Below are 57671 nucleotides of genomic sequence, written 5' to 3'. Positions count from 1 at the left end.
ACGCCCGCCGCACCAGGCGCCAACGTCCGATCCACCCAGATCTTTCCGACCGCACCGGCTGCGCAGCCGCTCGCCGCGGCGCCCGTCAAACCGGCGCCGCAGTTCCGCGACGCCACGCAAGCCGTGCAGGCGGCGCGCCTCGCCTTCCGCGCCAACGACCTGTCGACGGCACAAGCCGCGCTCGGCGCCGCGCAAACGCTGCAGCCGGGCAACGCCGACGCCCAGGATCTCGCGACCGAATTGCGCCCGCTGACCGCGCGCCGCGATGCCGCCTTGCAGGCAGCGCAAACCTGCGTCGCTCAACAGTCCTGGCCTTGCGCGCGTCAGCATGCCAACGAGGCGCTCACCATCGACACCGGCAACGACACGGCGAAGATCATCCTGGAGCGCGTGATTCGGGAGACCGGCTGGGCGCCGCTGAATTCGCACGCTGCGGCCGCTACCCAGTAACGAATCGTTGGGATACCGAAAGACACGGTGGACTTCACTGCCACCCTTCACTGCCAGGCAGTCGCTGGATCGCGCCGCTCTGAGCGGCAACAGACGGACGCGACCCGCGCGATGCAGCGATCATGCCAGGGCAAACCGGCTCAATGGTGCTTCACGCGCGCCGACGCGGGAAGCGGGACGAACCTGACCGATAGGTAGAGAGACCATGCTGAAGAGATTTCTGGCGGGATGGCTGGGGCTGGCGCTGCTGGTCATGTCTTCGCTGGTTTGCGCGGAGCCCACGCACTACAAGATCGTCACCGGCCCGGAGCGCGGCACGTATATCCAGATCGGCCAGGATCTGTCGAAATGGGTGGCGCAGCCGGCGGGCATCGACCTGGAAGTGATGGCGTCGAAGGGTTCGGCCGAGAACGTGCAGCGCATGCGCTTCGAGTCCGGCGTGAAGCTCGCGCTGGTGCAGTCCGACGTGTATCAGGCGTACCTCGACATGGCCAACGCGGGCAATGCCGACGCCGGCACCGCGATCCGGCCGCTGCGCCTCATCATGCCGCTCTACGACGAAGAAATTAACGTCGTGGTGCGGGCGGATTCGCCGATGAAAACCTTCGCCGACATCAAGGACAAAACCATCAGCGTCGGCCTGCTCGGCAGCGGCACCGCGCAATCGGCCACCACGCTCTATCACCTGATGTTCGGCCAGCCGATTCCCGAGCAGAACATCCAGCACCTGAGCAACGAAGACGCGCTGGCCGCGCTGATCGTCAAGAAAGTGGATGTGGCGATCATCGTGGTCGGACAGCCGGCGAAACTGTTCAACGACATGAATCCCGAGTTGCTGAACCAGCTGCGCCTGCTGCGCGCCGATCCCGCCGCGCCGGAAACCGCGCGCGCCAAACAGACCTATTTCCCCGCGACGATCCGCGCCAGCAGCTACCCGAACTGGATTAAAGAAGACACGCCCACGCTGACCGTCAAGGCGTTTCTCGTCACCTACGACTACGGGCTGCGCGATACCGTCGTCAATCTGAACCGCTTCGCCGATTCGCTGTGCGCGAACTTCGACAATCTGCAGGAGCACGGGCATCCCAAGTGGAAGCAGGTGAAGCTCGAACTGCCCACCCTCGTGCGCGGATGGAAATACTACGCGCCGGTCGAGAAGCATTTGCGCGCGTGTCTCACCAACAAGAGCGCGGCGATGAACGCGGCGGCGACGCAGGCCGTGCAGAAACCGCGCTCTGCCTGCACGGATCAGGAGCGCCTGCTTCTGCTGTGCAAGTAGCTGGCTGGACGAAGCGAAACGCAACAACGCGAAACGCAGCGCAGCGGCACGGCGCGCACGCGAATCAGGCGTGCGCCTGCTGCCGCGACATGGCCGTTGCTTCCATCGCCCGTTGCAGCACTTCGTAGACCTTCGGACGATTGCACTGTGACACGTTAAAGCGCAAAAACCCGGCCGCCGATTGGGAAGCGCTGAACACATTGCCCGGCGCGAACACCACCCCCGCCTCCAGCGCATGACGCGCGATATCGGCCGCGTCGAGCGCATCGGGCAGACGCGCCCACGCAAACATGCCGGCCCGTGGCCGCGTCCAGATATCGAGGCCCGCGTAGCCGAGCCGCCGGATCGTCTCGCCCATCGCATCGGCGAGCTTCGCGCGCATCGACTCCAGATGACGCCGGTACGTTCCGTCCACCAGCAACCGGTGCACGACGCTCGCGTTGAGTTGGCCATTCCCGAACGAGGTAGCCAGCTTCAGATCGATCAACGATTCCACCCATTCGGGGCGCGCGGCGATGTAGCCGCAACGCGCCGCCGCGGACAGCGTCTTCGAAAAACTGCCGATCGACACCACCCGCGCGAGCCCGTCGAACGCGGCAAGCCGCGGCGCGGCTTCGTCTTCGAAATCGGCGAAGATGTCGTCCTCGACGATCAGCAGATCGTGTTCGCCCGCCAGCTTCAGCACCCGGTGCGCGACGGCCGGCGCCAGCGTCGCGCCGGTCGGATTGTGGATCGCCGAATTGGTCACATAGAGCCGCGGGCGATGCTCGATCAGCGCCCGCTCGAACGCCGCCAGATCGGGACCGGACGGCGTATAAGGCACGCCGACGATCCGCGCACGGTGCGCGCGCAACAATGCCTGGAAGTTGAAGTAGCACGGGTCGTCGATCAGCACGGTGTCGCCCGGTTCGAGCAGGAACCGGCACACCAGATCGAGCGAGTGCGTGCCGCTGTCGGTCAGTACGATCTGCTCCGGCGGCGCGTCGACGCCATGCTGCGCGAGCCGCCACGCCAGTTGCTGACGCAGCGCCGGCAGGCCGTACGGACTGGCGTATTCGGCCAGCGGCGCCTGCGGATCGCGCGCCACGGCCCGCAACGCGCGGCGCACGCCGTCTTCCGGCAACCAGGACGGCGGCATCCAGCCGCAACCCGGCTTCAGTACCTTCGCACCCGCTTGCAACGACTGACGCGTGAGCCACAGCGGATCGACCTCGCGATCGAGACGCGGCCCGAGATCGGCGAGCGCGAGCGGCGGCGCGTGACCCGACACGAAAAACCCCGAGCCGCGCCGCGCGACGATCGCGCCTTCCGCGACCAGCCGGTCGTAGGCCTCCACCACCGTCGACTTCGACACGCCGAGCGTTTCCGTCATCGCGCGGATCGACGGCACGCGCGCGCCCGGCATCAGCGAGCGGCTCGCAATACGCTCGCGCAGACTGTCCATCACCGTGCCGACACGCGTGCCCGAGGCCGCACGGTTACTCTCGCTTTCCGCCATCTGTACTGCTCCACAGTAAGTACAGTTTGTACGAATTGTACTGATGCGTAGCTTACCCTTTACGGCGCAAAAGCGGATGCTATGTCCTTCATTCGCCTTTGCACGGACACTTTCGATGGACAAGACAACCAACGGCTGGCTAAGCGGCATGATCGGCGTGCTGATCTTCAGCGGCTCGCTGCCGGCCACCCGCATCGCCGTGCAAGGTCTCGACCCGGTGTTCCTGACCGTTGCCCGCGCGACCATTGCGGGTACGCTCGGTCTGCTGTTATTGCTGGTGTTCCGCCAGTCCCGCCCCGCACGTCGCGATCTGATTCCGCTGGTGGTCGTCGCGCTCGGCGTGGTGGTCGGCTTTCCGTTGCTGACGGCGCTCGCGCTGCGTCACGTGAACGCGGCGCATGCAGTGGTGTTCGTCGGCCTGCTGCCGCTCGCTACCGCGATCTTCGGCGTGCTGCGCGGCGGCGAGCGTCCGCAGCCGGCGTTCTGGGTCTTCTCCGCGCTCGGTAGCAGCGCGGTGGTGGCATTCGCGTTGCGTCACGGCATCGACGCGTCGCCGGTCGGCGATGCGCTGATGCTGGCCGCGATCATCGTCTGCGGGCTAGGCTATGCCGAAGGCGCGCGCCTGTCGCGCCACCTCGGCGGCTGGCAGGTGATTTCCTGGGCGCTGGTGCTGTCGTTGCCGCTGATGCTGCCGCTCGCGTGGTGGACGCGGCCCGCGTCGTTCGACGGCGTCAGTCACGCCGCGCTGTGGGGCCTCGCGTATGTGTCGCTGTTCAGCATGCTGATCGGTTTCGTGTTCTGGTATCGCGGCCTCGCGCTCGGCGGCATTGCCGGCGTCGGTCAGCTGCAACTGCTGCAGCCGTTCTTCGGCCTGCTGCTGGCCGGCTTGCTGTTGCATGAAGAGGTCCCGCTCGCGATGATCCTCGTCACCGTCGTGGTGGTGGCCTGCGTGGCGGGCGCCCGGCGCTTCGCGCGAGCTGCGCCGGCGCGGCCCGCGGTCTGACGGGAGCCCCCGCGAATCGACGCAATGCGATGCCGGTGGCCGGTCGACTATGTCATCATTCCGGCGACCGACCCACCACCGCCTTGCGCCGCAACCACGATGCCGACCGCTTTTACCCAAACCGTCGAAGCCCGCTTTGCCGAACTCACGCCGACCTCCAAACGCGTCGCCAGTTATATGCTGGCCAATCTCGACCGGCTCGGCCTCGAAACCGCCGATCAGATCGCCCAGCAAGCCGGCACCAGCGGCATTTCGGTGGGGCGCTTTCTGCGCAGCATCGGCTATCAGAACCTCGACGATCTGAAACGCGAACTGCGCGGCGCGCAGGAGCGTCCGTGGCTGATCACCGACCGGCTCGACGCGTTCCGCCGCGGCGCCGGCCAGCACGACGAAGCCGCGCCGCACACGAGTAGTCCTGCAACGCCGAACCCGGCGCTCGCCCATTCGCTCGAACTCGAAGTCGGCGCGATCCAGCATGTCTACCAGCTCGCGCAATCACCCGCCTTCGCGCGGGTCGCCGATCGCATCGCAACCGCTGACGCCGTCTACATTCTCGGCATTCAATCCACGCGCGGTATCAGCAACGCGTTCTATAGCTACCTCGAATATCTGCGCCCGCGCGTGTTCTATTCCGACGGCATGTCGGGCTCGTATGTCGATTCGCTGAACTCGGATTTCAAATCGCCGTATCTGATCGTCACCGACACGCGCGCCTATTCGAAGGTCGCGCGCCGCTATTGCGAAGCGGCCACGCGACGCGGTTTGCCGTTCGCGCTGGTCACCGATATTTATTGTCCGTGGGCGCGCGAATTCGACGGCGACCTGCTGCAGGTGAAAACCGATGTCGGTCAATTCTGGGATTCGCTCGCGCCGCTCACGTGCCTGTTCAATCTGCTGATTTCGGCGATCGTCGAACGGCTCGGGCCGGGTATCGACGAGCGCGTAGCCCGTAACCGCGAACTGCAAAGCGAATTCGACCAGTTCGATCTTTGACGTGTTCGGCGTATTCGCGGGTATTCGCGGGTATTCGCGGGTATTCGCGCGTGTTGCGGTCAATCAACCGACCCGACCGGATCGACCGGTCCGTTGCAAACCGGGTATCCTCTGCGGCTCGTTCCGAAGGAGGATTCATGAAATTGTCGCTTTGCCTCGTCGCCGCGTTGACGCTGTCCGCCGGCGCGTACGCTCAAACCTCGCAAACTTTCCGCTTCGGCGAAGGCCAGAGCTCGTTGCCGGCCGGTAACGACCATAGCGCCGCCGCGCAATCCAGGACCAGCCCGAAGCACAAGACTCAACATCAGAAGCGTCATCGTGGCCATGTGAAACAGCCGGACACGTACTCGCATAACTGACGGTTATCGCCACACGTATAGCGGCCATACGCGATGGCGATTTTTGACTCGCTTCAAATCCGCGCGTGCGGCGGGCATAGTCAAACGTATTACATTCCAACGGCCACGACAGGAACTCGTATGAGCACCACCCGCCCCGCGCCCTCCACGCCTGCCGCATCGGATGCGACCGCGCCGCCGAATGCACCATTGAACGCACCGCTGATTCGCGACGCCACCGAAGCCGATCTGCCCGCGATTCAGGCGATCTACGCGCACCATGTACTGACCGGCGTCGCCTCGTTCGAAGAAACGCCGCCTTCCGTCGACGATCTGCGCACGCGGCTCGCGTCGGTGCGCAGTCACGGGCTGCCGTATATGGTTGCCGAGATTGACGGCGAGGTCGCCGGCTATTGCTACGCGACGCCTTACCGGCCGCGCGCCGCATATCGCAACACGATCGAAGATTCGATCTATGTGAACGACGCGTATCGCGGCCGAGGCCTCGGTCGCATCCTGCTCGAAGCGCTGATCGAGCGCTGCGAAACCGGGCCATGGCGTCAGATGGTCGCCGTGATCGCCGACGGCGGCAGCGGCGGCTCGTTGTCGCTGCATACGCAGTTGGGATTCGAATTGACCGGCACATTGAAGGCGGTCGGCTTCAAGCATGGCCGCTGGCTCGATACCACGCTGATGCAGCGCAAGCTCGGCGTGGGCGATTCGACGGCGCCGGACGACGTCGCGTAGGGGCAGCTGAAGCGCTCGCGTCGCCTTGTCACTGGACGCATGGAATCGCTGCGCCTAATTTCGAGGTGACTCGCGGCGCCAACGAGAAGCAGCGCGCGCGAGGGTCGATTTCCGCTTCAAAGGAATCGACGTGACCTCGACATTCAGGAGCGCGCCGTGCCCCATCTCCCTTTTTTATGCCAGCATCCGATGCGCTCGACGCCCAGCGTCGACGCACGTCGTTCACGCTTCGCGGCGGCTCTCGTGTTTTTGCTGCTGATGTGCCTGCTGGCTGCGGCGGGAAGCAGCGTCGCGTCCACGGTAACGGACTTCGACGGCGCGGTCGCTCGTGGATTGCCGGTCGGGTTACGCGGCGAGCTGCCGGCTCAGAGCGCCGCGCGTACCGATGCGACGCGCGGCGCCGCAATCATGCATGTCGACACGCGCATGCCGGTCAAGCTGATTTATTCGGACGATGGCGAGGCCGCGCTGTACCGCGGCAAGGTCGACGGCTATCCGGCGATCTTTACCCGCTACGCGGACCGCCTGGATATTTTTGTCAACGCGGCGCCCCACTCCGACGCGTACACCATCAGCTACGCCACCCCAAAACCCCACCCCGAGATACGCGTTCTCACGCAGCCGGCCACGAGCGAAACCGTTCGCGACATCGTGCTTGCACCGATTGAAACCACACCGGAATCGACTACCGGCGACCGTCCGAAGGCGAGGAGCGGCATTCGCGACACCCTTGAATGGTATTTCGTCATCTTCGTTCACGACGACGCCAAAAACGTCGCGCTCAACGATCACCTGAGCTGGTGGATTGGGCTCATTGAAGCCTTGCTGCCTGCTGGGCGCACCATGACCGTCGATATTCGCCGCAACCTTCCCGGCATCACCGACTTTGCCTATGCGGGCGACGACCCCAGCAGGAAACTCCTCGAGTGGCTGGCACTCGTGCGCGCCCAGATCCCGCAGGAGATCGACGTCGATAGCAAATTCCTCCTCTTCACGCACAATCTGATAAGCAGCAGCACGGCAGGAATAGCCCTGCAGGGCGGCGACTACGGCATTGCAAGTGCTAGCAGCCGTCAAACTCTCGCCCACGAATTCGGCCACATGCTGAGCGCAACCCATGAAAACGCCGAAGTCCGATACAACGGCTGGTGGTGCGAAACGATCATGCTCGCGGCGCCGGTCGATTTACGATCCAATTGCTATGACTACTCCGACGCCAATGAAAAACTGATTCGATCCTACCTGGAATGACCGTCGCCACAAAAACGCGACGCCCGCTCCCGCTCGGTCCCATCGCGCTCCATGACACAACATGACGCACTGCCAGGCTGGCGGCCGCGCCGACGGCCGCGTTAAAATCCGCCCATGCCCAACACGCCGCCCTCCGTCCCGCCCTCGCCCGCCGACGCCAACGTCGCGGCCAGCCCAGCGCCGCGCAACGAATACACCGTCGATGAACTCGCGCGCGTCACCGACACCACGGTGCGCAACGTGCGCGCCTATCAGGACCGGGGCCTGCTCGCGCCGCCGGAAAAGCGCGGCCGGGTCGGCGTGTACGACGACACCCACGTGTCGCGTCTGAAGCTGATCAATCACCTGCTGACTCGCGGCTACACGCTGGCGAACATTCAAGACCTGATCATGGCCGTCGACGAAGGCCACGATCTGCGTTCGATCCTCGGTCTGGAAACCGCGATCGGCGGCCGCTGGTCGCGTGAGCGTCCGAAGAAATACTCGCTGATCGAACTGCTGCAAATGTTCGGCGACAAGGCCACGCCGAGCGCGCTCGGCAAAGCGGTCGAACTCGGCCTGCTGGAACGTCACGGCCTCTCGTTCGTGTCGGGCAATCCCACGGCGCTGGCCGCCGGCGCCACCATGGCGAAGGAAGGCATTCCGCTCGCCGATCTGCTCGACGCCGTCGGCATCGCCCGGCCGCATTTTCAGGCGGTCGCCAAAGCGCTGGTGGATCTGGTGGTCCACCAACTGGATCGCTACGACGCCGACGCGCTGCCGCCGCCCGCCGACGTGCCCGCGCTGGTCGACGCGATCTGGCGCGTGCGGCCGCTCGCCATGGTGCTGGTGGAAAGCGAAATGAACCGCGCGCTCGAAGACGCCTCCGGCGACTACCTCGGCGACCGCGTCGCGGCGATCATGGAAAAGAAGCTGGGCCATCCCGCCGACGGCGCCGCTGGGAAAGCGGACAAGCCGAAAAAGTAACTGCACGCCGCACGTCACACGCTACGTGCGGCCTCACCACCTCGGTGCCTCGCGCGTCATATTCAAATCTCCATTGCTTCGTTGGTAGCGCGCCGCGTCCATGCGACGATCCTTGACCGTCGCCGCGACGTGTTTCCCAGCGCTTGCGCGTCCCTGCACGTCACGTCACCTGCTGTCAGATGACTCGCGTGCGCGCGGACCACGCTGACGACGCACGGCCGGCGACATCACAATCGCAAGACATGGAGATTCGCCGCATGCCCCGTCACGCCCGTTTTCCGCTTCACGTCGCCGCCGCGTTGCTGACGGCATTCACCACCTTCACCACCTTCAACGCCGCCGCGCAGCCGGTCGGCAACGACACCGCCAGGGTCCTGCGCATCGGCTACCAGAAGTCCGGCCTGCTCGCGATACTGAAAGCCCAGGGCTCGCTCGACGAACGGCTCAAACCGCTCGGCTACAGCATCAAGTGGTTCGAATTTCCGGCGGGGCCGCAACTGCTCGAAGCGCTCAACGCCAACAGCGTCGACTTCGGCTATACCGGCGCGCCACCGCCGGTGTTCGCACAGGCCGGCGGCGTGCGCTTCGTCTATGTCGGCGCGGAGCCGTCCGGCGAGCACGCGGAAGCGATTCTGGTGAGAAGCGATTCGACGCTGCGCAACGTTGCCGATCTCAAAGGCAAACGGGTCGCGCTGCAGAAAGGATCGAGCTCGAACTACCTGCTGCTCGAAGCGCTGAAAAAAGCCGGCCTGCGTTACGAAGACGTTCGTCCGGTCTACCTGGCCCCCGCCGACGCGCGCGCGGCGTTCGAAAGCGGCAGCGTCGATGCGTGGGTAATCTGGGACCCGTACTACGCGTCCGCGCAGCAGGCGTTGAAGGCGCGCACGCTGGCGGACTACGCGGGTCTCAACGGCCCCTACAACTTCTACGAAGCCACCCGCGACTTCGCCCAGCAGCACCCCGAGGTGGTCGGCGCGATTCTCGGGCAATTGCGCGCGGCCAGCCTGTGGGTCAACGCGCATCCGGTGGAAACCGCCGCGCTGATCGCGCCGAAGGTCGGCCTCGATCAGAAGCTGGTCGAAACCTGGGTGCGCCGCTATCCGTACGGCACCACGGTCGTCACCGACGACATCGTCCGCTCGCAGCAAGGCGTCGCGGATGCCTTCTACGGCGCTCACCTGATCCCGCAGAAAATCGTCGTGAAGGACGTTGTCTGGCAGAACCCCGTTGCCACGGCGGCGCTCGCGGCGAAATAGACCCATCGAGCGCGGCGTGCGGCCGCTCCTAGAGCCGGACATCTAACCGGCTTCTTGCGTCATCCGTTACCAGCCTCTATTGTTACATCAACCAATGTAACAGTTAAGACGGTAAAAAGGAGACGGATCGGATGAATGCACGCATGACGCCCCACGAAGCCGCCGTTGACCCATCCGCGCCGGTCGATACCGACATCGCCATCATCGGCTCCGGCTTTGCGGGGCTCGGCATGGCGATTCGCCTGCGGCAAGCCGGCCTGACCGATTTCATCATCGCGGAAAAGGCCGCGTCGGTCGGCGGCACCTGGCGCGACAACCACTATCCCGGTTGCGCCTGCGACGTTCAATCGCACGTCTATTCGTTCTCCTTCGCCCCGAATCCGCACTGGACCCGCATGTTCGCGCGCCAGCCGGAAATTCGCGGATACCTGGAAGAATGCGCGCAGCGCTTCGGCGTTCAGCGTCATTTGCGCTTTGGCCATGAACTGGCGAGCGCGATCTACGACGAGACGCGCCACCGCTGGCAACTGACTTTCGCGAACGGCCAGCAATGGTCCGCGCGCGTGCTGATTTCGGCGATGGGCGGCCTCTCGCGCGCGGCCCTGCCCGACATTCCGGGGATCGAAAAATTTCGCGGCAAGACGTTCCATTCGCAGCAATGGGACCACGGTTATCCGCTCGACGGCAAACGTGTCGCCGTGATCGGCACCGGCGCGAGCGCGATCCAGTTCGTGCCGCAGATCGCGCCGCGCGTCGCGCATCTGGAACTGTTCCAGCGCACGCCGCCGTGGATCATGCCGAAGGCCGACCGTCCGGTGAAGCCGCTCGAACAGTGGCTCTTCAGACATCTGCCGTTCACGCAGAAAATCATGCGCTCGGCGCTGTACTGCATGCTCGAATCGCGGGCGCTCGGTTTCGCGATTCATCCGTCGCTGATGAAAACCGCGCAGAAAGTCGCCGAACGGCATCTGCGCCGCCAGGTGCCCGACCCGCAACTGCGCGCCACGCTGACGCCGAACTACACGATGGGCTGCAAGCGCGTGCTGATTTCCAACGACTACTTCCCCGCGCTGTCGCGCCAGAACGTGGCGGTGACCACCACCGGCATCGCCCGGATCGAGGAATACGCGGTGATCACGACCGATGGCGCGCGCCATCCGGCCGACTGCCTGATCTTCGGCACCGGCTTCCAGGTCGCCGATCCGTTTCCGCCGGGCGTGGTGCTCGGGCGTGGCGGCGTCGATATCGTCGATACATGGCGCGACGGCGCGCATGCGTATCTGGGCACGGCGTTGCCGGGCTATCCGAACTTCTTCATGGTGGTGGGTCCGAACACCGGCCTCGGCCACAACTCGATGGTGTTCATGATCGAGTCGCAGGTCGAGTACATCCTGCGCGCGCTGAAGACGATGAACGCCGAACGCGCCGCCGCGATCGAAGTGCGCCCGCAGGTGGAGCGCGCCTATAACGAGCGCATCCAGCAGAAGCTCGGCCGCGCGATATGGTCGACCGGCGGCTGCAAGAGCTGGTATCTCGATCCGAAGACCGGCAAGAACACCACGCTGTGGCCGGGGTTTGCGTACAAATTCCGCCAGGCCACGAGCACCTTCAGCATGGACGATTACGTCGCGTATGCGCCGGCGCAGCAGCCGGCTGGTGTGGCGATGAATGGGCCGATGCAAACGCCGAAGAATGCGCCGGTTGCCGCGTCGGCGGAAGCGACCTGAGCGACACAGCGACACAGCGACAACGACAACGACAACGACAAACCAGCTTGCATGGGACTCAGGTCAGCGCCGAAACGCCGGCTCGGCCCACAGGAGATAAGCCAATGAAGAACTTCACCGACAGGGTCGCCGCCATCACCGGCGCAGGCTCGGGCATGGGCCGCTCGCTCGCGATTCAACTGGCGCGCGAAGGCTGCCATCTCGCCCTCGCCGACCGCAATGCCGCGAGCCTCGCCGAAACCGCGCAACTCGCGCAAGCCGCCGCGCCGCAGATTGTCGGCGCGCCGCTACTCATCACCACGCGCGTGCTCGACGTCGCGGACCGCGCCGCGATGGTCGACTGGGCCGCGGAAACGGCCGCGCAGCATCGGCGCGTCAATCTCGTGTTCAACAACGCGGGCGTGGCGCTGTCGAGCACGATCGAAGGCATGGATTACGCCGATCTCGAGTGGATCGTCGGCGTCAACTTCTGGGGCGTGGTGCACGGCACGAAAGCGTTTCTGCCGTATATCAAGGCTTCGGGCGCGGGCCATATCGTCAATACGTCGAGCGTATTCGGGTTGTTCGCGCAGCCGGGCATGAGCGGCTACAACGCCACCAAATTCGCGGTGCGCGGTTTTACCGAATCGCTGCGCCAGGAACTCGATCTGATGAAGTGCGGCGTGTCGGCGACCTGCGTGCATCCCGGCGGCATTCACACGGGCATCGCGCAATCGAGCCGGATCGCGCCCAACATGGTCGGCTTCATGCTGGAAAACGAACAGCAAGGCAAGGACGACTTCGAGAAGTTCTTCATCACCACCGCCGACGAAGCCGCCCGCGTGATTCTCGACGGCGTGCGCAAGAACAAGCGGCGCGTGCTGATCGGGCGCGACGCGCGCGCCGCCGACTGGCTCGCGCGCACCTTGCCGGCGGCGTATCAGGCGCTGGTCGTCATGCAGGCGCGCCGGATGAAGCGCATCGCGGAAAAACGCGCGCGCCGCGCCGCGCAGATCGACGGCAAGCCCGTATGACGCGCGTCTCTCCATCAACCGCTTCGACAGCAAACCCAGGATCACAAGGAGAAAGGCCATGATGCCGGTTCGCCGCGACCTTCGTTTCAATCTGCCGCCGGAACGTGCCTGCGACTGGCATGTGCAAGGCTCGCATGTGACACACTTCTTCAACGCGCTGTCGCTGCTATTCCCGGCGGGCGAGCGTTTCTTCATGGATAGCGTGCGCAACTATCGCGACCAGATCGACGACCCCGTGCTGAAAAAACAGGTGCTCGGCTTCATCGGCCAGGAAGCCATGCATACGCGCGAGCACATCGAATACAACGACCTGCTGCAGGAAGCCGGGCTGCCGGCGCACAAGCTCGACAAGCGGCTGTGGGCGATCCTCAATTTCGGCCGCAAAGTGCTACCGCATTCGTATCAGCTCGCGGTCACCGTCTGCCTCGAACACTACACCGCGATGCTGGCGGCCCTGCTGCTGGAAGACGCGACGCGCGTCGGCGGCTCGGTGGAAGGCTATGCGCAGATGTGGACCTGGCACGCGCTGGAAGAAACCGAGCACAAGGCCGTTTCGTACGACGTGTGGAACACCGTGCTTAAACCGGGCCTCGGCCGTTATCTGCTGCGCACCGGCACCATGCTGGCCACCACCTTCACGTTCTGGCTGATCGTGTTCGATTTCCACCTGCGCCTGCTGATCGCCGACCGCAAACGCGGCGGCCACCTTCGCGGCATGTGGCGCGTCGTCAAATATCTGTACGGTCCACGTCATGGCGTGTTTCCGCGTATTGCCGGCGAATGGCTGAGCTTTTTCCGGCCCGGCTTCCATCCGTGGGATCACGACAATCGCGCGCAACTGGCGCGGATCGACGGTCTCGTCGCCGCCGTCGACGCCACCAATGCAAGCGCCCCGAGCACCCGCAAGGCCGCGCGACGCGCCGCGCAGGCGGCCGCGTGATACGCGACACGCTGTCGGTCGTGGCCGGCGACGTGCGGCTCGCGGTCTACGTCAGCGGGCCGCGCGACGCACCGCCGATCGTGCTGGTGCACGGCTATCCCGATTCGGCCGCGGTATGGGAACCAGTGCGCGCGCAACTGGATGCGCGCTACCGCGTCATCAGCTACGACGTGCGCGGCGCGGGCGCCTCCGAAGCGCCGGCCACGCGCGGCGCTTACCGGCTCGAACGGCTGGCCGCGGATCTGGCGGCGGTTGCCGACGCAACCTGCGGCACGCGGCCGTTTCATCTGGTCGGCCACGACTGGGGATCGATTCAGAGCTGGGAGGCGGTGACCGATCCGGCGTTCAAAGGCCGTATCGCGTCGTATACGTCGATCTCCGGGCCGTGCCTCGATCATGCGTCGCTCGGCTTGCGCGGGGGCGATGGTGCGCAGTTAACACAGCAGTTAACGCAGCAGTTGAAGGATCAACCGGCGCATCAACCCGTCAAGCGGCCGTTCGGCAGCGGTGTGCGGCAAACGCTCAAGTCCTGGTACATTTTCTTTTTCCATCTGCCATGGCTGCCGGAACTGGTGTGGCGCGCGGGTGGCGCACGCTGCTGGCCGCTGTGGCTGCGCGTGACCGAACGCGTGCGCCCTGAGCGCGATCCCGCGCAAATGCGCAACGCGCTCAACGGTCTGAATCTGTATCGCGCGAATTTCATCGACAAGCTGCTGCGGCCGCGCTCGCGCCATGCGCGTGCGCCGGTGCATTTCATCGTGCCGTTGCGCGACCGCTATGTCGGGCCGGCGCTATCGCTCGGGCTGGAGGGATGGCTCGGCTCGTATCGGCGCACGGAGATCGATGCGGGCCATTGGGTCGTGCTGCGCGAGCCCGAACGGATCGCCGCGATTATCGAAAGCTTTGTCGCGCAGCAGCGCACCGGCCTCGGCCTTGACGAGACGCTCAACGAGACACCCAGCGCGACGGTCAATGCTCGCGCGGCAGGCGTGTGAACAGCGTCGGATAGTCGATCACGAGGCCGTCTTCGTCCACCGTCAGGTTCGCCGTGAAGTTGCGGAACAGGCCTTCGTAGCGATACGCCTTGTTCAACGCGATGCACGAATACGCCTGCTCGGCGCGCGTGACCTGCAAATCCGGCGTCGAGATATACGCCACCGAAATCGGCTGACGCTCGCCTTGCGCCAATTGCAGACGGCGGATCGGCAGCGTATTGGTGTACGGCGTGGCCGCAATGTCGATGTCGATGCAACCGTCGAGTGCGCTCAGCAAGAGGCCGTGACCGTCGCGCCAATGGCCCTGGCCGTCGCCGTGCAATTCCAGTTCGCCGCCGCCGACGATCTTCAGCCACGCATGCGTGGTGCGCCATTGCGCGTCGCAGCGCACCGTGTAGTGCAATCCGTATGCCTTGCCGTTGCGCTGTCCCACCACCACGCTTTCCACCGCGAAGCCGTCGTCGCGGGCGTCGAACGTTAGATGTTCGATTCCTTCGTCCTCTTCCGACGTCCATCGTAATTCGCGCATTGTCTGTCTCCTCGTGAAACGGCCTGGCCCGCATGCATGGGGTTTGCGCCGTGTATTGGCCACGTACTCGCCGGGTTCTGGGGTTGCTTATCCTAGCGCGAAAGCTTTCGGTTCGCCGACACAACTCGCCACGCGCCCACGTACCGGCAAGGTGTCGCAAATAGCCACTATCAACGCCTCGCGATGCCCGCAGCGCCGCGGCTAGCCTATGCTCGCGGTTCCGCTCCTTACCGGCCTGGCTCGCACCTGACGCTCAAGCGTCGTGTCGCGCGCGTCGTCGACTTCATACCGCTCTCAAACCATGCACGCCGCCTCGACCCAAGCAAAATCCGCCGCTCTGCGCACACTGTTGCGCAGTCTCGGCCAGATCGTGCTGCAGCCGAATGCGTTCACCGGCGCGTGCCTGCTCGCCGGGTGGCTGCTGGCCGAGCCGCGTCTCGCCTGCGCGGCGCTGATGGGCGCGACCGCGGCCAACGTGAGCGCCGTGCTGGCCGGTTATCGTGAAGCCGATACGCGCGACGGGCTGCACGGCTTCAACGGCGCGCTGGCGGGTCTCGCCGCGTTCAATTTCATCGCCGACAACGCGACCGCCACCGCGGTGGCGATTCTCGCCGCCACGGCGACAGCGTGGTGTCTCGAACCCTGGTCGCGCCGGCTGCGCGCGAACGGCTTAGGCGTGTTCTCCAGCCCGTTTCTGATCGTCACATGGCTTTGGCTGCCGATGATGACGAGCGCCACACCCGTCGCGACCCAGGCGGTCGCGCAACCGTTCATCGCGACGCAATGGATCAACGGCCTACTCGGCGCGCTCGCACAGCCCGGCTTCGGCTCCGGCGCATTACCGGGCCTGCTCGTGCTGATCGGGATCGCCGCGGCGTCACGCAGGCACGCGCTGTGGGCGCTGATCGGCGGCGCGCTCGCCAGCATGGCGCACGTGTTGCTCGGCGCGACGGCGAGTTCGCTCGACGCGGGCCTGTTAGGATTCAACGGCGCGCTGACCGCGATCGCGCTGGCCGATTGCGGCGCCGCGGCAACGCTGAGCGGCGTGGGCGTCACGGTGCTGTTGCAGGCGGTCGCGAGCTATTTCGGCTGGCCGGCCATGACGGCGCCGTTCGTGCTCGCGAGCTGGAGCGTGCAGGGGTTCCGGCATCGCTTCACGCGGGGTGTCATGGCGCGAAAAGCGATGGAACGCATCGATCCCTCTCAGCAACTCTCTTGAATGGGACTGGAGACAAACATGTCTTTCACTCATGCCCCCGCGGGCCGTCTCGCCGAAACAGGACCGCTGTCCGACGCGGAGCAACAGACTCGCGTCGACCTCGCTGCCGCCTATCGTCTCGCCGCCCTCAACGGCTGGGACGATCTGATCTACACGCATATCTCGGCCAGCGTACCCGGCGAACCGGGCCACTTTCTGATCAATCCGTTCGGCCTCGCGTTCGACGAAGTGTGCGCGTCGAACCTCGTGAAGATCGATATCGACGGCAACATTATCGGCACGAGCGAGCATCCGGTGAATGCGACCGGCTTCGCGCTGCACGCCGCCGTCCACGCGGCGCGCGCCGACGCGTTCTGCGTGATGCATCTGCACAATACGGCCGGCGTGGCGGTGTCGACGCAGCCGGCCGGCTTGCTGCCCGCGTCGCAGCATGCGCTGCGCTTTTACGGGCAGCTCGCTTACCACGACTACGAAGGCCTCGCGTTCTCACCGGCCGAGGGCGAGCGTCTCGTCGCGCATCTCGCCGACAAACCCGCCATGCTGTTGCGCAACCACGGCACGCTGACCGCCGGCCGCACCGTGGCCGAAGCTTATGTGCTGATGGCGACACTGCTCAAGGCATGCGAAATCCAGTTGCAGGCGCAAGCATGCGGCGCGGAACTCGTGGTGCCGAGCGATGCGGTCGCCGCGCGTACGGCCGAGCAACTCTACGACGGCGGCGCGATTGAAGGCGCGCTTGAATGGCCGGCGTTACTGCGCAAGCTCGACCGAATCGATCGCGCTTATCGGCACTGAAGTTGGCACTGAAGTCGCCGCTGAAATCACCACGAAAATAGCGCCAAGCCGCCCGCGTCAACTCAATTCTTTAACGGAGTCATGTCATGCCCACGTTTCATATCGAACTTTTCGAAGGCCGCACAGTGGAACAGAAACGCCAGTTCGTCGAAGCCATCACGAAGGCGACCTGCGAGTCGCTCAACGTCGAGCCGAATTCGGTGGACATTATTTTGACCGACGTGAAACGCGAAAACTGGGCAACGGGGGGTCGTTTGTGGTCGGACGCGGATGCGTGAAGGTTGCGTGAGCACCTGAGCCGTCGTCCAGAATTCCGCGCGCGTTGCACGCGCAGTCAATACAGCGCAGCGACGCGTGTCTGACACGCGTCGCCGCAGCGGCGTGAAACGTAAAATCACTACGCCCCTACGCCGCAATCACCCAACCCATTTAGAACTTGTGGATGATACCCACGCCCGCAGCGAACTGGCTGCGTGACGACGACGGCGCGCCGTTCTGACCGTCGCCGATATCGGCCGTTGCGTTGATGATGCTGGTGCCGTTCGTCGCCAGCGTCTGGCCGGCCGCGCGCTGATACGCCTCGAGCGCGTACAGGCCGGTGCGCTTGGAGAGGCTGTAGTACTGCGACAGGTTGAACTGCTGATAACGCGCCGAACTCGTAATGCCGTTCGCCTGCGTGGCGCGCGTGTAGCTATAGCCAGCGGCCAGATCCAGCGCCGTCACCGGACGGTAGTGCAGCACCGCGCCGCCCGTATTGAAGATCGCGGTGGTGTGGAACGGCGAGTTGATGCCCGCCACGTACTGCACGTTCGAGTACGAGAACGACACGTCCCATGACGAGCTGAACGCGTAACCGCCGGTCACGGCCACGCGCTGCTGCGCCGCCGATTTCTGGTAGCCGTTGTTGATGCCCGACACACCCGCCTGCGCGCCCGCGTTCGACGTCGTGGAGTCCGCGCCCCACGCACCGCCGCCCGGCGTCGAGTTGTTGATGCGCTGGAAGCCCACCGCGATACCGAACGGACCGGTAATGTATTGCAGCGCCGCGCTCCACGTCGAACCGGCATTCAGGCTGCCTGCCACGCCGCCCAGCGAGTACGAACCGCTCGCCGTGAACCCGTAGAAATTCGGCGACGTGTACACCAGCGAATTGTTCGCGCGGTACAACGTGTCGAGCGAATCGATATCGCCCGGGTGCGCGCCGTAGGCGCCGGTCAGCCACGTGGTCGGGCTATACGGCGACAGCAGCGTGTAGTACGAGGTGTACTGGCGGCCGGCCGTCAACGTACCGTAGGTGGCGTTGGCGACGCCCACATAAGCCTGGCGGTTGAACGCCAGACCGGAAACGCTCTGCGCGCCGGTCGCGCTGTTGAAGCCCTCTTCCAACTGGAAGATCGCCTTGGTGCCGCCGCCCAGATCCTCGCCGCCCTTCAAACCGAAGCGGCTGCCCGCCCAGATCCCGTTGACCATCTTGACCGCCGAGCGGCCGCCCGAGGTCGACCCGAGCGACGTCTGACTGCTCTGATAACCGATTCCGGTATCGACGATCCCGTACAACGTCACGCTGCTCTGAGCGTGCGCGCCAAGGGCGACCAACCCAAGCGCAGAAGTTGCTAGTGCCTTTTTCATGTGTGCTCCTCTGTTGAAAATTATTTTTTGATTCGCGGCGCCGCGCGGGCGCCGCTGAGTGTGAATGTGAGTCTGCTCAGAACACCGGGTGGCCATTGATCAGGCTCGGCAGCCAGGTGGAAAACATCGGTACGTAGGTGACGATGTTGATCGCGCTGAAAATGGCCAGGTAGTACGGCCACGCCACCTTGGTGGTCTCGCCGATCGACACGTTGCCGATCGCGCAGCCGATGAACTGCACCGAGCCGATCGGCGGATGCACGAGGCCCAACGAACAGTTCAGCAGAATCATGATGCCGAACTGCACCGGCCCCACGCCGGCATGCATCGCCATCGGCAGGAACAGCGGCGTCGTGATCAGGATGTGCGCCGCCATATCGACGAACGTGCCCAGGAAAACCTGCAGCAGGTTGATGTACAGCAGCATCAGCCACGGCATGCTGGTCGCGCCGTCGAGCATGCGTTCGATCGCGTCCGGAATCTCCAGATAGGCCATCTGGTAACGCAGCATGTTCGACACGCCGATCAGCAGCAGCACCACGCCGGTCGTCTTCGCCGCTTTCGAGAGTGCGTGGAAGAGCTTCTTCATCGTCATCGAGCGATACACGACGACGGTCAGCACCAGCGAATAGAACACGGCGATCGCCGCGGCTTCGGTCGCGGTCGCAATGCCCTTGGCGACGCAGAACAGAATAATCGCGATCACCATCAAGCCGGGCACGGCGCCGACGAAGGTTCGGCCCACCGCGTACCAGCCGGGGAATTTCTGCAGTTCGGTCGAACCGTCGGGACGGCGCGGATAACCGTACTTGACCGCTTGCCAGTACGCGGCGAGCAGCACGAAGCCCATCACCCACAGCACCGGCAGCAGACCGGAGAACAGCAGATCGCCGATCGACACGCCGCTCATCTGGTGACCGTTCAACGTGCCCGTAATGCCCTGGGCCGCGAACGCGTAGATGATCATGTTGGTCGAGGTCGGCATCAACGCGCCCACCAGCGACGAATGGGTCGTCACGTTGACCGCATAGGCCGCGCTGTAGCCTTCGCGCTTCATCAACGGAATGACCACGCCGCCCATGGCCGACGTATCCGCCGATGGTGAACCGGACACCCCGCCGAACAGCGTGCAGGCCACCACGTTGGCCATACCGAGGCCGCCGCGGAAATGCCCGACGGCCGCTTGCGCGAAACGCAGGATGCGGTCGGCGATGCCGCCGTGCAGCATCAGCTCACCGGACAGGATGAAGAACGGCACCGCGAGAAACGAAAAGCCGTTGATGCCCGAAATCATCGCCTGCATGGCGGTGGCCGCGGGCAGGCCTTCGTACAGATAAGTCAGGACGCACGAGAGTCCCAACGCGAACGAAACAGGAACCCCGAGAACGAGAAAGACGAGGAAACTGACGGCGAGAATGGCAAGTTCCATGATTGCTCTAGTTGTGTTTCTTGACGAAAAGCGCGAGCAGGTTCTCGAGCGAGAACAAGGCAATGCAAACGCTGGCAACGACCGGAATGCAGTAGCGCACGCCTTCGGGCAAACCGAGAATCGGAATCCGGTCTTCCATGGTGGTTTCGGCCATTTGCAGACAGCCGAAGAAAATCGCCACGGCCAATGCGATCAGACAAAGATGTTGAAACGCGGCCGCCATGACCTGCCCTTTCGGCGGCAGCTTCGTGACCAGCGAATCGAGCCCGATGTGGCCGCCCTCGCGCACTTTCAGCGCGGCGCCGAACATGGCGATGACGATCACCAGCAGCAGCGCGATGGGCTCGACGAAATCGGGTGCGTCGTTGAAAACGTAGCGCATCACGACGCTATAGATCACGAGCAGGCTGAGCACGGCAAGACTCACCGACGCCACGATAACCAGCGCGTGAAACAGAAAATCATTTGGGCGCTTTATGAATCTCATTGACCCCATCCTTTTACCGCGGACCTGTCTTTAATAAATCAGCCATTCATGTCGACTGCTTTCACGCGGCACGGCGTGACGTGACGTGACGTGCGCGGACGGTGGAAATGCCCAGCAGATTCTTCTGCCAGGCTTTTCCCACTGTGACCGTCAAGCTCCGCGCAACATCCAAGCCGCAAGCCTTATTTGATGGCCTGAATCTCGTCGACGATCTGCTTCATTTGCGGGGTCTTTTCGTACTTGGCCCAGACCGGTTGCATCGCCTTCACGAACGCGGCGCGATCGATCTGCGCAGCCGGGATGATGGTCGCGCCGCCCTTGGTGACCGTCTTTGCCGCATCGTTCTCACGCGCGGTCCACAGCTTCTGGTAGTACGGCACCGAGTCGGCCGCGGCCTTCTTGATGATGTCCTGCTCTTGCGGCGTCAGCGTGTCCCACACCTTCTTCGAGAACACCAGCACTTCCGGCGTCATGGAATGCTGGGTTTCGGAATAGACGTTCGCGACTTCGAAGTGCTTGGTCTCTTCGTACGACGGCAGATTGTTTTCCGCGGCGTCCACCAGACCCGTCTTCAGGCCCGTATAGACTTCGGCGAACGGCATCGGCGTCGGCGTGCCGCCCATTGCGCGAATCTCGTCGACCATCAGATCGGAAGGTTGCACGCGCACCTTCAGGCCTTTCATGTCGGCCGGCGAATGAACCGCCTTCTTCGCGTAGATCGAACGCGCACCGCTCTCGTAGAACGTCAGCGCGATCATGCCCTTCGCCTTGAAGGCGTCGAGAATCTTCTGGCCTTCCGGGCCGTACATCACCTTGCGGAAATGGTCGATGTCGCGGAACAGGAACGGCAGCGACGGAATCATCGACTCGGGAACGATCTCGTTGAACGCGGCGCCGTTGGCGCGCGCCATGTCGAGCGCGCCGATGCGCACCTGATCGACCGTGTCGTTTTCGGAGCCGAGCGCGCTGTTGCCGAACACCTTGACGGTGTCCTTGCCGCCCGTGGCCTTGCTGATCTCGTCACCCATGTATTTCACGGCCATATTGGTCGGGTAGGTGTCGCCGTGCACGTCCGACACGCGGAACACGCGTGCTTCCGCCGACGCGGCACTGAAGGCCAGCACCGACGCTGCAACGATCATCGAAACACGGGAAGAGGCGAACTTCTTGTTCATCGTGACATTCCTTGTAAATGGACCATCCAATCGATTGGCCGATTGCGGAGGGCTGCTAGCGGAAGGCCAGTACGAATGCGATATGGCTTTACTGCGTCTCCCGGCTCCGCGTTCGCTCACCCGTGCGGGCTGCGGACGCTTCGCCGTGCTGGTCTGTGCAGTTTCCCCGGCACCGATCTCAGCACTCCTGTCAGACAACTCGACATCTTTTACTTTTGCTTCGACTGCATCGGCGCGCCGCTCGTGGCGATGAATCGTTCACGCAGCGGCCGCCTTGTCCTGCTGTTGTCCTTAAATTCGAGAAAGGAATTTGTTTGGACTTGTATGTTGTACGACGACATACGAAGTCTATAAAACGCAGTTTGAGTTGTACAGACGGTATTTACCCGCAGAATTGAGATAGCCGGCAGAGATGACTCAAGTACCGCAACGCCAGGGCCTTATGGGTGCTGGGACTGGGATGACGAAGGCGGAAAGGCGTCTCGTGACGCTCTGTTTCTTCGTAGGGAAAGGCGGAATGAATATGGCGCGAATGTGGCAGCAAAGCCACATAGTTATACGACGAGTGATGAATTGAAGTGAGCGCAGAGAAGTGCGCCGGCAGGGACTCATGCCGGCGCGTCACGCTTACGGTGTCGCTTACAGGACGCCGGCGTATTCCGGTTCCGGCAGCCCGGTGACGCCGGGACGCACGGCGAACAGGTGGCCGTCGTGCTCGCTCGCGCCCGTTGCGGGCCGGATCGAGGTGACGAACAGCGTATCGAGATCGCGTCCGCCGAACGCGCACATGGCCGGCTTGATGGCCGGCACGACGATCTCGCGATCCAGCTTGCCTTGCGGCGTGAAGCGCAACAGCCGGCCCGCGTCGTTGGCGCAAATCCAGTAGCAGCCGTCGGCGTCGACCGCGGCGCCGTCGGGACGGCCCACGTAGTGATTCAGATCGGCGAACACGCGCCGGTTGCGCGGCTCGCCGGCGTCGACGTCGTAATCGAATGCCCAGATCTGGCGGCGCAGCGGATGCGAATCCGACAGGTACATGGTCGCGCCATCCGGCGACCACGCCAGACCGTTTTGCGTGATCAGCGCATCGATCACCGGCGCGGACAACACACCGTGCTCGTCGAAGCGATACAGCGCGCCGGCCGGATTCGCCAGCGACATGTCCTGCACCATCGTGCCCGACCAGAAGCGTCCCTGGCGATCACAACGGCCGTCGTTGAAACGCATGTCGCCGCAGGCAAAGGACGGCGCGGCGAGCCGGCGTGCTTCGACCTGAAGCGATTGACCGTCGGCCGTTGCGGTTTCGCTCAGCGTGACGGCGAACAGCCCCGTCTCGCAACCGGCCAGCACGGTGCCGTGGCGATCGAACGCGATACAGGCGACCTTCTCCGGCAAACGCCATTCGGAGCGCTGGCCCGCCCCTACCGCCAGGCGCACGATCTTTTGCGCGGGGATATCGACCCAGTACAGCGCCTGCTCCGCCGCCCGCCACACCGGACTCTCGCCGACCATCGCGGGCGCCTCGCCCGCTGCCTCGACACGCTCAACGTTGGGATTGGCCGCCGTGGCGCTCATCGCTTCGGCTCCATCGGACCGGCGAGTATGAACGCGCCGCCCTGGAAACGCTGGGTCGGATCGTCGAGATCGGCGGTCGGCGCGCTGACCGGAAACAGATGCTCGAATTCGACCGAGCTGTCCTGCGGCCGAAAACCGAGGAACGCCGCCTTCGTGTTGTCGACCCACTTGGTGCGGTTATCCGACACGCCGTAGACGATCGCATGGCCCACACGATTGGTGAACAGCGAGCAGCGCACCAGCTCGATAAAGTCGCGATAGCTGAGAAAAGTGACGAGCATGCGCGGATTCTTCGGCTGCTCGAACGACGAACCGATCCGCAGGCACACGGTCTCGAGCCCGAAGCGATCGAAGTAATAGCGCGACAGCGATTCGCCGAAACACTTCGTCACGCCGTACAGGGTATCGGGGCGCAGCGGCGCATCGATATCCACCACTTCGGTCACCGGATGAAAGCCCACCGCGTGATTCGAGCTTGCGTAGACGATGCGCTTCACGCCCCGCTTCTGCGCCGCCGAATACAGGTTGTAGAGGCCGCGAATATTCGCTTCGAGCAGATCTTCGAACGGCGCCTCGACGGAAATGCCGCCGAGATGAATCACCGCGTCGACGCCTTCCAGCAGCGCGAGTACCGCGGCTTCGTCGGCGAGATCGACAATCGACGCTTCTTCGTGCGCCGCCACCTCGCCGAGCGGCGCGATGTCGGTGACGCGCACGACATCGGCCCACGCGGCGAGCGCGCCGCGCAACTGCTGGCCGAGGTTGCCGGCGGCGCCGGTCAACAGCAGACGGCGGAAGGGTTTCTGTGCGGCGGAGTGAGCAGGATTCGAGTCGGTCATGTCTTGATAGGAGTGTGATTGCGCTGAAGCCAGCCAGGCGACGCCCGGCCGCTCAGGTCACCGGCGCCGGATTGAACAGCGTCAACGCATTGTGGAGCTTGAGTTTTTCCGCGCAGGTCTGCTTGCGTCCGCTGGCGACGTCGAGCATCAGCCGGAACAGTTCCCAGCCCACGTCTTCGATACTCGCCGCGCCGGTGGCGATCGTGCCGGCGTTGATGTCCATCAGATCGTGCCAGCGGCGCGCCAGATCGGAGCGCGTCGCGACCTTGATCACGGGCACTTCGGCGAGGCTGTACGGCGTGCCACGGCCCGTGGTGAACACGTGCAGATTGATACCGGCGGCCACCTGCAGCGTGCCGCAGATGAAGTCGCTGGCCGGCGTGGCCGCGTAAATCAGCCCTTTCTGGCGGACCTTTTCGCCCGGCGACAACACGCCGGAAATCGCCGAATTGCCCGACTTGATGATCGAGCCCATCGCCTTTTCGACGATGTTCGACAGCCCGCCCTTCTTGTTGCCGGGCGTGGTGTTGGCGCTGCGGTCCGCGCCGCCGCGCTTCAGATAATCGTCGTACCACTGCATTTCGCGGATGATCGCCGCGGCCACGTCCGCATTGGCCGCGCGCGCCGTCAACTGATCGACGCCGTCGCGCACCTCGGTGACTTCGGAGAACATCACCGTCGCGCCGGCTCGCACCAGCAGGTCGGTCGCGAAGCCGACGGCGGGATTCGCGGTCAGCCCGGAGAACGCGTCGCTGCCGCCGCACTGCACGCCGATCACCAGATCGGCCGCGGGACACGTCTCGCGACGGCGATTGTTCAGGCGCTTCAGATGGCCCTCGGCCATTCTCATGATCGAGTCGATCATCGACTGGAAGCCGACGTGCGCGTCGTCCTGCAGCACGACAACGTCGCCGTTCAGATCGGCCTCGACGTCGCCGATGTCGGCGATTTCCGCGACGTTCGCGGCCGCCGCGATCGGAATCGTGCCCGGCGGCATCAGACGTTCAGGCTGCAACTTCTCGCACCCGAGGCTGACCATCATCACCTCGCCGCCGAAGTTCGGATTCAGGCTGATGTTGCGCACGGTGCGGATCGGCACCATCGCATCGGGCGCGTCGATCGCGACGCCGCAGCCGTAGGTATGGCCGAGGCTCACCACGTCGTCGACATTCGGATAGCGCGGCAGCAATTCGGCCTTGATGCGCGTGACCGCATGCTGCACCACGTCGGCCACACATTGCACGGTGGTCGTGATCGCCAGAATGTTGCGCGAGCCGACCGAGCCGTCCGCATTGCGATAACCCTCGAACGTGAAACCTTCGAGCGGCGGCATCTCCGGCGCCTTGATGGTGGCGATCGGCAGGTCGTCGAGTCCGGGCGGGCTCGGCATGCGGATCACGTGCTCGTTGATCCAGCTACCCCTGGGCAACGCCTTCAGCGCGTAGCCGATCACCACGTTATAGCGGATCACCTCATCGCCTTCGGCCAGATCGGCCAGCGCGACCTTATGGCCTTGCGGCACGCGTTCGCGCAACGCAATGCCGTCGGGGAAAACGGCGCCCTCGCCCAGACCGCCGTCATTGACGACGATCGCGACATTGTCATTGGGGTGAACGCGAATGTAGAGCGGAGATTGTTCCATTGCATCGATCCTCATGGCGCTGCACGCGCACTGCGCCAGCTATTCATACGTCATCCTACAACATGAAAGATTGCGTGGATGTTCCGTATTTACCCTATGGCGTGCATTATGCCGCGAAAACCCCGTTGAGTTAGACGATTTGTTGTTGTACGATGACGTATAAGAAATCTCCATTTCGACACATCAACCTCACACCGCCGCCCTGGATACTCATCATGACGACACCGCAGGAACTCAAGCAGATCGTTTCGGAAGGCCTTCTCTCCTTCCCCGTCACCGACTTCGACGAACAAGGCGATTTCCGCGCCGACACCTATGCCGAGCGCCTCGAATGGCTCGCGCCGTACGGCGCGTCGGCGCTGTTCGTGGCCGGCGGCACGGGTGAATTCTTCTCGCTCACGCACGACGATTACTCGAACGTGGTGCGCACCGCCGCCGAAGTCTGCAAAGGCAAGGTGCCGATCCTGGCCGGCGCGGGCGGCCCGACGCGTGTCGCGATCGCTTACGCGAAAGAAGCCGAACGTCACGGCGCGAACGGCATTCTGCTGATGCCCCACTACCTGACCGAAGCCTGCCAGGAAGGCATCGCCGCGCACGCCGAAGAGGTCTGCAAGTCCGTGCCGAACATGGGCGTGATCATTTACAACCGCGCCAACTCCAAGCTTAACGCCGACATGCTGGAAGGGCTGGCCGAGCGCTGCCCGAACCTGATCGGCTTCAAGGACGGCGTGGGCGAGATCGAAAACATGGTGACGATCCGCCGCCGTCTGGGCGACCGTTTCTCGTACCTCGGCGGCCTGCCGACCGCCGAAGTCTATGCGGCGGCCTATAAGGCGCTTGGCGTGCCGGTGTATTCGTCGGCGGTGTTCAACTTCATTCCGAAGACCGCGATGGACTTCTACCGTGCGATCGCCGCGGACGATCACGCAACCGTCGGCAAGCTGATCGACGAATTCTTCCTGCCGTATCTGGCGATCCGCAACCGTCGCGCGGGTTACGCGGTCAGCATTGTGAAGGCGGGCGCGAAGCTCGTCGGCCACAGCGCCGGCCCGGTGCGCGCACCGCTGACCGATCTGAACGAAGAAGAAATGGCGAAGCTCGACGCGCTGATCAAGACGCTCGGCCCGCAGTAATTGCGCGCTTGATTGTCGATTGCCAGAAGCGCCCGGGACGGTAACGTCGCCGGGCGTTTTTCATAGCGCGGCAGCGCGCCGCCCGCATAACGATTCAGGAGATGACGATGGAAATGAGCCGGATGGCGAGTTCCGCCCACGCCGCGAAACGCACGAAGGTCCGCTACGCGATCCTGCTGCTGATCTTTCTGATCACCACCTTCAACTACGCGGACCGCGCGACGCTGTCGATCACCGGCTCGGCGATGCGCGGCGAGTTCGGCCTCGACGCGATCCGGATGGGTTACATCTTCTCCGCGTTCAGTTGGGCCTATGTGTTGTCGCAACTGCCGGCCGGCTGGCTACTGGATCGCTTCGGCGCACGGCGGGTCTACGCGGCGAGCATTTTCTTCTGGTCGCTCTTCACGCTGCTGCAAGGCACGATCGGCTTGCTGGGCAGCGCGGCCGCCGCCATTACCGCGCTGTTCGTGCTGCGCTTCGCGATGGGCGTGGCGGAATCGCCGGCGTTTCCGGCCAATGCGAAGGTGGTGGCGAGCTGGTTCCCCACCACGGAACGCGGCACGGCGTCGGCTATTTTCAATTCGGCGCAGTATTTCGCGGCGGTCGTGTTCACGCCGCTGATGGCGTGGCTCACCCACGCCTTCGGCTGGCACATGGTGTATCTCGTGATGGGCGTGACCGGGCTGCTGCTCGCCCTCACGTGGCTGAAGGTGATGAAGAACCCGGCCGACCATCCGCGCGTGTCGCGCGCCGAACTCGACTACATCGAACAAGGCGGCGGCGTGGTGAACGGCCACAAAACGGCCCGGCCCGACGATCTCGCCCAGGCCGGCGGCTGGTTTCTGGTACGTCAACTGCTCGGCAACCGGATGCTGCTCGGCGTGTATCTCGCGCAGTACTGCATCAACGTGCTGACCTACTTCTTCCTGACGTGGTTTCCGATCTATCTCGTGCAGGCGCGCGGCATGACGATTCTGCATGCGGGTCTGGTCGCGTCGTTGCCGGCGATCTGCGGTTTCTCCGGCGGCGTGCTCGGCGGCATTCTGTCGGACGGGCTGATCCGGCGCGGCCATTCGCTGACCGTGGCGCGCAAGGTGCCGATTGTGGGCGGCATGCTGCTGTCGGTGTGCATCATCGGCTGTAACTATGTGTCGACCGACTGGATCGTCGTCGCGCTGATGTCGCTCGCGTTCTTCGGCAAGGGTATCGGCGCGCTCGGCTGGGCAGTCGTCGCGGATACGTCGCCGAAGGAAGCGCTCGGGCTGTCGGGCGCGATCTTCAATATGTTCGGCAACGTGGCGGGTATCGTCACGCCGATCGTGATCGGCTATCTCGTGGCGACGACCGGCTCGTTCAACGGCGCGCTGGTGTTCGTCGGCGTGAACGCGCTCCTGACCGTGTTCAGCTATCTCGTGATCGTGAAAGATATCCGGCGAGTCGAGTTGAGCCGGGTCTAGCCTGGCGGGCGGTTATCGTACTTCCACGGCGGCGGCGTCATACGCGCCGCCGCCCCGCCAGGCTTGCAGGAGCGCGTCCCGACGACGGTAATGGCGGCGATTCCGAAAATGATCTGGTGTTTATATAATCAGTCGTCAGACGACGGTATAATGAGACGTACAAGTGTCTGCAACTATCTGATTTAAGGGGCGTTTTCGATGGCTACACCACTGGCATCCGCGGCACCGCCGCGACGCGCTCGCAATCTGGCCGAGTTCGTCGTCAGCTACGTCACCGAGCAGATCGGGTCCAACGCCTTGAAGCCCGGCGACAAACTGCCGACCGAATCGCAGTTGATGGTCACGCTGAGCGTCAGCCGCACCGTGATCCGCGAGGCGATTTCCCGCCTGCAGGCAGGCAAGGTCATCGAAACGCGTCACGGCATCGGCAGCTTCGTGCTGGAGCCGCAGCGCGAAAAACTGGGCATCGACATGGTGCCCGCCACGACGTTGCGCGACGTGTTGTCGATTCTGGAGCTTCGTATCAGCCTGGAGACGGAATGCGCCGGGCTGGCCGCGCAACGCGCCAAACCGGACGACCTCGCGCGCATGCGCACCGCGCTCGACGCGATCGAGGCCACGCGTCACAACGGGCTGGATAGCGTCGACGCCGACTTGCAATTCCATATCTCGGTGGCGCGCGCCACCGGCAACCGCTACTTTGTCGACATCCTGACGCAGATGGGCAGCGCGCTGATTCCGCGCAACCGGCTCGACTCGGCGGGGATTGCGCGCGCGGAACCGGACGCGTATCTGTCGCTGGTCAATCTCGAACACGAGAGCATTCTCGAAGCGATCACCCGGCACGACGCGGAAGGCGCGCGCGCGGCCATGCGCATGCATCTGTCGAACAGCCGCGAGCGTCTGCGGCGGGCGAATGAGACGGCCGAGGCGAATAGCTGAGGCGTTGGCTCTGGTGGCTCTGGTGGTGATAAAAAAGCCCGTGATTTCGACAACGAAATCACGGGCTTTTTGTTTTGGCGGGCGGTGTGGGGTGTCGCTTGATCGCGTAAGGCGGCCCGCAAGCAACGCTTCTCAAAATCACATCAAGATGTTGATAAGGTTGCCCGTAATCCTATCACTCAGAATTAATCTCATCACTCAAGTGATAGGATTATGCATATCTTATCAAGATTAACTTTTCTTATCACTCAAGTGATAAGATATTGATAAGCTTATCACCTACACATCGTCATGCCCGCCCAGCCGTCCTTGAACCTCATCGTCGAATACATTGCGCGAGAACTCGAAGCGGGCGCGACGGGCGTTTCCGCCGGCGCCATCCAGGCGCAGGTGAACCGTCCCAGGCCCACCGTGAACCGTGCCTTGGCACGGCTCGTCGCAACGGGCGTACTCGAACGGAACGGGGCCGGCCGGTCGGTTACCTACCGGATTGCGCCCCGCTCCACCCCCGCCCCCACGATCGCGCACGATCAGCAGGAGGCACGAGACTCACCCGCCTGGTGCTATCGATCCACGGAACTCGTCGCTGCGCTGTCCGCTCCCCTCGCCACCCGTAAGCCCGTTTCCTATCAACGCGTTTTCGTCGACGGCTATCAGCCGAACGTGAGCAGCCTGCTCCCTGCGGCGCTGGCAGCGCAGCTTCAGGAAAAAGGCAAATCGAAGGATCAGCAACCTGCCGGCACCTATGCCCGCAAGGTGCTGGAGCAATTGCTCATCGACCTGTCCTGGTCCTCGTCACGGTTGGAGGGGAACCGCAAAAGCCGGCTGGACACCCGCGAACTGTTTGAACGCGGCCGCTCCGAGAGCGACGACCGCGACGCGACCATGCTGCTGAACCACAAGGAAGCGATTGAATTCATGGTGGATGCGGTCCCCACCGAGGGCATGACCGTGCCCGTCGTGCGCAATCTGCAGAGTCTGCTGATGCGCGATCTGTTGCAGGACCCGGCGGATCTTGGCGCGATCCGCAGCAAGATCGTCAACATTCACGGCTCGGTGTATCTGCCCTCTCAGGTTCCCAACCTGCTGGAAGAGATGCTTCGGCAAATCGTCGACAAGGCAACGCGCGTTCACAATCCGGTCGAAGCCGCGTTCTTTCTGTGGGTGAACCTGGCGTATCTGCAGCCCTTCGTGGACGGCAATAAGCGCACCAGCCGCCTGAGCGCCAACATGCCGCTCATGCTGTCGAACTGCGCGCCGCTGTCGTTTCTGGACGTGGAACAAACCGACTACGCGCTAGCGATGCTTGGCGTCTACGAACGGCTCGATGCGTCGCTCGCGGTCGAATTGTTCGACTGGACCTACCGCCGCTCGATCGACAAATATCAGGTCATTGTCGAGTCGATGGGTGGGCCGGACCCGTTGCGGGCCCGTTATCGCGAACACCTGGGCGAGGCGATCCGGCAGATCGTTTTTTTCGGTTCCACGCTCGCTCAGGCGATCGAAGCGGCGGGGATTCCCCAGATCGATAGCGCGGCGTTCAACGCCATGTTGAACACCGAACTGGCGCACCTCGAGGCGTACAACTGCGCCCGCTATCGCATGCCAATGACGAAAACGCAGGCGTGGATCGATAAGGGGCGACCGCGCTAGCGTCGGCGACTTGCCGCGGAGACCGCGGCAAGAACACCGATGCCAACCGCTCAACTCCGCGTAATCTCCCCATCGCGGCGACGCCACAAATCCAGTGGATTCGCGTCGGCCAACGCCTCAGGCAGCAATTCCGCCGGGAAATCCTGGTAGCAGACCGGCCGCAGGAATCGTTCGATCGACGTCGTGCCCACCGACGTCGCGCGACTATCCGAGGTCGCCGGGAACGGGCCGCCATGCACCATGGCATGCGAGACCTCGACGCCGGTCGGGAAACCGTTCACCAGAATCCGCCCGGCCTTGCGCTCCAGAATCGGCACCAGCTTGTGCGCCGCCGCGAGATCCGCGCGATCCATCTGCAGCGTGGCCGTCAGTTGTCCTTCCACATGCTCGGCCACGGCGAGCATTTCCTGCTCGTCCTTGCAACGCACGATCGTCGAGGTGGGTCCGAACACTTCGTCTTCCAGCGCCGGGGTGGCGAGGAACGTCTGCGCGTCGGTCACGAACAACGCGGCGCACGCCTGCGTCGGGCCGGTTGCGTCGACACCATGCGCCACGGCCTCCACGCCCTGGGTTCCCGCCAGCTTGCCTTCGCCTGCTTGATAAGCCGCATGAATGCCGGACGTGAGCATGGTCTGCGCCGGCTTGCCGCTCAATGCGCTGGACGCCGTGGCGACGAAACTCTTGAGGGCGTCGCCGTCGACGGCAATCGCCAGACCCGGGTTGGTACAGAACTGCCCCGCGCCGAGCACCAGCGAATCGACGAAACCGCGCGCGATGCTTTCGCCGCGCTCAGCCAGCGCGTTCGACAGCAGAAACACCGGGTTGATGCTGCTCATTTCGGCGTAGACCGGAATCGGCTCGGCACGCGCCGCCGCGATACGCATCAGCGCCACACCGCCCGCGCGCGAGCCGGTGAAGCCCACCGCCTTGATCGCCGGATGCGCAACCAGCGCTTCGCCGATCGCATTCCCCGCACCGACGACCAGCGAGAACACGCCCTCGGGCAAGTCCATGTCCTGCGCGACGCGCTGGATCACCCGGCCGACCATCTCCGAGGTGCCCAGATGCGCCGGATGCGCCTTCACCACCACCGGGCAACCCGCCGCGAGCGCCGCTGCGGTATCGCCACCCGCCACCGAAAACGCCAACGGGAAATTGCTGGCGCCGAACACCGCGACCGGGCCGAGCGCAATCTTTTGCATCCGCAAATCGGAGCGCGGCAGCGGCTTGCGCTCCGGCAACGGCGAATCGAGCGTTGCGTCAAGCCATTGCCCGGCACGCACCACTTGCGCGAACAGCTTGAGCTGCCCCGTCGTGCGGCCGCGCTCGCCTTCGAGACGCGCCTTCGGCAGCCCCGACTCCTGCTGCGCGCGCTCGATCAGCGCGTCGCCCAGCGCCGTGATGCCGTCGGCAATGCGTTCGAGAAACTCGGCGCGTACCGTCAGCGGCAAATGCCGGTACGGCTCGAACGCCTGTTGCGCGAGTTCGCAGGCTCGTCCGACATCAGCCACCGAAGCGCCGCCGAAAACCGGCTCCGCGATGTCGGCACCCGTGGCAGGATTGAACGCATGCAGGGACTTTTCCTCGCCGCGCACGGCGTGACGACCGATCAGCATTTCGCCGGTAATGGACATTTCGCTTTCCTTAAAAGACTGCCGTAGATATAAGTTATCCTACAACATGGAGAGGGTTGCACGCAACCGGAACTACCATTACTCCGGCGAGTTCGGGTATACGTGGCCGTTACAACATAGAGGCTCAATGCTAATCTGCTTTTAGACATACGACGACCTATAACTCAAGCGGCATCGCCTGAGTTCTGCTCACTGGACGGGTCGTTGGCCGGAGCTTGCCCGATTCATCGCCGTTTCAGGAGATATCCCATGCCCGCCGTCGCGCCCTACCAGGCCTTACCTAACAGTTTCCGCCGCGCCGTTCGCGCAGGCGACACCCTGATCGGCTGCTGGGCGTCGCTGGCGAGTCCGGTCGTCACGGAATTGCTCGGCATTATCGGTTTCGACTGGATGCTGCTGGACGCCGAACACGCGCCCAACGACGTCCTCACGCTGATCCCCCAGTTGATGGCGCTCAAGGACAGCGCGAGCGCGCCGGTCGTGCGGCCACCGGCTAACGACAGCGTGTTTATCAAGCGGCTGCTCGACAGCGGCTTTTCGAATTTCCTGGTGCCGTTCGTCGACAGCGCTGACGACGCGGCCCGCGCCGTGGCCGCGACGCGTTATCCGCCGCAAGGCATTCGCGGCGTGTCGGTGAGCCAGCGCGGCAATCGGTACGCGACCGTGGCCGACTACTTCCAGATCGCCAACGACAACGTCTGCGTCGTCGTGCAGATCGAAAGCCGCAAAGCCGTCGACGCGATCGACGCGATTCTCGCGGTCGACGGCGTCGACGCCGTGTTCGTCGGACCGTCCGACCTCGCGGCCGCGTACGGCCACCTCGGCAACCCGAACCATCCGGACGTGCAACAGGCGATCGCGCACGTGTTCGAACGCGCGCAGGCCGTGGGCAAAGCCAGCGGCATCCTCGCGCCGGTCCAGGCCGACGCCGAACGGTATCTCGCGATGGGCTGCCGCGTGATCGCGGTCTGCGCGGACATCGGACTGCTGAAAAACGCCGCGCAGACGGTTCAACACCACTTCATGCAGAAACAGGCAGGCCAGGCATAACCACGGCCGCCATGACCTCTTGGGAGCACTCCATGCAAAAAGCAGGCTTTATCGGACTCGGCATCATGGGCAAGCCCATGGCCGCCAACCTTCTCAAGAACGGCGTCCCACTCGCCGCCTTCACGCGCAGCGGCGTGCCCGACGATCTCGCCCAGGCCGGCGCCGTCGCGTGTGACAGCCCGGCCGCGGTCGCCGCGCAGGCCGACGTGATTTTCATCATGGTGCCGGATACGCCGGACGTCGAACGCGTACTGTTCGGCGAACAGGGTCTCGCCGACGCGTTGCGCGCGGGACAAACCGTGGTCGACATGAGTTCGATTTCGCCGATGGCCACCCGCGAGTTCGCGGCCCGCGTGCGCGAGCGCGGCGCGGACTATCTGGACGCGCCGGTGTCGGGCGGCGAAGTCGGCGCCAAGGCCGGCTCGCTGACCATCATGGTGGGCGGCGAAAGCGCGAGCTTCGACAGCGTCAAGCCGCTGTTCGACATGATGGGCAAGAACGTCACGCTGATCGGCGCGGTCGGCGCCGGCCAGGTGTGCAAGGTGGCGAATCAGGTGATCGTCGCGGCGACGATCGAAGCCGTCGGCGAAGCGCTGCTGCTCGCCTCGAAAGCCGGCGTCGATCCGGCGCGCGTGCGCGAAGCGCTGATGGGCGGCTTCGCGTCATCGCGCATTCTCGAAGTGCACGGCGAACGCATGACCAAACGCAGCTTCGACCCGGGCTTCCGGATCGAACTGCACCAGAAGGATCTGAACCTCGCGCTTTCGACCGCGCAGGCGCTCGGTGTGTCGCTGCCCAATACCGCCACCTGCCAGGCGTTGTTCAACGCCTGCGTGGCGCACGGCGGCAAGGCGTGGGACCACTCCGCGATGGTCCGCGCGCTCGAAATTCTGGCCAATCACGAAATCGGCCAGCCGGTCGCTTAAGCCGCAAGTCCTGACCCGTAGCACCGCTCCTCCTGTTCTATGCCAATAGACAGGATGGATCGGTGCGCGCGGCTTTTTTCGCTAAAGCGTTCTTACAACAACTAGTCAGGATCACTGATAACAAGAAAGCGCTTCCGCCGAAGCAACGATCCTCATCCCCTCAAACATGACTAGCAGATGCCCGCACAGGGCAAGGAGACATCCGTGGCCATCCACGATAAAAACAGCGGCGACCCGGCGACCTCGAAAATCCGCGAACAGGACACACTGAATTCCCCCAAGCGACGCTCATTTCTTGTGTTCGCAGGAACCTCCGCGGGCGCGGGCCTGTTCGCGACCCTGCCCGGATGCGGCGGCGGCAGCGGTTCGCTGGGTTCCACGACACCGGCGTCGAGCGCACCGGTCGCGGCGGCGGACCCGATCTGGGGGCCGACCGGCCAGGCAACGGTGATCATCAACAAGCTCGCCAGCATCACACCGTCGATGTTCCCGGCGGTCGATTTCCAGGTGACGAGCTACGGCGCGCGCACGCTGCAGGCGTCCGCGTTGATTCAGGCCAGCGCATGGCCGGGCGGCACGATTCCCTGGGTGACCGGTACGCAGGCCGCGGCTTCGCCGCAAAGCCCGGGCTCGACGATCATGGTGCCGTACGACATGACGGACACGGTCTACGATTCGTACGCCGCATTCAATGCCGCGATTCAGGCGGCGCATGCGGCCGGCGGCGGCCGCGTCGTGGTGCCGGCCGGCAACTGGTATTGCGGCGGCCCGATCGTGCTGCTGAGCAACGTGAATTTCCATCTGAGCTCGGGTTGCACGATCTATTTCAGCCCCAACCCGGTCGACTATGCGAAGAGCGGTCCGTACACGACGGCGAACGGCAATCTGTACTGGTCGCGCTGGCAGGCCAACGACTGCCTGAACTTCGGTGCGCCGATCTATGCGTACCAGCAGACCAACATCGCACTGACCGCCGACGACAACACCTGCGTCCTCAACGGTCAGTCGATGACGCCGATGCAGTTGAGCACCAAGGCGCCCACATCGTGCTGGTGGACCTTCAAAGGCACCAGCGGCGAGTACGGTTACGTGAAACCGGCTTCGGGCGGCGCACCGGTTTCGCAAGCCGACGCGAATACGGGCACCACCGCCTACTCGGCCAACGGCGCCACCTATCCGGGCAACACCGCGCTGACGAGTCTGCCCGCCGCGCAGATCACGAATCCGCAGGCCAACGTCCCGTTCACGAATCAGGACGGCACCACGACGACGCTGATGACGCTGCTCACCGCGTCCGGCTGGAATCAGGATCAGAACTATTTGCCGGCGCTGTCGGAACTCGGTGTGCCGGTGCTGAATCGCGTCTTCGGCCTTGGCCATTTTCTGCGGCCGTGCATGGTCGAGTTCATCGGTTGCACGAACGTGTTGCTGCAGAACTATCACACGCAGAACACGCCGTTCTGGCAGCATCATCCGACCGATTGCACGAACGTGCTGATCGACGGCGTGTTCGCGGACAGTATCGGCCCGAACAACGACGGTTTCGATCCGGACGCCTGCAACTGCGTGCTGGTGCAGAACGTCCAGTTCAATACCGGCGACGACTGCATCGCGATCAAGTCCGGCAAGTGTCTCGACACGCAGTACGGGCCGATGCAGAACATCGTGGTCCAGAACTGCACGATGCAAAGCGGCCATGGCGGTCTCACGATCGGCAGCGAAATGAGCGCGGGCGTGCAGAACGTCTACGCCCGCAATCTGACCATGCAGAACGCGAACTGGGCGAGCAATCCGCTGAACATCGCGCTTCGCTTCAAGACCAACATGAACCGTGGCGGGTTCATCAACAACGTGTGGATCAACGGCGTCACGCTGCCCAACGGCGTGAATCTGACCGGCAAATACGGCGGCGGCGCGCTCGGCGCGGCGTATCCGGGTTCGGTCGCCGGCACCGGCACGGTCGGTCTCGCGGCCAACCCGTCGACGGGCCAAGGCGGCCTGATCACGTTCGACTGCGATTACAGCCCCTCAGGCGACGCGGTGCGCTGGAACCCGGCGACGATCAATAACGTCAACATCTCGAACGTGAACGCGACTAATACGTCGGGTGCGGTGAGCTACGCGTTGACGTCGGGCTTCACGGCGACGTCGGGTTCGTGCTTTCAGGCGATCGTCGCACAGGGTCCGGTGGCCGCGGACTACAACGGTCCGTTGCCCATCCCCACCGTACCGCCAATCACCGGCGTGACCATCTCGAACTGCAACCTCGGCACGCCGATCTGCACAGGACCGGTATCGGCCACCGTGCCGGGACCGCTCTTCGTGGACAACGTGAAATCCATCACGTTGAGCAACGTGGTGATCGCCGGTGTGACGTATAACGGCGCGCTGACAGGCTGACGATTGCGCGGTCCGCGGCGTGCAGGCTGCCGCGGACCGCATGTTGTTTCGATGCGGGCGCAACGTGTTGGCTTCACCGCACCCCGCACCCCGCACCCCGCACCCCGCTCAACCGGTTCAACTCGCCGCTACGGCAAAAAAAATGGGACGCCTTCTGGCGTCCCATTTTTTACTTCCGCACGTAAATCACTTCGCCACCGCTCCCGCGGCCGCCCAATGCGGCTCGGGCGGCGCTTTTTCGGGGCTCTTCGCCAGCAGGCAAACCACACCGGCGGCCACGATATCGAACACCGCCAGCACGACGAACAACGGGCTGTAACCGATCCGGGTCACCAGCACACCGAACAGCGCGGTAAACGCTGCGGCGCCGAGATAGCCCGCCATGCCGCCCATGCCGGTTGCAGTAGCGACTTCGTTCTTGCCAAACATATCCGACGTGATCGCGTACAGCGCACCCGACAAGGTCTGATGCGCGAAGCCACCAACGCACAGCAACGCCACCGCCGCGTAAGGACTCGCGACCAGACCCACGCACGCCGGTCCGATCATGCACAGCGCGCCGACCACGAACACCAGCTTGCGCGACGTGAACAGCGAGACCTTCGCGTACTTGTGAAACAGCGGGCTGAGGTAACCGCCGAGCACGCAACCGATATCCGCGGCGAGGAACGGCATCCACGCATACAGCGCGACTTCCTTCAGGTTCATGTGACGCTCGGTCATCATGTACAGCGGAATCCATGCGTTGAAGGTCTGCCATGCCGGTTCGGACAGAATGCGCGGAATGCCGATCGCCCAGAAATCGCGGCTGCCGAGCATCGCGAAGCGGCTGCGCTTCACGGCGCCGACATCGTCGCTATGCTTCGCTTCCTGGCCGCTCAGAATGTAGTCGCGTTCCGCATCGCCCAGCAGCTTCTGCTGGCGCGGATGCTTGTAGAGCACCATCCACAGTACGCTCCAGACGATCCCCGCCACGCCGACAATCACGAACGCCAGTTGCCACTCGCCGTGCAACAACGCCCACACCACCAGCGGCGGCGCCAGCAGCGCACCGATCGACGAACCGATGTTGAACCAGCCGATCGCGACTGAGCGTTCTTTAGCCGGAAACCATTCGCTGGTTGCCTTCACGCCGGCCGGAATGCCGGCCGCCTCGGCCAGACCGAGCACGCCGCGAAAGAACGCCAGGCTGCGCCAACCGGTCGACCACGCCGCCGCGGCGCATGCCAGCGACCACGCCAGCGCGAACACCGCGAAACCAAGTTTGGTGCCGATGGTATCGAGCACGAAGCCCGCGACCGGCTGCATGAACGCGTAACAGAGCTGCCACGCGACCACCACGTTCGCGTACTGCGCGGTGGTGATGTTGAGATCCTTCATCAACGTCGGCGCCGCTACCGACAACGTATTGCGCGCGAGGTAATTGATGATGAGTCCGGCCGCGACCAGACTGACCATCCACCAGCGGATGCCCTTGATTTTCATGACTACGTCTCCTCGACTCTCTGACCGCTCAAACGGGCCGGGCTGCTGACGCGGCCGAACCGGAACGATCGGAGCCGGCGCCCTCGTCCTTGCGCGAATAGTCGATACCGACGAAGCTACCGCCCTGGAAGCGCTGACCCAACGCATCGAGCGGATTCGGACGCGCGAGAATCTCTTCGGCGAAGGCTTCGGCGTCCTGCGTCGGCTGATAGCCCAGACGCTCGGCGCCGCTGTTGTCCCACCAGCTACGGGTGTTGGCGGACACGCCCCAGATCGTCAGGAAGCCGACCTCTTCCGCGTCGACACAACGGTCGAGAAAATGCAGCAGATCGCGATGACCGAACCAGGTGCTCAGATGGCGCGGCTCGGTCGGCCGCTCGAGGCAACTGCCGATCCGCACGCAAATGCTTTCGATACCGTGCTTGTCCCAGTACATGCGCGCCAGCGCTTCGCCCCACACCTTGCTCAGGCCGTAGAAACCGTCCGGACGCAGCGCGCAGTCGAGTTCGAGATGCTCGGTGACCGGGTACATGCCGATCGCGTGATTCGAACTGGCGAACACGACGCGCCGCACGCCTTGGCGGCGCGCGCCTTCGTAGACTTCGACCAGCGCGCGCAGATTGTTGTCGATGATTTCGGGCAGCGGACGCTCCACGCTGGTCCCCGCGAAATGAATCAGCACATCCACACCGTCCAGCAGACGATCGACGATCGCCGGGTCGCGCAGATCGCCGTGCATCACGTCTTCGCCATCCAGCAGCGGCGTAAGCGGCTTCGAGCCCGCGGCCGAACGCAACGGCGTACCGCGTGCGACCCACGCCGCGCGCACCACGGCGCCCAGCTGACCACCGGCGCCACTCAGGGCAATCTTCTTCATAAGGTTCCTTTACTGCGCCGCGCGCGATCTGGCTGGATGACAACCTGCGGTAGAAGCGCGGCTGTTTCGCCTACGAATCTTCGTCTTAGTTGTACGATAACGTACTATCGACGAACGGAGACCAGATTTCAACCAGGCACTTACCCTTATTCTGATGTAGACAACAAGAATTTCTACTTGATAAACAACGAGATACGTTCAATCAATTTATGTGACGTCATATAACTAAGGCGGTGATTTTTCGGCAAAAATCCACCACCTGCCCGCCTCATGTCGTTTCGGTTCAAGCCGGCGGCACGCAACCGCGAGTAGACTGAGTGCGCTCAAGCAAGACCGCCCTGTGTTGCGCAACGCGCAATACACCGCCGCGGGAGCAAACGCGCCCTTCGCGCCCGACTACTTTTCAGCGCAGCACGTCACCATGCCCAACGCCCTTAGCTCTGTGCTCCCCGTCGCCGTGCCGGTGGAATCCGCCGTCAGCGGTCTGTACCACACGCCGGACCTCGCCGACGCGTACGCGGTCCGCCTGCCGGACAACGCCATCGACGATCCCGAACTGCTCGCGCGCTTTCTGTTCGAGCATCAGGCGGGCTGGGTGGGCAAGTTGATGAGCTTGCGCGATGCGATCGTTGGCCGCTTCGGGCTCAAGACGACGCGGCAGTTGCGCACCGAGACCTCGCCGGGCTCGCGCGAACGCGTCGAATTTTTCAGAATCTACACGCGCAGCGCGAGCGAGATCATTCTCGGCGAGAACGACAACCATCTGGATTTCCGGGTGTCCGTGCTGCAGCAAACGCGCGAGTCGGACGGCGCTCAGTCGCGCTATCTGATCCTCTCGACCGTCGTGCATTGCCACAACGGCCTCGGGCGTTTTTATATTCTCGCGATCGCGCCGTTTCACCGCCTGGTGGTGCGCTCTTCGCTGCGGCGCGCGGCGCGTATTGGCTGGCCGACGGTCTGAGCGGCTGAGCGGCTGTCCGTGCGAACTAGCACGCAGGGGTGCCGGGACATGAGCCGTTGATCGGCAGCTTAACCAGCAAACTCCGCGGACGCGGCCCCACAACCCCGCGCCCGCGTCTCCGCACTTACGAGCCGATAAACTCCAGCAAATCGGCATTCACCTTATCGGCCTCGACGACACACATACCGTGCTGTCCGCCCGCATACACCTTCAGCGTGGCGTTCTTCACGATCTTCGCCGTCTGCCGTCCCGCCGCGTCGATCGGCACGATCTGGTCGTCGTCGCCATGCAGCACCAGCGTCGGCACGTCGATCTTCTTCAGGTCTTCCGTGTAATCGACTTCGGAGAACTGCTTGATGCAGTCGTACAGGCCTTTGATCGAACCGGCCATGCCTTGACGCCAGAACGAATCGATCACGCCTTGCGAGACCTTCGCGTTAGGACGGTTATAGCCGTGGAACGGCACCGCCAGATCCTTGAAAAACTGCGAGCGGTCGTCCACCACGCCTTTGCGGATACCGTCGAACACATCGATCGGCAGGCCGATAGGATTGCCTTCCGTTTTCAGCATCAGCGGCGGCACCGCGCCGATCAGCACGGCCTTCGCCACCCGCTGCGTGCCATGCCGGCCGATGTAATGCGCCACTTCCCCACCGCCGGTCGAATGGCCGACGAGCGTCGCGTCCTGCAGGTCGAGATGCTCGATCAGCGCCGCGAGGTCGTCGGCGTAGGTGTCCATGTCGTTGCCGTCCCACGGTTGCGCCGAACGGCCATGACCGCGGCGGTCGTGCGCGATCACGCGGAACCCTTTGCTGCCGAGAAACAGCATTTGCGCGTCCCACGCGTCCGCCGTCAACGGCCAGCCGTGCGAGAACACGACCGGGCGGCCCTTGCCCCAATCCTTGTAGAAAATGTCCGTACCGTCTTTCGTCTTGATCGTGCTCATCTGCTGACTCCTTTTGGTGAAGTCTGCCGTTGCCGGCAGGGGGATGAAGCGTGCTCGTTCAAACCGTTCGCGCGGCGCGCCGACGCGATGCCCGTACCGGCAACGTATGCCCCGCGCCCTACAGTTCTATGACGGATGCGCGAAGCGCCGATGAATCTCAAAGGCACCTCGACATGACTATTCGAAGCGAATAACGGGAATCGATGGTGGAACGCCACGGCGTCACGCTCATGAATTCCGGAGCGTGCGTTCAATGGAGGAACGCTGCCGTTTGGCTGCCTGCATGGTAGAGGTAAACGGCCGCATTGACTACCGCGCGGCCAGGCAGAAAGTCGGCTCGGGTGGTGTGATTGTCGGTTGAAGACGAAGCGGGCTACGCCTGGGGTTCCTGCTGCTCCGACTCCTGCGCTTCGATCGCCTGTTTCACGCGTATCAATTCCGTGGCGTGGGCGTTCTGATCTTTCTGGATGCGCTCGGTCGGACCCACCACCGACAACCCGTACAGGTCGCCGCCTATCGTCACCGCCACGGCCACCGCCGACAACTCCGGCGCGCTTTCGCCGAGATTGGCGCACCAGCCTTGCGCTTTGGCCGCCGCGGCCTGCGCAATCAGCGCGGGCAGATCGGCGACCGTCGCGGCGGTGAAGTGGTCGAACGACAATTGCGCGCCGAGCGCCTGCTGCGCCGCCGCATCCAGTTCGCCGAAAATCGCCTTGCCGATCGAGTTCGCATGCAAGGGCCGCAACTCGCCGGGCGCACGCGTATAGCGAATCGCCTTGGTGGATTCCACCACGTCGAGATACACCACCGCCGTGCCTTGAATCTTGCCGAGCACGGTAGTCTCACCGCTTGCGTCGCGCAATTGAACCAGCCGCGGATGCACCATCTCGACAATCGGATCGACCGCGTTGATTGCGCTCGCAAGCATCTGCAAACGCCGGGTCGGATAGTAGCCGCCGCGCTTTCTGACTTCGTAGAGATAGCCGCGGCTCACCAGCGTGCGAGCCAGCGCGAGGCAGCTCGACATCGGCACGTTCAGCAAACGCGCCAGCTCGGTGAGCGGCAACGGCCGTTGCTCGACGGCAAACAGTTCGAACAGGTCCAGCGTGCGGGCAACGAGTTTGACATCCATGGCGATTGGGAGAGACTTCAGTACGACTTCGGCAGGCCCAGGACTTTCTCCGCGATGAAACACAGAATCATCTGCGGACTCACGGGCGCGAGCCTCGGAATCATACACTCCCGCAGATAGCGTTCGACGTGATATTCCTTCGCGTAACCCATCCCGCCGAGCGTGGCGATCGCCGTCTGACACGACTGGAACGCGGCTTCGGCGGCGAGGTATTTGGCGGCGTTGGCTTCTGCGCCGCACGGCTGACCGGCGTCGTACAACGCGGCCGCCTTGAACACCATCAGATCGGCCGCTTCGAGTTGCATCCATGCCTGCGCGAGCGGATGCTGAATGCCCTGGTTCTGGCCGATCGGCCGGCCGAACACCACGCGCTCCTTCGCATATTGCGTGGCACGCTTCAAGGCCGCCTGACCGAGGCCGATCGCTTCGGCGGCGATCAGAATCCGCTCCGGGTTCAGGCCGTGCAGCAGATAGCGAAAGCCCGCGCCTTCGTCGCCGATACGGTCTTCCACCGGCACCCGCAGATTGTCGATGAACAGCATGTTCGAATCGACCGCCTTGCGGCCCATCTTCTCGATCTCGCGCACTTCCACGCGCTCGCGATCCAGATCCGTATAGAACAGCGTGAGGCCGTCGGTCGGTTTCGCGCACTGCTCCAATGGCGTAGTGCGCGCGATGATCAGCATCTTGCTCGCCACCTGCGCGGTCGAGATCCAGATCTTGCGGCCGGTCAGCACGTAGTGGTCGCCGTCGCGCACGGCCTGGGTTTTCAGATGCGTGGTGTCGAGACCGGCGTCCGGTTCGGTGACCGCGAAGCAGGCCTTGTCGCGGCCGTCGATCAGCGGCGGCAGGAAGCGCCGCTTCTGCGCGTCGTTGCCGAATACCTGCACGGGGTTCAGGCCGAAGATATTCATATGCACCGCCGACGCCCCCGACAACCCCGCGCCCGAACCGCTGATGGTGCGCATCATCAGCGCCGCTTCGGTCATGCCGAGGCCCGAGCCGCCGTAGTCCGGCGACATCGCAATGCCGAGCCAGCCCGCGTCGGCCAGCGTGCGATGAAAGTCGTGCGGAAAGCCGCCGTCGCGATCGCGCGCGAGCCAGTACTCGTCATCGTATTTTTCGCAGAGCTTTTCGATCGCGGCCTGGATCGAGAGCTGGTCTTCGGTGAGATCGAAATTCATATCAACGTCCTTGGTAAAACCCTTTAAGCCGCCGCCCTTCGAGCAGCCGGTTCAGAGCGGAAACACGCCGACCAGCACCGCGGTGAACACCATGATGACCGTGGCGGCGAAGAGAAAGGGAATGGTGAATTTCTGATGTTCGGCGAGTTCGACGCCGGTCAGGCCGACAATCAGAAACGTGGCCGGCGTGAGCGGACTGACCGGGAAACCGGTGGTCATCTGTCCGAGCAAGGCGGCCTGCGCCATCTGCACGGGCGGCACGCCGAGCAGCTTGCCGCTCTCGGCGAGCACCGGCAGGATGCCGAAATAGAACGAGTCGGGATCGAATAGCAGGCTGAGCGGCATCGACACGAGCCCGAGCACGAACGGCATATGGCGCGCGTGTTCGACCGGCACGTGTTGCACGAGCACCTGCGCCATCGCGGTGAGCATGCCGGTGCCGGACATGATGCCGGTGAACGCGCCCGCCGCGAGCAGCACGCTGGCCATCATCAGCGCAGCTTTGGCGTGGGCGTCGATGCGCTCGCGCTGTTGCTTGACGTCCGGATAATTGATGATCAGCGCGGCTACCGTGCCGAGCATGAACATCACCATCGGATCGACAATGCCCGACACCAGCGTGACCAGCACGAACAGTGTCAGTGCGAGGTTGATCCAGAAGCGGCCCGGCCGGCGCAACACCTGCTCTTCGGCGCTCAGTTCACGCGGCGTTACCGCCACCGCTGCAGCGCTCGCGCGGTCGAGCCCGAGACGCTTTTCCTCGCGTTTGCCGAGCCAGTACGCGCTGCCGAATACGAACACCAGCCCGACGATCTGCACCGGCAGCATCGGATAAAAAATCACCGTGCCGGGAATATGCAAGGCGGCGGACGCGCGCAGCATCGGCCCGACCCAGGGCAGAAAATTCACGCCCGCCGCCATCGACGCGACGCAGGCCAGAATCCGTTTATCGATGCCGAGGCGCGTGTAGAGCGGCAGCATCGCGGGCAGCGTGACGAGAAACGTCACCGCGCCGGAACCGTCGAGGTGAATCAGCAGCGCAAGCAACGCGGAGCCCATCACGATCCGCGTGGGGTGACAGCCGACCACCCGCAACACGCCGTTGATGATCGGATCGAGCATGCCGGCATCGGTCAGGATCCCGAAAAACAGAATCGCGAACACGAACATGCCGGCCACCGGCCCGATGTTCTGCACGCCGTGCACGATGTATTTGGCGGTCGAGAGCCCGAAGCCTGCCGCGAGCGCCGCCACGATCGGCACGACGATCAACGCGACGAGCGGCGACAGGCGCTTCGTGATGATCAGGCCGAACAGCGCGACGATCGCGACGGTGCCGATCAGCGCGAGCATGACGCGGCTCCTCGCGCACGGAACGCGCTCGCAGTCGGCGCAATCGAGGAAGCGTTAAAAGCCGGCGGCGAGCGCCGTCCTGCGCGATTCGTGCACATGCTGTCTCCTTGGCGGCACGCGGCCGCTCTTTATGGTTTCGACGGGAATGGCTTCAGATGAAGCGCGGGTGAAGCGCGGGTAAAGCGAAACGCGAATGAAGTGGCGACCTCAATCGTCGGCGTGCGGTTTGCCGAACACCTGCTCAGCGTGTTCGTTCAACCCGGGGGGCGTGCTGCGATAAGTGGCCGGCGTGCGGCTCAGCTTGATCGGCGACGCAATGCCACGGTACGAGCCGAGCTCCACCCGCATCGCCCGATGCGCGGTGTGCGGATGCTCCAGCGCCGCGCCGAGTCCGAGCACCGGCGCGCACGGCACGCCGCGCCGGATCAGCGTATCGGCGAGCAATTCCCCTTGCCACGACGCGAAGCGCTGCTCCAGCTCCGCGCGCAATTCACGCCGGTGCGCACTGCGCTCGCGGTTGCTGGCAAAACGCGGATCGTCGACCAGCGCCTGCGCATCGATCACCGCGCACAGTCCCGCGAATTGCACGTTATTGCCCACCGCCAGAAAGATATCGACGCTACCCGTATGGAACATGTCGTACGGCGTGATGTTCGGATGCGCGTTACCGGTGCGCTGCGGCTCCTGGCCCGAGTAGAACCAGTTCGGCGTATGCGGATGCAGGATCGACAACGCGCTGTCGAACAGCGTCGACTCGACGAACTGGCCCTGCCCGCTCGTCTCGCGCTCACGCAACGCCATCAGGATGCCGAGCGCCGCATTCAGGCCGGTGACGAGATCGACGATCGGCACGCCGACGCGCAACGGCGCGCCGCCCGCCTCGCCGTTTACGCTCATCAGACCGGTCAACGCCTGGACCGCCGCGTCGTAGCCCGGCAACGCGCCGAGCGGACCATCGGCGCCAAAACCGGACACCCGGCAATGCACGAGCCGCGGAAAGCACGCGCGCAACGTCTCATAGCCGAGCCCCCAGCGCTCCAGCGTGCCGATCTTGAAGTTCTCGACCAGCACGTCGGCGGTTTCGAGTAAGTGCAGCAGCTTGTCGCGCTCGGCGGGCTGGCGCAGATCGAGCGCCACGCCCAGCTTGTTGCGATTCACGCCGATGAAATACGACGCCGTGTCGCCGTCGAACGGCGGCCCCCAGGTGCGCGTTTCGTCGCCGTCGGGCGGCTCGACCTTGATCACCTCGGCGCCGTGGTCGGCGAGGATCTGCGTGCAGTACGGACCGCCCAGCACGCGTGACAGATCGATAACGCGAAGTCCCGCGAGTGAACCCGGCGTGAGATTGAGCAAGGCTTGTCTCCTGAATGACCGCTGAAGGCAGCGGCACTTAATTCCTGTGCATGAATAAAACTTTATGCTCACGAATTATTGAAGTCAAGCCGGCTGCGGGGAAACACCTGGGGCGCTTGCCTCAGCGCGCCGCCGCATCCACCGCCTGCTGCAGCGCGGTCGATTGCCGCAGTTTCACGACGGTGCGTCAAAACGCGCCTCCCGGCACATTCAGGAAAACTTGATACCTATCAATAACTTGCTGTCTCAAAATTGAAAATCGCCGTAAAACAAGGTGGTTTTTTGACGCATGTCGCATCGCAGCACGAAATCTGCGGATCCCCTACGCTTCGCCCATCTGCCCAGCAGTGCGCACCGACACCGGTCGACGCGCGTAGTCCGCCTCCGCGGGCCTCACGCCTTTCACGCTCATGAACTCCGCAATATCGGCATTCGATCTCGCCCGCATCCAGTTTGCGTTTACCGTCTCGTTTCACATCGTGTTCCCGGCGCTCAGCATCGGCCTCGCCAGCTTCATTGCCGTGCTCGAATGGCGCTGGCTCAAAACCGGCAAGGCGTACTACAAAGATCTTTGCCTGTTCTGGTCGAAGATCTTCGCAGTCGCCTTCGGTATGGGCGTCGTCTCCGGCGTGGTGATGAGCTATCAGTTCGGCACCAACTGGTCGGGCTTCTCCAGTTTTGCCGGCCCCGTCACCGGGCCGCTGCTGATGTACGAGGTCATGACCGCGTTCTTCCTCGAAGCGGGCTTCCTCGGCATCATGCTGTTCGGCTGGCAGCGCGTGAGTCCGCGCGCCCACTTCGGCGCCACGCTGATGGTGGCAGTCGGCACGCTGATCTCGACCTTCTGGATTCTCGCGTCCAATAGCTGGATGCAAACGCCGCAAGGCTTCGAAGTCGTCAACGGCCGCGTCGTGCCGCTCGACTGGTTCAAGATCATTTTCAATCCGTCGTTCCCGTACCGGCTTGCGCATATGGCGCTCGCCGCGTTCATCGTCGCCGGGCTGGTGGTGGCGGCCGTGGGTGCGTGGCACCTGCTGCGCGGCCGGCGCGATCCGGCCGTCAAAAAGATGTTCTCGATGGCGCTGTGGCTGCTGCTGATCCTCACGCCGATTCAGGCGGTGGTCGGCGATCAGCACGGCCTGAATACGCGCAAGTATCAGCCGGCCAAGATCGCGGCGATCGAAGGTCTGTGGGAAACCGAGAAAGGCGGCACCGCGCTGAACCTGTTCGGCATTCCCGACATGCAGGCGGAAACCACGCGCTACGCGGTGTCGATTCCGCATCTGGGCAGCCTGATCCTCACGCATAGCTGGGACGGCGAAATTCGCGGCCTCAAGGAATTCCCGCCGCAAGACCGGCCGAACTCGACAGTGGTGTTCTGGAGTTTCCGGATCATGGCCGGCCTCGGCACGCTGATGATTCTGATGTCGATCGTCGCGTGGGTGCTGCGCCGCCGTGAACGCCTGTTCGAATCGAAGTGGTTCCAGCGTTGCGTGCTCGCCATGGGCCCGACCGGCTTTATTTCGCTGCTGGCCGGCTGGGTCACCACCGAAGCCGGACGTCAGCCGTGGGTCGTGTACGGCGTGATGCGCACGTCGCAGGCCGTCTCGCCGTTGACCACCCAGCAGGTCGGCATTTCGCTGATGACCTTCGTGGTCGTGTACTTCCTCGTGTTCGGCACCGGCGTCTACTACATGCTCAAGCTGATGCGTTCGGGTCCGGCGCTGCCGGGCCAGACGCCGAACGGCGTGCCGTATCCCACGCCGAATCAGACCGCGCGCCGCCCGCTCTCCGCCGTCGATCAGATGATCGACGCCGCCTGAGCCCGACCTTCACGCATCACTTGCGACACCAAAAGCGAGAAAGACAATGGACGTAACCGTAGTGTGGGCCGCGATCATCGCGCTGGGCCTGTTCATGTATGTGGTGCTGGACGGCTTCGATCTGGGGATTGGCATCGTCTTCCCGTTCTTCCCCGACGAGAAAGAGCGCGACCTGATGATGAACACCGTCGCGCCGGTGTGGGACGGCAATGAAACCTGGCTGGTGCTCGGCGGCGCCGGTTTGTTCGCGGTGTTTCCGGCGGTGTATTCGACCGTGCTGTCCGCGCTCTACCTGCCGCTGATCTTCATGCTGGTGTGTCTGATCTTCCGCGGCGTGTCGTTCGAGATCCGCGCCAAGGCGAATCGCACCAAGCACCTGTGGGATCTCGCGTTCATCGGCGGTTCGGCGGGCGCGACGTTCTTCCAGGGCATCGCGCTGGGCGCGTTCCTGCAAGGCATTCCGGTGATCGACGGCGCCTATGCCGGCGACGCCTTCGGCTGGCTCACGCCGTTCAGCCTGCTGACGGGTCTCGGACTGGTGGTCACCTATGCGCTGCTCGGCTGCTGCTGGCTGGTGGCGAAGACCGAAGGCGATCTGCAACGCCGTCTGCATCGCGTGGTGTGGCCGCTGACGCTGGTGCTGCTCGGCTTCATCGCGATGGTCAGTCTGTGGACGCCGCTGCAGGACCCGACCATCGCGCAGCGCTGGTTCCACGACAACCTGTTCTACCGTCTGCTGCCAGTGCCGTTCCTCGTGGCGGTGTGCGCGTTCTTCATGTATCGCGCGGTGCGCGACCGGCATCACAACACGCCGTTCGCGCTGGCGCTGCTGCTGGTGCTGCTCGGCTACGTGGGGCTGCTGGTGAGCCTGTGGCCGTATGCGATTCCGTCGAGCATGACGTTGTGGGAAGCGGCCGCCCCGCGTTCGAGCCAGATGTTCACGCTGGTCGGCGCGGCGGTGATTCTGCCGATCATCCTCGGCTATACGACGCTGGGTTACTGGGTATTTCGCGGCAAGGTGAGTCATGGCGACCAACATCACTATCACTAAGCGGCTACAGGCCGGCAGCATTGGCAATGCCGGCAACGACGACAGCGGCATTGCCGCAAGCCGGCGGCCGGCGGCGCGCACACTGCCCGGCTGGCTGTGGTTCGTCGCGCTGTGGTGCTTCGGCGTGGGCTCGGCGATGTCGCTCGGTTTCGCGTTCAAGCTTCTGATGAATGCGACGCTGTTCGCCGTCAAATAGAAGCCCTATTCGCGCAGGTTAAGCCGATGCGCATAACCTTCGGCATCCTGCCTGCTTTGCTTAAAAATTGGCGTGACCTGCTCGTCTACCTAGCAAGCCGGAACCGATGCGCGGGAGACCAGCCTCATACAAAACGCGGTGCATGGGCGCACCCGGCGATCCTACAAATAGAAAGTTGGCGGCGCGGCACAGCGGAACACGCCGCGCGCCGCCGGCGGGCTTATGATCGCGAGATAGCCGGCAATGATGCGATTCACGACAATAGAAGTAAAACGAAACCCGACCACGGCGGTAGTCCATCACGCGCAGGCCCGACTCGCGGAGACATCATGAAGTTTCTTGTGGCCGACGACCATGAACTGATCAGGCAAGGCGTCAAAGGCATGCTGCGGGGGCTCGACCCCGACGCCCAGTTCGACGAAGCCGATAGCTGGGAAACCCTCGCCACCGCCGCGCGTCCCGACGCCGATCACGATCTCGCGATCGTCGATCTGCATATGCCCGGCATGAGCGGCGCGTCGTCGCTCGAGGTGCTGTTGAAGGCGAACCCCGCGTTGCCGGTGGTCGTGCTGTCCGCCGAAGAATCGCCCGACGAAATGCGCGCGGTGCTGGCTGCCGGCGCGCTCGGTTTCGTGCCGAAGCGGCAGCCTGCCAGCGTGATGCTCAAGGCAATCGAACTGGTGCTGTCGGGCGGCGCGTATGTGCCGATGGAAGCGCTGAGCCTGCTCGGTTCGCGCGAGACCAAGGCGAGCCCGGTGCATGCCGATGCGTCGGCCGAGATGGCGCTACAAGGCGCCGCTGCGTCGTCAGTCTCTCAGGCTGCCGCGCCAACGTCCGGCGTCACAGGCGTCACGGAACCGATCACGCAGATCCCGTCGCTGCAACCGCATCAGCAGCATTTGCTGGAGAACCTGTCGCCGCGTCAGCAGGACATCATGCGGCTCGTGCATCGCGGCTGGACCAACAAGATGATCGCGCGCGATCTGGGTGTCGCCGAAGGCACGGTGAAGGTGCATCTGTCGGTGATCTTCCGGGCGCTCGGCGTGCATAACCGGTCGACGGCGATCGCGGTGATCAACGGCTGGCTGGAAGCGGGGAAGACTTTGTAGCAGAGCCTGGCGGTGACGAACTGATGACGGGCGGCGCTTGCGCCGCCCGTTTGCTATGTAGTGTTTGACTTGCAGCGTGTCGCAGCGATCTGCAGGCCTTCAGATCCTCGCTTCGTCCGGCGGACCGTTCGCCGCCTACCGTATCGCGCCGTTGGCGCTCCAGCTCTCTGCTTTAACGGCCAGTCCATCCACCTCGTCCAGGCCGTCCGCGCGCAACGCCCGCGCGGCCGTCGCCCGCCCCTTATCCAGTTCCGCCTGCTGCCACAGCATTTCCAGCGTGCGCCGCAAGCGCGCGGGGGTCACCGGCTTATGCAACACCGGAATCCCCTGCAGCGCCAACGCCGCCAGTTCCGCCGACGCCATATCCCCCGTGATCAGCAAAGTCACGATGTTGTCGTGCCCCGCGCGCGCCAGCACATGCCGCACGGCAGTCAGCGCCTGCGCGCCGGTGCGGTGATTCGCCAACTGGTAATCGCACAGCACCGCGTCCGGCACGAAACCCGTTTCGAGCACCGCGAGCGCGTCGACCTCGTCGCGAGTGCCGCGCACGTCGCAACCCCAGCGCGCGAGCAGACTGGCGAGGCCTTCGAGGATCGACGGATCGTCGTCGATGCACAGCACGCGCCGCCCCTGCGCCGAAGGACCGCCCGCCACCGTTTCGTTCAGGCTCGCGACAATCCCGCCCGCCTCGCCCGCCTGCACCGAAAAACGAAACACGGACCCGCGCCCCGGCGCCGAACGCAAACGCAGTTCGCCGCCGAGCATTTCGACCAGCCGCTTCACCGTCGGCAAGCCGAGCCCATGCCCCTGGCGCGCGTCGCGCTGCGGATTGGCGACCTGATAGAACTCTTCGAAGACCTGCTCGTGCTCCTCCGCCGGAATGCCGATGCCCGAATCGCGCACCTCGACAAAGCCGCCCGACTCGCGTCCCGCGCGCCGAAAGCCCAACCAGATCGCGCCGTCCTCGGTATAACGCACCGCGTTGGACAGCAGATTGCTCAGCACGCGCTCCAGCAACACCGGATCGTCGTGCACGATCATCGTGGTCGGCGCGATCCGCAGCGCGAGACCTTTGGCCGCCGCCTGCGGACGATACTGGCTGCCGACCCGCTCGAACAGTTCGGCCAGCCGGAAATGCAGCCGGATCACCTGTGTCACGCCGCTTTCGAGCCGCGCGAGATCGAGCACCTGGTTGAACAGCTGATTCAACGCCTCGACGTTGTAGACGATATGTTCGGCGGTCTTCGCGTGCTGCGCGGGGGTTGCCGCCGTGTCGTTGAGCGACGCCGCGAGCAAGCCGATCGCATGCAGAGGCTGCCGCAAATCGTGGCTGGCAGCCGCGAAAAAGCGCGTTTTCGCGAGACTCGCCTCTTCGGCGACATGCTTCTGCGCGGCGAGCGACTCCGCCAGATATTGCTGATCGACCCGTGCCTGCACGACCTGGCGAAACAGCTTGCGGTAACTCATCGCGTAGACGTTGATCGCGCAAAAGAAGAACGCGAGGACGATCGCGAGAATCGTGCGGTCGAACGTATGCGTACCGAAATGCAGCACGATCGACGGAAACAGCAGGAACGGAATCGCGGTGGAAAAGTTCAGCAGGTCGAAGCCGTTCGACATGAACACGCCGGCCGCCAGCGTCACGAGCATTACCGTATGCAGCAGCGGCAAATCCATCTGCGGGCTATGAAACGCGAACCAGATCGCGAAACCCGGCGCGCTGTACAGCAACATGCCGCGCACCGCATGCAGCACGATCCAGCCACGCGGCGACGCAAGATGCGGATAGCGGCGATTGCAGATCCATAACGCGAGGCTGCCGCAATTGGCCGCCGCATAGAACCCGAAACACGCGACGAACAGCGGCGGCGACGGAATCGCCGGCCAGTAGATCGCCACCAGCACCGCGATCGAAAACCAGTGCGAAAAAAAGGCGATCGGATCCTGCGCGTAAAGCACGCGCACAAGGTCTTCGTCGATCGCACGCTGGATAGGGTCGGCCCGCATCGTGCGGTCTCCGTTTCTTCAGATGAATGACAAGCGTGTCATGCCGAATCGCGTTTTTATGCCAGATGGTTTACCCGGCAGTTTACCCATCAGCTACCACTTAATCCATATAGGCGAAGCCGTCGCCGGAAACCATACTGGCTTCACATTCCAGCGCGGCTTCACCTTCCCGGTTTTCGCTTCTCCGCCTGTTGTCAGGGCTCACCGCGCTCCTTGCCTTACCCCCTATGGAGGTTGTTATGGGCGTAGTTCCGAGCCACGCGTTCGTCCGCACACTCGACGACGCGGTCCTGCCCGATCTGTGGCGCCGGCGCACCCAGTTGTCCGCCGACGAGATGGTGTCGATGGTCGAACTGGTCAAGCGGGCTTTGCGGACCTATCATCCGCTGGAGTTGCAGGCGCTCGGCGACGATAAGGAAGAACTGGTCGCCCAGTTCATTTACGCCAAGGTGCTGCGGCTCGCGCCAGGCCACACGGAAACCAACGCGTGCGCCGAGAGCGCGCCGTCCAACGGTTACGCATTGTGCGCGTATTTCCGCCGTTATCTGATCGATTGCCTGCGCAGCGCGGGGCATCAGCGCAACGTGTCGATGGAAAACGAAGGCATGGCGCACGAAATCGATCTGCACGCGCAGGCGCTGGAAGATCCGGTGGCTAGCGTGCTGCTGCAGTACGGCCTCGACGAGCAACGTGTGCGCAGCGCCGCGCGTGCGTTCATCGAGGGGCTCGACGAGCCCGAGCGGATCGTGCTGGCCGGCAGTCTCGGCTGGTGCTCGGAAGGGAAAGGCGGTCTGTCGGCGGTTGCGGCTCAGCATCGGGTGCCCTCTTATCACTATCGCGCCGTCAAACTCGGCGTCACCATGAAAAAGACGGCCGGCGCCGACGAATTTTCCAATACCAAGATCGGCCGCTGGTTGACGGAGCAACTCGGCATCGAGATCGAGATCGAGAACCGCTCGGCGATTCTGCTTGCACTGAACCTGCTGGCAGCCGAATCGAGCGACAGCGAAATGAATGAAGCAGCCGCCTAATTGCGCACGCTGCCCGCCCTTCCCCGCATTCCGTTCCTGACGAGGTGGTCTTGATGAATCGCTTATCGAGCGCCGTAACGGCGATGAAAGCGCATTACGACGTAGTGGTAGTGGGTTCGGGCTACGGCGGCGCGATCGCCGCGAGCCGCATGGCACGCGCCGGACTCAGCGTCTGCGTGCTGGAACGCGGGCGCGAATTCATGGCGGGCGAGTACCCTCGCACACCGTTTCAGGGCGCCGAAGAGGTGCAGTACAACACGGCCCTCGCGCACGTCGGCTCGCCGCTCGCGCTGCTTGAAGTGCACGTGAACGACGATGTCAACGCGGTGGTCGGCTGCGGTCTGGGCGGCACCTCGCTGATCAACGCGAATGTCGCGCTCGAAGCCGATCCGCGCCTGTGGGACGATCCGCGCTGGCCGAAGGCGCTGCGCGACGATGCGGCGGGCCGCGAGCACGGCTATGCGCTCGCGCGCGCGATGCTGCAACCGTCGCCGGTGCCCGGCAGTTATCCGGCGTTGCCGAAACTGCAGGCGCTCGAAAAATCGGCCCAGGCGCTCGGCATGGCGGACCGCTTCAGCCGCCCGCCGATCACCGTCACGTTCGAGGATCGCGTGAACGCCGCGGGCGTTGAACAGAAGGCCTGCGTGGGCTGCGGCGATTGCAATTCGGGCTGCAATTACGACGCGAAAAATTCGACGCATATGAACTATCTGCCCGATGCCGTTGCGCACGGCGCGCAGATTTTCACGGGCGCCGCCGTGCATTCGGTGTTGCGCGACGCGGCCACGCAGCAATGGACGGTGCGCTATCAGCTGGTGAGTCTCGGCCGCGAAAGTTACGGCGCGCCCGATCTGTTCGTCAGCGCCGATCTCGTCATCGTGTCGGCCGGCACGATCGGTTCGACCGCGCTGCTGTTGCGCTCGCGTGAAGCGGGCCTGAGCGTGTCGGCCCTGCTCGGCGAACATTTCACCGGCAACGGCGACGTGCTCTCCTTCGCGTACAACACCGACGACATCATCAACGGCGTTGGCTGGGGCACGCACACGCCGGGGCAAATTCCGCCGGTCGGGCCGACCATTACCGGCCTGATCGATCATCGCGATACCGCGAATGTGAGAGACGGTTTCGTGATCGAAGAAGGCTCGCTCGCCGGCCCGGTCGGCGCGGCGCTCGTCGGCCTGCTCGGCGCCGCCGCGCCGCTCGAAGGCGTGGATGTTGGCGGCGCGCCGAGCGCCGAGCGACAACTCGCGTACGACGCCCGCGTGCTCGAAAGCTTTCTGCGCGGTCCGTATCGTGGCGCGCTGAACCACACGCAAAGCTATCTCGTGATGGCGCACGACGACGAGAGCGGTCAGATTCACGTCGACGACAAGGGCCAGCCGCGCATCGTATGGAAAAACGCCGGCAAGCAGCCGATCTTTGCAACGGTCGAGCAAACCCTCGAACAGGCAACGGTGCCGCTCGGCGGCAAATATCTGCGCAATCCGATTTCCACCGACATTGCCGGCAATCGCACCGTCACCGTGCATCCGCTTGGCGGCTGCGGCATGGGCGAAGATGCGGAGCACGGCGTGGTCGATCACCTGGGCCGCGTTTTCAATGGCGCGGCGGGCACGGCGGTGCACGAAGGCCTCTATGTGATGGACGGCGCCGTCATGCCGATCTCGCTCGGCGTCAATCCGCTGCTGACCATTTCCGCGCTGGCCGAGCGTAACTGCGCGTTGCTCGCCGCGTCGCGCGACCGGCAGATCGACTACACGGCCAAGGGCACGGCCGCCACGCCGCCCGCGCCAAAGATCGGCTTGCGCTTCACGGAGACGATGATCGGCACGTACACGCCGGCAGTCCCGGTCGCGGGACAAGCCGCTACGAGTCCGATCGAATTCACGCTGACCGTCGAATCCGACGATCTCGCCGACATGCTCAGCAACCCGCAACACCTAGCTCACACCGCCGGCACGCTGACCTGTCCCGCGCTTTCCGCGCAACCGCTGACGATCGTCGACGGCACGTTCAATCTGTTCGTGGTCAGCGAGTCCGATGTGGACGAGCGCAACATGAACTACCGGATGACGCTTGCCTCCACCGAAGGCAATACGTACTGCCTGACGGGGCAAAAAATCATCACGCGCACCTCGCCGATCAATCTCTGGGCGCAGACCAACACGCTGTACGCCGAGATTCGCGCGGGCGCGCAAACCACCGGACCCGTGCTCGGCAAAGCAACGCTGATCATCACGCCTGAGAACTTCCTCAAGCAGCAACGCACACTTGAAGTCACCAACACGCCCGACCTGGAAACGCGCCTCGAATGGACGCTGAAGTTCGGCAAGTTTTTTGCGGGCGTGCTGTTCACCGAATACGGCGGCGTGGCCGCGCCACTGGAATTCTTCGACACAAAGGCCGCGCCGCGTCTGAAGCGGGCATTGCGCGCGCCCGCGCCGCAGATCATGTACTTCGATACGCCCGACGGCACGACCTTGCGGCTGACCCGGTACTTCGATCCGGCGAATAAAACCTCGCGCCCGTTGCTGCTGATTCACGGCTCGGGCGTTTCCAGCCGGATCTTTTCCACCGACCTGATCGCGACCAACCTCGTCGAGTATCTGTGCGCTTGCGGCTATGACGTGTGGCTCGTCGATCTGCGCGTCAGTATCGAGTTACCCAGCGTGCTGGTGCCGACCAATGTCGACAAGGTCGCGCGCGAAGACATTCCGGCCGCCGTCGCCAAAATACGCGAAGTGAGCGGCGTGCCGCAGATTCAGGTACTCGGCCACTGCATGGGCGGGCTGGCGTTGAGCATGTCGCTGCTATATGGCCTGGAAGGCGTGCGCTCGGCGGTGATTTCCCAGGTGTCGGCGCATCCGGTGCCGGGTACGCTGCAGAAGATCAAGGCCGGTCTGCATATTCCCGGCATCATGCAGCATCTCGGCGTGCGCGATCTGACCGCGTACACGCAGCACCGTTCGTGGCCGAAGAACCTGTTCGACGAAGCGCTCAAGTTCTACCCGCTCGATCACGACGAAGGCTGCGGCAACCCGATCTGCCATCGCGCGACGTTTCTCTACGGCCTGCTCTACGAACACGCGAAACTGAACGAGACGCTGCATCAGAACCTGCAGGAACTGTTCGGCATTCACGACATGGAGGTATTCAAACATCTCGCCGCGATGGTGCGGGCCGGCCAGGTTGTCGATGCCGAAGGCCGCGATGTTTATCTGGGCGGAACGGACGGCTCGAAGGGACTGGAGGGAATGCGTCTGCCGCTCGGTTTCATTCACGGCGAGCGAAACGAAACCTATCTGCCCGAAAGTACGCAGCTCACGTTCGACATGCTGACGCGCGCCTTTCCCGAGCAGCCTTACGAACGGCATCTGATTCCCGACTATGGACATATCGACTGCATTTTCGGCAAGGATGCCGTGGTGGATGTGTACCCGGTGATCGCGAAGTATCTCGACGCGCATTGACGGCGAGCGAGCGCGGCACGACAGGGGCTCGTTCAGGTATGGTACGGATGACGGGGCGATGACACGCTTCACCCCGTCATCCTCCCAACACTGCACACTGTCATTTCAATGCCGATGCCGATGAGATCCTTCTTTCTCGCCATGTTCACCGCCGGGCTGCTGGGCAGCACCGTGGCCGCCGCCAACGTCCAGGCGGCCGAACTCAAGGTCATGAGTTCCGGCGGCTTCACCGCCGCCTACAAGCTGCTCGGTCCAAAGTTCACCGCATCGACCGGCAATACGCTCGACACGATCCTCGGACCGTCGATGGGTCAATCGCCGGAAGCCATTCCCAACCGCCTCGCACGCGGCGAACCCGCCGACGTGGTCATCATGGTCGGCTACGCGCTCGACGATCTGATCAAGCAAGGCAAGGTGATACCCGGCTCGCGTGTCGAACTGGCGGATTCGCGGATCGGCATGGCCGTGCGCGACGGTGCGCCCAAGCCGGATATCGGTTCGATCGACGCGCTGAAAAACACCTTGCTGCACGCAAAGTCGATTGCCTATTCGGATAGCGCGAGCGGCGTCTATATCGAGCGCGAACTCTTCAAGCGGCTGGGCATCGAGGACCAGGTGAAGGCCAAAGCGAAGATGATTCCGAAGATCCCGGTCGCGTCGGTCGTCGCCAATGGCGACTATGAAGTCGGCTTTCAGCAGGTCAGCGAGTTGCTGCCGGTGGCG

The 57671-nt window shown here is 63.9% G+C and carries 49 protein-coding genes (2 of these 49 cut by a window edge); 31 read left to right on the top strand and 18 right to left on the bottom strand.

The annotated features are described in order from the left end of the window. Both HWY05_RS30885 and HWY05_RS30880 read left to right on the top strand, forming a co-directional pair. On the top strand, positions 1 to 450 hold the 3' end of the coding sequence (locus tag HWY05_RS30885) for a hypothetical protein (protein WP_176060707.1). It extends 570 nt beyond the left edge of the window; 450 of the gene's 1020 nt are visible here — the last part of the coding sequence; its start codon lies off the left edge, out of view; the stop codon is at positions 448 to 450. Positions 451 to 655: 205 nt separating this feature from the next. Next, on the top strand, positions 656 to 1729 hold the full coding sequence (locus HWY05_RS30880) for a TAXI family TRAP transporter solute-binding subunit (RefSeq protein ID WP_176060706.1): 1074 nt from the start codon (positions 656 to 658) through the stop codon (positions 1727 to 1729). 64 nt (positions 1730 to 1793) lie between these two features. Here HWY05_RS30880 and HWY05_RS30875 read toward each other — a convergent pair whose 3' ends face one another. Beyond that, complete coding sequence (locus tag HWY05_RS30875) at positions 1794 to 3227, bottom strand: PLP-dependent aminotransferase family protein (RefSeq protein ID WP_176060705.1); 1434 nt, start codon at positions 3225 to 3227, stop codon at positions 1794 to 1796. Positions 3228 to 3342: 115 nt separating this feature from the next. Between HWY05_RS30875 and HWY05_RS30870 the strand changes: the two genes are divergently transcribed. From HWY05_RS30870 to HWY05_RS30820, 11 genes are all read left to right on the top strand, one after another. Next, positions 3343 to 4230 carry a DMT family transporter gene (locus tag HWY05_RS30870; protein WP_176060704.1) on the top strand — a complete coding sequence of 296 codons (888 nt, stop codon included), beginning with the start codon at positions 3343 to 3345 and terminating at the stop codon, positions 4228 to 4230. A gap of 99 nt (positions 4231 to 4329) precedes the next feature. Continuing rightward, positions 4330 to 5223, top strand: coding sequence for a MurR/RpiR family transcriptional regulator (locus tag HWY05_RS30865; RefSeq protein ID WP_176060703.1), 894 nt, complete (start codon positions 4330 to 4332; stop codon positions 5221 to 5223). A gap of 137 nt (positions 5224 to 5360) precedes the next feature. Then, positions 5361 to 5582 carry a hypothetical protein gene (locus HWY05_RS30860; protein ID WP_176060702.1) on the top strand — a complete coding sequence of 74 codons (222 nt, stop codon included), beginning with the start codon at positions 5361 to 5363 and terminating at the stop codon, positions 5580 to 5582. Between the two features lie 120 nt (positions 5583 to 5702). Then, a complete protein-coding gene (locus HWY05_RS30855; RefSeq protein ID WP_176060701.1) occupies positions 5703 to 6308 on the top strand; it encodes a GNAT family N-acetyltransferase in 606 nt (201 codons plus the stop codon). Between the two features lie 156 nt (positions 6309 to 6464). After that, on the top strand, positions 6465 to 7559 hold the full coding sequence (locus HWY05_RS30850) for a hypothetical protein (RefSeq protein WP_176060700.1): 1095 nt from the start codon (positions 6465 to 6467) through the stop codon (positions 7557 to 7559). Between the two features lie 114 nt (positions 7560 to 7673). Next, the gene (locus tag HWY05_RS30845) at positions 7674 to 8525 is read left to right on the top strand and encodes a MerR family transcriptional regulator (RefSeq protein WP_035556565.1); all 852 of its coding nucleotides are present in this window, start codon (positions 7674 to 7676) and stop codon (positions 8523 to 8525) included. 257 nt (positions 8526 to 8782) lie between these two features. Next, positions 8783 to 9781 (top strand): sulfonate ABC transporter substrate-binding protein, encoded by a 999-nt coding sequence (locus HWY05_RS30840; protein WP_176060699.1) that lies wholly within the window; start codon positions 8783 to 8785, stop codon positions 9779 to 9781. Positions 9782 to 9912: 131 nt separating this feature from the next. Beyond that, positions 9913 to 11508: an NAD(P)/FAD-dependent oxidoreductase gene (locus HWY05_RS30835; protein WP_244146742.1), complete on the top strand. Its 1596-nt coding sequence runs from the start codon at positions 9913 to 9915 to the stop codon at positions 11506 to 11508. Positions 11509 to 11612: 104 nt separating this feature from the next. Further along, the gene (locus tag HWY05_RS30830; protein ID WP_176060698.1) at positions 11613 to 12521 is read left to right on the top strand and encodes an SDR family NAD(P)-dependent oxidoreductase; all 909 of its coding nucleotides are present in this window, start codon (positions 11613 to 11615) and stop codon (positions 12519 to 12521) included. A 58-nt stretch (positions 12522 to 12579) separates the two neighbouring features. Then, the gene (locus HWY05_RS30825; RefSeq protein WP_176060697.1) at positions 12580 to 13461 is read left to right on the top strand and encodes a metal-dependent hydrolase; all 882 of its coding nucleotides are present in this window, start codon (positions 12580 to 12582) and stop codon (positions 13459 to 13461) included. Further along, the gene (locus HWY05_RS30820; protein ID WP_176060696.1) at positions 13458 to 14456 is read left to right on the top strand and encodes an alpha/beta fold hydrolase; all 999 of its coding nucleotides are present in this window, start codon (positions 13458 to 13460) and stop codon (positions 14454 to 14456) included. Before HWY05_RS30825 ends, HWY05_RS30820 begins: the two co-directional genes overlap by 4 nt. Here HWY05_RS30820 and HWY05_RS30815 read toward each other — a convergent pair. Continuing rightward, positions 14431 to 14985 carry a putative glycolipid-binding domain-containing protein gene (locus HWY05_RS30815; protein WP_176060695.1) on the bottom strand — a complete coding sequence of 185 codons (555 nt, stop codon included), beginning with the start codon at positions 14983 to 14985 and terminating at the stop codon, positions 14431 to 14433. The genes HWY05_RS30820 and HWY05_RS30815 overlap by 26 nt on opposite strands. A 301-nt stretch (positions 14986 to 15286) precedes the next feature. Between HWY05_RS30815 and HWY05_RS30810 the strand changes: the two genes are divergently transcribed. The 3 genes from HWY05_RS30810 (at position 15287) to HWY05_RS30800 (ending at position 17277) form a co-directional block, all read left to right on the top strand. Next, positions 15287 to 16204, top strand: coding sequence for an urea transporter (locus HWY05_RS30810; protein ID WP_176060694.1), 918 nt, complete (start codon positions 15287 to 15289; stop codon positions 16202 to 16204). 18 nt (positions 16205 to 16222) lie between these two features. Then, a complete protein-coding gene (locus tag HWY05_RS30805) occupies positions 16223 to 16999 on the top strand; it encodes a class II aldolase/adducin family protein (protein ID WP_035556552.1) in 777 nt (258 codons plus the stop codon). Between the two features lie 86 nt (positions 17000 to 17085). Next, positions 17086 to 17277 (top strand): 4-oxalocrotonate tautomerase, encoded by a 192-nt coding sequence (locus HWY05_RS30800; RefSeq protein ID WP_035556550.1) that lies wholly within the window; start codon positions 17086 to 17088, stop codon positions 17275 to 17277. Between the two features lie 151 nt (positions 17278 to 17428). Here the strand turns inward: HWY05_RS30800 and HWY05_RS30795 are convergent, their stop codons facing one another. The 7 genes from HWY05_RS30795 to garD form a co-directional block, all read right to left on the bottom strand. Then, positions 17429 to 18628 (bottom strand): porin, encoded by a 1200-nt coding sequence (locus HWY05_RS30795; RefSeq protein ID WP_035556547.1) that lies wholly within the window; start codon positions 18626 to 18628, stop codon positions 17429 to 17431. 76 nt (positions 18629 to 18704) lie between these two features. Continuing rightward, positions 18705 to 20057 (bottom strand): TRAP transporter large permease, encoded by a 1353-nt coding sequence (locus tag HWY05_RS30790; protein WP_035556544.1) that lies wholly within the window; start codon positions 20055 to 20057, stop codon positions 18705 to 18707. A gap of 7 nt (positions 20058 to 20064) precedes the next feature. After that, on the bottom strand, positions 20065 to 20544 hold the full coding sequence (locus tag HWY05_RS30785) for a TRAP transporter small permease (RefSeq protein WP_035556542.1): 480 nt from the start codon (positions 20542 to 20544) through the stop codon (positions 20065 to 20067). A 182-nt stretch (positions 20545 to 20726) separates the two neighbouring features. Then, the gene (locus tag HWY05_RS30780) at positions 20727 to 21719 is read right to left on the bottom strand and encodes a TRAP transporter substrate-binding protein (protein WP_176060693.1); all 993 of its coding nucleotides are present in this window, start codon (positions 21717 to 21719) and stop codon (positions 20727 to 20729) included. A gap of 639 nt (positions 21720 to 22358) precedes the next feature. Beyond that, a complete protein-coding gene (locus tag HWY05_RS30775) occupies positions 22359 to 23294 on the bottom strand; it encodes an SMP-30/gluconolactonase/LRE family protein (RefSeq protein WP_176060692.1) in 936 nt (311 codons plus the stop codon). Continuing rightward, a complete protein-coding gene (locus tag HWY05_RS30770; RefSeq protein WP_176060691.1) occupies positions 23291 to 24133 on the bottom strand; it encodes an NAD(P)-dependent oxidoreductase in 843 nt (280 codons plus the stop codon). Before HWY05_RS30770 ends, HWY05_RS30775 begins: the two co-directional genes overlap by 4 nt. A gap of 52 nt (positions 24134 to 24185) precedes the next feature. Then, positions 24186 to 25775 (bottom strand): galactarate dehydratase, encoded by a 1590-nt coding sequence (gene garD, locus HWY05_RS30765; protein ID WP_176060690.1) that lies wholly within the window; start codon positions 25773 to 25775, stop codon positions 24186 to 24188. 215 nt (positions 25776 to 25990) lie between these two features. On the opposite strand from garD, the gene kdgD reads away from it, so the two are divergent. From kdgD to HWY05_RS30745, 4 genes are all read left to right on the top strand, one after another. After that, positions 25991 to 26908, top strand: coding sequence for a 5-dehydro-4-deoxyglucarate dehydratase (gene kdgD / locus HWY05_RS30760; protein WP_134965340.1), 918 nt, complete (start codon positions 25991 to 25993; stop codon positions 26906 to 26908). 107 nt (positions 26909 to 27015) lie between these two features. Next, positions 27016 to 28365 carry an MFS transporter gene (locus tag HWY05_RS30755; RefSeq protein WP_279614188.1) on the top strand — a complete coding sequence of 450 codons (1350 nt, stop codon included), beginning with the start codon at positions 27016 to 27018 and terminating at the stop codon, positions 28363 to 28365. A 198-nt stretch (positions 28366 to 28563) separates the two neighbouring features. Beyond that, positions 28564 to 29307, top strand: a complete 744-nt coding sequence (locus HWY05_RS30750; protein ID WP_176060689.1) for a FadR/GntR family transcriptional regulator — start codon at positions 28564 to 28566, stop codon at positions 29305 to 29307. A 291-nt stretch (positions 29308 to 29598) separates the two neighbouring features. After that, complete coding sequence (locus HWY05_RS30745; protein WP_176060688.1) at positions 29599 to 30960, top strand: Fic family protein; 1362 nt, start codon at positions 29599 to 29601, stop codon at positions 30958 to 30960. Between the two features lie 50 nt (positions 30961 to 31010). Here the strand turns inward: HWY05_RS30745 and HWY05_RS30740 are convergent, their stop codons facing one another. Next, entirely contained in the window at positions 31011 to 32594 is a 1584-nt protein-coding gene (locus HWY05_RS30740) for an aldehyde dehydrogenase (NADP(+)) (RefSeq protein ID WP_176060687.1), read from the bottom strand. Between the two features lie 249 nt (positions 32595 to 32843). On the opposite strand from HWY05_RS30740, the gene garL reads away from it, so the two are divergent. The 3 genes from garL (at position 32844) to HWY05_RS30725 (ending at position 36970) form a co-directional block, all read left to right on the top strand. Then, positions 32844 to 33644: a 2-dehydro-3-deoxyglucarate aldolase gene (gene garL / locus HWY05_RS30735; RefSeq protein WP_176060686.1), complete on the top strand. Its 801-nt coding sequence runs from the start codon at positions 32844 to 32846 to the stop codon at positions 33642 to 33644. Positions 33645 to 33655: 11 nt separating this feature from the next. Beyond that, positions 33656 to 34570 (top strand): 2-hydroxy-3-oxopropionate reductase, encoded by a 915-nt coding sequence (locus HWY05_RS30730; protein WP_176060685.1) that lies wholly within the window; start codon positions 33656 to 33658, stop codon positions 34568 to 34570. Positions 34571 to 34780: 210 nt separating this feature from the next. Beyond that, complete coding sequence (locus HWY05_RS30725) at positions 34781 to 36970, top strand: glycoside hydrolase family 28 protein (protein ID WP_244146745.1); 2190 nt, start codon at positions 34781 to 34783, stop codon at positions 36968 to 36970. Positions 36971 to 37156: 186 nt separating this feature from the next. Here HWY05_RS30725 and HWY05_RS30720 read toward each other — a convergent pair whose 3' ends face one another. Both HWY05_RS30720 and HWY05_RS30715 read right to left on the bottom strand, forming a co-directional pair. Then, on the bottom strand, positions 37157 to 38455 hold the full coding sequence (locus tag HWY05_RS30720; RefSeq protein ID WP_176060683.1) for an MFS transporter: 1299 nt from the start codon (positions 38453 to 38455) through the stop codon (positions 37157 to 37159). A gap of 28 nt (positions 38456 to 38483) precedes the next feature. Further along, on the bottom strand, positions 38484 to 39332 hold the full coding sequence (locus HWY05_RS30715) for an NAD(P)-dependent oxidoreductase (protein ID WP_176060682.1): 849 nt from the start codon (positions 39330 to 39332) through the stop codon (positions 38484 to 38486). Between the two features lie 421 nt (positions 39333 to 39753). Between HWY05_RS30715 and HWY05_RS30710 the strand changes: the two genes are divergently transcribed. Beyond that, positions 39754 to 40293 carry a DUF2867 domain-containing protein gene (locus tag HWY05_RS30710; RefSeq protein ID WP_176060681.1) on the top strand — a complete coding sequence of 180 codons (540 nt, stop codon included), beginning with the start codon at positions 39754 to 39756 and terminating at the stop codon, positions 40291 to 40293. 124 nt (positions 40294 to 40417) lie between these two features. On the opposite strand, the gene HWY05_RS30705 is transcribed toward HWY05_RS30710, so the two are convergent. The 5 genes from HWY05_RS30705 to HWY05_RS30685 form a co-directional block, all read right to left on the bottom strand. After that, on the bottom strand, positions 40418 to 41239 hold the full coding sequence (locus HWY05_RS30705) for an alpha/beta hydrolase (protein ID WP_035556512.1): 822 nt from the start codon (positions 41237 to 41239) through the stop codon (positions 40418 to 40420). A 373-nt stretch (positions 41240 to 41612) separates the two neighbouring features. Beyond that, the gene (locus HWY05_RS30700) at positions 41613 to 42371 is read right to left on the bottom strand and encodes an IclR family transcriptional regulator (RefSeq protein ID WP_176060680.1); all 759 of its coding nucleotides are present in this window, start codon (positions 42369 to 42371) and stop codon (positions 41613 to 41615) included. A 17-nt stretch (positions 42372 to 42388) separates the two neighbouring features. Beyond that, on the bottom strand, positions 42389 to 43555 hold the full coding sequence (locus tag HWY05_RS30695) for an acyl-CoA dehydrogenase family protein (protein ID WP_176060679.1): 1167 nt from the start codon (positions 43553 to 43555) through the stop codon (positions 42389 to 42391). A gap of 51 nt (positions 43556 to 43606) precedes the next feature. Then, positions 43607 to 44908 carry a citrate:proton symporter gene (locus HWY05_RS30690; protein ID WP_176060678.1) on the bottom strand — a complete coding sequence of 434 codons (1302 nt, stop codon included), beginning with the start codon at positions 44906 to 44908 and terminating at the stop codon, positions 43607 to 43609. A gap of 207 nt (positions 44909 to 45115) precedes the next feature. After that, positions 45116 to 46261 carry a CoA transferase gene (locus HWY05_RS30685; protein WP_176060677.1) on the bottom strand — a complete coding sequence of 382 codons (1146 nt, stop codon included), beginning with the start codon at positions 46259 to 46261 and terminating at the stop codon, positions 45116 to 45118. A 410-nt stretch (positions 46262 to 46671) separates the two neighbouring features. Between HWY05_RS30685 and HWY05_RS30680 the strand changes: the two genes are divergently transcribed. The 4 genes from HWY05_RS30680 to HWY05_RS30665 all read left to right on the top strand — a co-directional run bounded on the left by HWY05_RS30680 (position 46672) and on the right by HWY05_RS30665 (position 50440). After that, positions 46672 to 48084, top strand: coding sequence for a cytochrome ubiquinol oxidase subunit I (locus HWY05_RS30680; protein ID WP_035556502.1), 1413 nt, complete (start codon positions 46672 to 46674; stop codon positions 48082 to 48084). Between the two features lie 46 nt (positions 48085 to 48130). After that, the gene (cydB, locus tag HWY05_RS30675) at positions 48131 to 49135 is read left to right on the top strand and encodes a cytochrome d ubiquinol oxidase subunit II (protein ID WP_176060676.1); all 1005 of its coding nucleotides are present in this window, start codon (positions 48131 to 48133) and stop codon (positions 49133 to 49135) included. Continuing rightward, entirely contained in the window at positions 49110 to 49331 is a 222-nt protein-coding gene (locus HWY05_RS30670; RefSeq protein ID WP_035556499.1) for a hypothetical protein, read from the top strand. The genes cydB and HWY05_RS30670 overlap by 26 nt, the downstream gene beginning before the upstream one ends. Positions 49332 to 49660: 329 nt before the next feature. Then, a complete protein-coding gene (locus HWY05_RS30665) occupies positions 49661 to 50440 on the top strand; it encodes a response regulator transcription factor (protein WP_176060675.1) in 780 nt (259 codons plus the stop codon). Between the two features lie 135 nt (positions 50441 to 50575). Here the strand turns inward: HWY05_RS30665 and HWY05_RS30660 are convergent, their stop codons facing one another. Next, the gene (locus tag HWY05_RS30660) at positions 50576 to 52447 is read right to left on the bottom strand and encodes a hybrid sensor histidine kinase/response regulator (protein WP_244146740.1); all 1872 of its coding nucleotides are present in this window, start codon (positions 52445 to 52447) and stop codon (positions 50576 to 50578) included. A gap of 239 nt (positions 52448 to 52686) precedes the next feature. Here HWY05_RS30660 and HWY05_RS30655 point away from each other — a divergent pair, with 239 nt between their 5' ends. The 3 genes from HWY05_RS30655 to HWY05_RS30645 all read left to right on the top strand — a co-directional run. Then, positions 52687 to 53478 (top strand): hypothetical protein, encoded by a 792-nt coding sequence (locus HWY05_RS30655; protein WP_176060674.1) that lies wholly within the window; start codon positions 52687 to 52689, stop codon positions 53476 to 53478. Between the two features lie 53 nt (positions 53479 to 53531). Beyond that, positions 53532 to 56948 carry an alpha/beta fold hydrolase gene (locus HWY05_RS30650; RefSeq protein WP_176060673.1) on the top strand — a complete coding sequence of 1139 codons (3417 nt, stop codon included), beginning with the start codon at positions 53532 to 53534 and terminating at the stop codon, positions 56946 to 56948. A gap of 120 nt (positions 56949 to 57068) precedes the next feature. Then, positions 57069 to 57671: the 5' portion of a substrate-binding domain-containing protein gene (locus HWY05_RS30645; protein ID WP_176060672.1), read on the top strand. Its footprint extends 180 nt past the window's final position; 603 of the gene's 783 nt are visible here — the first part of the coding sequence; the start codon lies at positions 57069 to 57071; its stop codon lies off the right edge, out of view.

This window comes from Paraburkholderia sp. BCC1876, assembly GCF_902833695.1.
Taxonomy (GTDB): Bacteria; Pseudomonadota; Gammaproteobacteria; order Burkholderiales; family Burkholderiaceae; genus Paraburkholderia.
The sequence above is the reverse complement of the archived record's forward strand: the minus strand, read 5'-3'. Positions and strand labels throughout refer to the sequence as shown.

Excerpts from the sequence above, each read along its gene's own strand:
- HWY05_RS30795 (WP_035556547.1), bottom strand. The coding sequence starts at position 18,628 with ATGAAAAAGGCACTAGCAACTTCTGCGCTTGGGTTGGTCGCCCTTGGC.
- HWY05_RS30785 (WP_035556542.1), bottom strand. The coding sequence starts at position 20,544 with ATGAGATTCATAAAGCGCCCAAATGATTTTCTGTTTCACGCGCTGGTT.
- HWY05_RS30730 (WP_176060685.1), top strand. The coding sequence starts at position 33,656 with ATGACCTCTTGGGAGCACTCCATGCAAAAAGCAGGCTTTATCGGACTC.
- HWY05_RS30845 (WP_035556565.1), top strand. The coding sequence starts at position 7,674 with ATGCCCAACACGCCGCCCTCCGTCCCGCCCTCGCCCGCCGACGCCAAC.
- garD (WP_176060690.1), bottom strand. The coding sequence starts at position 25,775 with ATGGAACAATCTCCGCTCTACATTCGCGTTCACCCCAATGACAATGTC.
- HWY05_RS30755 (WP_279614188.1), top strand. The coding sequence starts at position 27,016 with ATGGAAATGAGCCGGATGGCGAGTTCCGCCCACGCCGCGAAACGCACG.
- HWY05_RS30750 (WP_176060689.1), top strand. The coding sequence starts at position 28,564 with ATGGCTACACCACTGGCATCCGCGGCACCGCCGCGACGCGCTCGCAAT.
- HWY05_RS30800 (WP_035556550.1), top strand. The coding sequence starts at position 17,086 with ATGCCCACGTTTCATATCGAACTTTTCGAAGGCCGCACAGTGGAACAG.
- HWY05_RS30715 (WP_176060682.1), bottom strand. The coding sequence starts at position 39,332 with ATGAAGAAGATTGCCCTGAGTGGCGCCGGTGGTCAGCTGGGCGCCGTG.
- HWY05_RS30810 (WP_176060694.1), top strand. The coding sequence starts at position 15,287 with ATGCACGCCGCCTCGACCCAAGCAAAATCCGCCGCTCTGCGCACACTG.
- HWY05_RS30670 (WP_035556499.1), top strand. The coding sequence starts at position 49,110 with ATGGCGACCAACATCACTATCACTAAGCGGCTACAGGCCGGCAGCATT.
- HWY05_RS30680 (WP_035556502.1), top strand. The coding sequence starts at position 46,672 with ATGAACTCCGCAATATCGGCATTCGATCTCGCCCGCATCCAGTTTGCG.
- HWY05_RS30830 (WP_176060698.1), top strand. The coding sequence starts at position 11,613 with ATGAAGAACTTCACCGACAGGGTCGCCGCCATCACCGGCGCAGGCTCG.
- garL (WP_176060686.1), top strand. The coding sequence starts at position 32,844 with ATGCCCGCCGTCGCGCCCTACCAGGCCTTACCTAACAGTTTCCGCCGC.
- kdgD (WP_134965340.1), top strand. The coding sequence starts at position 25,991 with ATGACGACACCGCAGGAACTCAAGCAGATCGTTTCGGAAGGCCTTCTC.
- HWY05_RS30815 (WP_176060695.1), bottom strand. The coding sequence starts at position 14,985 with ATGCGCGAATTACGATGGACGTCGGAAGAGGACGAAGGAATCGAACAT.
- HWY05_RS30720 (WP_176060683.1), bottom strand. The coding sequence starts at position 38,455 with ATGAAAATCAAGGGCATCCGCTGGTGGATGGTCAGTCTGGTCGCGGCC.
- HWY05_RS30650 (WP_176060673.1), top strand. The coding sequence starts at position 53,532 with ATGAATCGCTTATCGAGCGCCGTAACGGCGATGAAAGCGCATTACGAC.
- HWY05_RS30825 (WP_176060697.1), top strand. The coding sequence starts at position 12,580 with ATGATGCCGGTTCGCCGCGACCTTCGTTTCAATCTGCCGCCGGAACGT.
- HWY05_RS30840 (WP_176060699.1), top strand. The coding sequence starts at position 8,783 with ATGCCCCGTCACGCCCGTTTTCCGCTTCACGTCGCCGCCGCGTTGCTG.
- HWY05_RS30665 (WP_176060675.1), top strand. The coding sequence starts at position 49,661 with ATGAAGTTTCTTGTGGCCGACGACCATGAACTGATCAGGCAAGGCGTC.
- HWY05_RS30705 (WP_035556512.1), bottom strand. The coding sequence starts at position 41,239 with ATGAGCACGATCAAGACGAAAGACGGTACGGACATTTTCTACAAGGAT.
- HWY05_RS30880 (WP_176060706.1), top strand. The coding sequence starts at position 656 with ATGCTGAAGAGATTTCTGGCGGGATGGCTGGGGCTGGCGCTGCTGGTC.
- HWY05_RS30690 (WP_176060678.1), bottom strand. The coding sequence starts at position 44,908 with ATGCTCGCGCTGATCGGCACCGTCGCGATCGTCGCGCTGTTCGGCCTG.
- cydB (WP_176060676.1), top strand. The coding sequence starts at position 48,131 with ATGGACGTAACCGTAGTGTGGGCCGCGATCATCGCGCTGGGCCTGTTC.
- HWY05_RS30790 (WP_035556544.1), bottom strand. The coding sequence starts at position 20,057 with ATGGAACTTGCCATTCTCGCCGTCAGTTTCCTCGTCTTTCTCGTTCTC.
- HWY05_RS30875 (WP_176060705.1), bottom strand. The coding sequence starts at position 3,227 with ATGGCGGAAAGCGAGAGTAACCGTGCGGCCTCGGGCACGCGTGTCGGC.
- HWY05_RS30660 (WP_244146740.1), bottom strand. The coding sequence starts at position 52,447 with ATGCGGGCCGACCCTATCCAGCGTGCGATCGACGAAGACCTTGTGCGC.
- HWY05_RS30740 (WP_176060687.1), bottom strand. The coding sequence starts at position 32,594 with ATGTCCATTACCGGCGAAATGCTGATCGGTCGTCACGCCGTGCGCGGC.
- HWY05_RS30695 (WP_176060679.1), bottom strand. The coding sequence starts at position 43,555 with ATGAATTTCGATCTCACCGAAGACCAGCTCTCGATCCAGGCCGCGATC.
- HWY05_RS30870 (WP_176060704.1), top strand. The coding sequence starts at position 3,343 with ATGGACAAGACAACCAACGGCTGGCTAAGCGGCATGATCGGCGTGCTG.
- HWY05_RS30855 (WP_176060701.1), top strand. The coding sequence starts at position 5,703 with ATGAGCACCACCCGCCCCGCGCCCTCCACGCCTGCCGCATCGGATGCG.
- HWY05_RS30745 (WP_176060688.1), top strand. The coding sequence starts at position 29,599 with ATGCCCGCCCAGCCGTCCTTGAACCTCATCGTCGAATACATTGCGCGA.
- HWY05_RS30860 (WP_176060702.1), top strand. The coding sequence starts at position 5,361 with ATGAAATTGTCGCTTTGCCTCGTCGCCGCGTTGACGCTGTCCGCCGGC.
- HWY05_RS30805 (WP_035556552.1), top strand. The coding sequence starts at position 16,223 with ATGTCTTTCACTCATGCCCCCGCGGGCCGTCTCGCCGAAACAGGACCG.
- HWY05_RS30655 (WP_176060674.1), top strand. The coding sequence starts at position 52,687 with ATGGGCGTAGTTCCGAGCCACGCGTTCGTCCGCACACTCGACGACGCG.
- HWY05_RS30780 (WP_176060693.1), bottom strand. The coding sequence starts at position 21,719 with ATGAACAAGAAGTTCGCCTCTTCCCGTGTTTCGATGATCGTTGCAGCG.
- HWY05_RS30770 (WP_176060691.1), bottom strand. The coding sequence starts at position 24,133 with ATGACCGACTCGAATCCTGCTCACTCCGCCGCACAGAAACCCTTCCGC.
- HWY05_RS30835 (WP_244146742.1), top strand. The coding sequence starts at position 9,913 with ATGAATGCACGCATGACGCCCCACGAAGCCGCCGTTGACCCATCCGCG.
- HWY05_RS30775 (WP_176060692.1), bottom strand. The coding sequence starts at position 23,294 with ATGAGCGCCACGGCGGCCAATCCCAACGTTGAGCGTGTCGAGGCAGCG.
- HWY05_RS30865 (WP_176060703.1), top strand. The coding sequence starts at position 4,330 with ATGCCGACCGCTTTTACCCAAACCGTCGAAGCCCGCTTTGCCGAACTC.
- HWY05_RS30710 (WP_176060681.1), top strand. The coding sequence starts at position 39,754 with ATGCCCAACGCCCTTAGCTCTGTGCTCCCCGTCGCCGTGCCGGTGGAA.
- HWY05_RS30700 (WP_176060680.1), bottom strand. The coding sequence starts at position 42,371 with ATGGATGTCAAACTCGTTGCCCGCACGCTGGACCTGTTCGAACTGTTT.